Raw genomic sequence first — 57,671 nt, 5'->3', positions numbered from 1 at the left:
CAGCCGGCCGGACCGTACAGCCTGCTCGGCTGGAGCTTCGGCGGGATCGTGGCCCTGGAGACGGCGGCTCAGCTGGCCCGCGCGGGGGAGAAGATCGACAACCTGTTCGTCATCGACTCGTACTTCAACATGCGCCATGCGACGGCCGCGATCGGCCTCCCCGGGGTCGAGGACCTCCTCGATCCCATCAACTACCACTACACGCCGAGCCGCGAGGACCTGGACCGGCTGGCCGACCGGCTCGGCAGGCTGGTGATGTTCAAGGCGGAGCAGCCGAACGAGATCGTCCGTGACGACCAGCAGCGCCGGCTGTTCGAGTACTACCGCGGGACGCCGTACAACGCTCTGGACACCCTCCTGCCGGCCGAGTCGATCGAGGTCCGTCCGCTGCGCGGCGAGACCCATCACTCGTGGGTGCGCAACGAGCGCCTGGTCACCGACATGTGCGAGCGGATCTCGGCGTCGCTGCGGGACGCCTGACGAAACGGAGGATTCCATGCCCATCCCGATGCCGTCGGCGTACGTGCCGACGATCGACATCTCACCGCTCTTCGGCGGTGACGCGGACGCCAAGACGCGCGTCGCGCAGGAGGTCAACAAGGCCTGCCGGGGGTCCGGGTTCTTCTACGCCTCCCACCACGGCATCGACGTCCAGCTGCTCCAGGACGTGGTCAACGAGTTCCACCGGACCCTGACCGACGAGGAGAAGTACGACCTCGCGATCAACGCGTACAACAAGGACAACCCGCATGTGCGCAACGGCTATTACATGGCCGTCAAGGGCAGGAAGGCGGTCGAGTCCTGGTGCTATCTGAACCCGGCGTTCAGCGAGGACCACCCGATGATCAAGTCGGGGACGCCGATGCACGAGGTGAACATCTGGCCGGACGAGAAGCGGCACGAACGGTTCCGGCCGTTCTGCGAGCAGTACTACCGGGACATGTTCCGCCTCTCCAAGGTGCTGATGCGAGGCTTCGCACTCGCCCTGGGCAAGCCGGAGGACTTCTTCGAGGCCCCGCTCTCGGAGGCCGACACGCTGTCCGCCGTGTCGATGATCCGCTACCCGTACCTGGAGGAGTATCCGCCGGTCAAGACGGGTCCCGACGGCACGAAGCTGAGCTTCGAGGACCACCTGGACGTGTCGATGATCACCGTCCTCTTCCAGACCGAGGTGCAGAACCTCCAGGTCGAGACGGTGGTCGGCTGGCAGGACCTGCCGACGTCCGGGGACAACTTCCTGGTGAACTGCGGTACTTACATGGGGTACCTCACGAACGACTACTTCCCGGCGCCGAACCACCGGGTGAAGTTCATCAACGCGGAGCGCCTGTCCCTGCCGTTCTTCCTGCACGCCGGGCACACCACCGTGATGGAGCCGTTCAGTCCGGAGGACACCGGCGGAAGGGAGCTCAACCCGCCTGTCGAGTACGGCGACTACCTCCAGCAGGGGTTCCACGCCCTCATCGCCAAGAACGGCCAGACCTGAGACCGACAGGGCGTGGGCCCCAGGTCCGGCGGGTCCTGGGGCCACGCCCTGTCAGTTGCCGGACGCGGCGAGTGCCCGCCGCCGCTCCTCGAACAGCTCCCTGGCCCGCTCGTGGAAGCCGTCGGCCTCGTTGACGTGCGGGAACTCCTCGTCGGGGACCGGCACTTCGAGGAACTCGCAGAGCGGACCCCAGCCTTCGCTCACCTGGAAGACCAGCAGCCGTTCGGCCGGCACGGTGGCCTTCACCTCGGCGATGTGCCGGTTGAAGGCCGCGACGGCCTCCTCCTCGTCCATCTCGTTCAACGGCCGGTCGCCGCCCACGTCGAGCATGCGCGGACGCAGTTCCTCGGTCATGAAACGGCCGAACGCGGCGGCGTCCGGGTCGGGGTCCGTCGGCTGCTGCATGTGCCGGGAGAAGATGGTCTTCCGGGCGCTCGCGTACCAGCGGTGCGGATCCCGCACCGTGAGCACGACCTTCGCCTCGGGCCAGGCCTCCATCAGCTCGCGCCAGAAGACGCAGCCGGGGAAGTCCACCGTCGCCCGGTACCCCTCGAACACCCGCCGTACATCCACCGGGTCACTGGCGAGCGCCTCCTGCCACAGCGGCATCTGCCGGGGATTCGTTATCACTTCGGTCATGTGGTGACAGGGATCGAACCCGAGCCTCTGGAGTGCCGCCTGCATCGACAACGTACCGGTGCGGCCATATCCGGCGCCTATCACGTCCAACGGTCATCGTTCCCTTCCACGCTGGGAAAACATCCGGCAGCGGATATTCTCCAATTCCTGGTGCGTTTTCTGCCAGCCTTTTTCGAGTCTTCCTTGAATTCAACGGAGAGGGCCCCGAGAGAGCCCCAAGAGAAGGAAAAGAGTAGAGCTGGTTAGCATTGCGGAGCCGAAATGCGGCGCAAACTCATGGGAGAGCTCATTGAACGACTACTCTCGCGAGAACTTCCTGGACCTGAACGCATTCCGAGGACTGGGCGACGACCCGGTCTACCGTCCCCCGGTACTGACGGACCGGCCCCGTGACTGGCCGCTCGACCGGTGGGCCGAGGCGCCGCGCGATCTGGGCTACCCGGACTTCGCCCGCTACCAGTGGCGGGGTCTGCGCCTGCTGAAGGATCCCGAGGCCCAAGCCGCCTTCCACGACCTGCTGTGGGAGTTCCGCCCCCGCACCGTCGTCGAACTGGGCGTCTACAGCGGCGGTTCGCTGGTCTGGTTCCGCGACCTGACCCGGCTCATGGGCGTCGAGTGCCAGGTCATCGGGATCGACAAGGACCTCTCCCGCTGCCAGATTCCCCCCACCGAGATGACGGACATCGCTCTCCACGAGGCCGACTGCACCGATCTCGGAACGCTGGAGAAGCTGCTCGGCGACGTCGCCCACCCGCTGCTGTTCATCGACGACGCGCACGCCGACACGTTCAACATCATGAGGTGGGCGGTCGACCATCTCCTCCACGAGGGCGACTACTTCGTCATCGAGGACATGATCCCCTACTGGCACCGCTACAGCCCGGCCCTGCTGGAGCAGTACCTGGCGTCCTTCCGCGAGGTGCTGACCATGGACATGGTCTACGCCAACGCCAGCCCGCAGCTGGACCGGGGCGTCTTCCGCCGCACGGCCGCGAACGGCTAGCCCGCCGCCGTGTCCGCCGTATCGACCGTCCTGCACTACGCCGCACCGCTGACCCCGGACGCCCCGGACGACGACTGGTGCATCGACGCCCTGTCCCGGCCGCCCGAAGTCGTCCTCAACTTCCGTATGGTCCCGCACGAGACGACCGTCACGGACCTGCGCGACAGCACCGTACGGCCCACCCTCGACACCATGGGGTTCGAGCTGGTCACGGCTCCGACGCGGGCCGACCAGCGCGCCCTGGCGGAGAAGGCCGCGCCGGCCCTCGCACAGTACCGGCGGGAGACCGCGGAGCTGCTGACGTCCGTCACCGGGGCCGCCGTGGTGGAGTTCTTCGACGCCACCGTGCGACGCCAGGACGCCACCCCCTCCGGAGCGACGCCCCATCAGGCGCCGCACCAGCGCGTCCACGTCGACCAGAGCCCGAACAGCGCCCGGGCCCGCGCCGCCCGGCACGGCAGGGAGGGCCGCCGCTTCGGCAGGTTCCAGATCGTCAACGTCTGGCGGCCCCTGCTGGAGCCCGTCCGCAACTACCCCCTCGCCCTGTGCGACTACCGGTCACTGGACCTCTCCGCCGACCTCGTCGCGACCCGGCTTCAGTTCCCGGAGTGGCTCAAGGACCGCGAGAACTACTCCGTGCGGCACAACCCCCGCCACCGCTGGCACTACTGGCGCTCCCTCGCACCCGACGAGGCCCTCCTCTTCAAGATCTACGACAGCGCGAGCCGCAGCCTGGCGCTCGCCGCGGACGGCACCGAGCGCCCCGGTGCGGCCGACGTGGCCGGCCTGTGCCCGCACACGGCCTTCTACGACGAGAAGGGCCCTGCCATCGGACACCTACGCACGTCTCTGGAAATGCGCGCCGTACTTTTCTACGACTGATCCGGGAAGGAGCGGGCCACCATGACGGACACGGCGGTGCCCCGAGTGCCCATATTCAGCCTCACCGCGCTGAAGAAAGGCGACGACCAGGAAGAGTTCCGCAGGTGCGTCACCGAGGCGGGCGTCTTCTACCTCACCGACTGCGGAGTGCGCGAGCAGGACCACAAACTCGCCACCGACACGGCCATGGACTTCTTCGCACACGGCACGCCCGAGGAGAAGGCGGCCGTGACGACGAAGATCCCGACTCTGCGTCGCGGTTACTCCGCGCTGGAGGCCGAGAGCACGGCCCAGGTGACCCGGACGGGCACCTACACGGACTACTCGATGGTGTACTCGATGGGGATCTCCGACAACCTCTTCCCCTCGCAGCGCTTCGAGGAGATCTGGACGGACTACTTCGTCGGCCTCTACGCCGCCGCCCGGGAGACCGCCCAGGTCGTCCTGGAGGCGACCGGGACGTACGACGGCTCGGACGGCCGCGACATCGACACGCTGCTGGACTGCGATCCCGTGCTGCGGCTGCGGTACTTCCCCGAGGTCCCCGAGCACCGCGCCGCCGAGCACGAGCCACGGCGCATGGCACCGCACTACGACCTGTCCATCATCACCCTGATCCACCAGACGCCGTGCGCCAACGGGTTCGTCAGCCTCCAGGCCGAGATCGGCGGCGAGTTGGTGGACCTGCCGCACGTCCCGAACACCGTGGTCGTGCTCTGCGGCGCCATCGCGCCCCTGGTCACCCAGGGCGCCGTCCCCGCGCCCCGGCACCACGTCAGGTCCCCGGAAGCCGGCATGCGCGAAGGCAGCGGCCGCACCTCGAGCGTGTTCTTCCTGCGCCCCTCCACCGACTTCAGCTTCTCCGTCCCCAAGGCCCGTGGCTACGGCCTGGAGGTCGACACCCTCGACGGCGAGACCGCGACGTTCGGGGACTGGATCGGGACCAACTACGTCACGATGCACGCCACCCCCACGTCGTAGGAGAGAAGAAGCCATGGAGCACAGGTCCGACGCCGTCTTCAAGAAGCCCACCATCTTCCGGGACGGAATCAGGGAGTACGCGGAGCGCCTTTCCTCCCCCGTCTCTGCCGAGTTGCAGGACATCGCCGAGGAAACCGCGAAGGCCACCCCCGAGTGGGCGGACATATCGACCGCGCACATCCAGACGTCCTTCCTCCAGTTGCTGATCACCACGGGCGGCATGAACCGCGTGCTGGAGGTGGGCACCTTCACCGGCCACGGCACCGTCGCCATCGCCGCGGCCCTGCCGGACGACGGCGAGATCGTCACCATCGACAGCTACGTCGCGGACAAGCGGGCCCAGGACGTCGCCACCCGGGCGTTCGAACGCAGTCCGCACGGGCACAAGATCAAGCCCGTACTCGACGAGGCCCTCACCGTTCTGCAGAGCGTCGACGGCGACTTCGACCTCATCTTCCTCGACGCGGACAAGCCGAACTACATCTCCTACTTCGAGACCATCCTCGCCCGCGGCCTGCTGCGGCCCCGTGGTCTCCTGGTCGTCGACAACACCCTGTGGGGCGGCGAGGTCCTCAACCCGCGCTCCCTGCCGCCCGCCGACGAGGCCGTGACGGGCGAGGAGTGGGTGGAGCGCATGTTCGCCAACTGGGCGCACGACGTCGTCAAGTTCAACCAGCACGTCGTCGAGGACCCCCGGGTGCGGGCCGCCCTGCTCACCGTCCACGACGGCATGACCCTCGTCCAGCTTGCATCATGACCGGGCGGGGCGGAATCGGGCTCTCGGTGGGCATGCTGCTGCGGCGGGCGGCCACCGTGGCACCCGTCAAGGAGATCCGCGAGGTCGACCTCACCGGGCAGCCCCGCGGCACGTCCTGGGCGGCACTGCAGGAACGCGTCCGACGGCTGACCGACGCGCTGGGACGGCTCGGCGTCGGCCAGGGCTCCGCGGTGACGACCTTCGCCTGGAACAGCACACGGCACCTCGAGTGGTTCTTCGGCGTGCCGATGGCGGGCGCTGTACTGGTGCCGGTCAACGTCCGCTTCTCCGACGAGCAGATCGCATGGGTCGTGGCCCACGCGAAGTCCCGCGTGATGGTCGTCGACGCCTCGCTCACCGGGCAGTTGGCCCGGCTGCTGCCCCGGCTGCGGTCGGTGCGCGAGTTCGTCGTGATCCCCGACGGGGGCGACGTACACCCGGCGTTCGCCGACGCGCTCTCCTACGAGCGGCTGCTGGCCGAGGCCGATCCCGTCGAACCGCGCGACGTGGCCGAGAACCGTACCGCCTGCCTGTGCTACACCGGCGGCACCACGGGCCACCCCAAAGCCGTCGCCCACTCGCACCGGTCCCTCGTCCTGCACTCCCTCGCCATGTGCGCGGCCGACGCCTTCGCGGTCCGCGAACGCGACGTCGTCTTCCCGCTCACGCCGTTGTTCCACGCCACCGCCTGGGGACTGCCCTACGCGGCCGCCCTGGCCGGAGCGGGCCTGGTGTTCACCGGCCCGCACCTCGAGCCCGAGGCCATCGCGGCGACCCTGGAGCGGGAGCAGGTCACCCTGTCGGCCGGCGTGCCCACCTTCTGGCTCGCCCTGGACGAAATGGACCCGCCGAACGAGGTGTTCGCGTCCCTGGAACGCATCGTCTGCGGCGGCTCGGCGATTCCGCAGGGCCTCGTGCACCGGTACGCCGAGCGCGGCGTGACCATGCAGCAGGGCCTCGGCATGACGGAGAACATGGCGACGGTCGCCCTGACGAACATCCGCAGCGGCCTCACCTCACTGCCCCCCGAGAAGCAACTCGAACTGCACCACACGCAGGGGCTGGCCGTACCCGGCGTCGAGGTACGGCTGGTCGACGACGAGGACCGGCTGCTGCCGCACGACGGGGTCACCCAGGGAGAGCTCGAAGTCAGATCGCTGTGGGGAGCGACGAGCTACGAGAACGCCGGCGACGACGCCAACGCCGAGAAGTTCCACGACGGCTGGCTGCGCAGCGGCGACATCGCGACCATCGACCCGGACGGCTACGTCCGCATCACGGACCGCAGCAAGGACCTGATCAAGTCGGGCGGCGAGTGGATCAGTTCCATCGCCGTCGAGTCGGCGCTCATGGACCACCCCGCCGTCCTGGAGGCCGCGGTCGTCGCCGTGCCGGACACCCGGTGGCAGGAACGGCCGCTGGCCGTGCTTGTGCCACGCTCCGGCGCCACGGCGACCGCCGAGGAGCTGCGGTCCTTCCTGCGGGAGCGGCTGCCGAAGTGGTGGGTCCCGGACCGCTTCGAGTTCGTCCCCGAGATCACGAAGACGGCCACCAACAAGTTCGACAAGAAGCTGCTGCGCAGCCGTTACGCCAACCACTGACCCACGCACATCCCCAACCCTGGGCCCCGCCACGGAGGGAACGCGCATGCGGCTGAACAACACCGGAGCCTGGCAGCCCGGTGACCCCCCGGGAAACCGGCGCTTCGTCACCACCCACTCGGCCGGGAAACCGCTGGCGCTGATCTCCGGGCAGTCCCTCGGGCCGGTGACCATGGCGTACGAGGCCTGGGGGGCCCTCGACGCGGACCGCGGCAACGCGGTGCTGATCCTGCCGCCGCTGAGCATGAGCAGCCACGCGGCGGGCCCTGCCGGGCCGGGGCATCCGGCGGAGGGCTGGTGGGACTCCCTGATAGGGCCCGGCAAGGCGGTCGACACCGACCGTTTCCATGTGATCGTCGCCAACAACCTCGGCGGCTGCGACGGAAGCACGGGCCCCGCGAGCCTCGACCCGCAGGGCAGGCCCTGGGCCTCCCGATTCCCGGCGCTCGACGTGATCGACCAGGTCAACGCCGAGGCCGCACTGGCCGACGCGCTGGGCATCGAGCGCTGGCACGCCGTCATCGGCATGTCCATCGGCGGCGCGCGGGCCCTTGAATGGGCGGTCTCCCGCCCCGACCGGGTGGGCCGGCTCCTGCTCATCGCCGTGGCGGCGGCAACCCGCGTCGAACAGGCCGGCCACACGCACGTGGAACTGGAGCTGATCCGGCGGGACCCGCACTTCCACGGCGGCGAGTTCTACCACCTGCCCGAGGGCTGCGGCCCCCGTACCGGCGTCTCCCTCGCCCGCAGCTTCGCGCACATCCGCTACGGCACGGAGAGCTACTGGCAGGACCGGTTCGGCGGGCAGTCGTGGTACCACGACTCGGACGGCTGCCACGAGAAGTTCCGCGAGTACGTGCTGGCGCAGGGCGACAAGGTGTGGGAACGCTTCGACGCGAACTGCAACGTCCTCCTCTCCGAGACGGCCCTGCGCGCCACGGTCGCGCGCGGCAGGGGAAGCATCGACGACGCGCTGGCACGGATCACCGCCGACACGCACATCGTCGGCTTCTCCACCGACCGCGCGTATCCCCCCGAGACACAGCGCGAGTTGGCGGCGGGGATCCGGGGAGCCCAGGCGCACATCATGGAGACGGACCTCGGACACTACGGCTTCATGCTCGCGCCCCACCTGGTCGAGCCGCACCTGCGCCTGACCCTCGGATAGCGGGCCGACCGGTGCTCGCCGTACTGCTCGTGGGCGCCTTCATGCCCACCCTGGACTTCTTCGTCGTCAACGTCGCCGTGCCCTCCATGACCGAGGACCTGGACGCGACCAGTGGCGAGATCGAACTCGTCGTGGCCGTCTACGCGATCGTCTACGCCGGTCTGGTCGTGCTCGGCGGCAGGCTCGGCGACCACTGGGGACGCAAGAAGGCGTTCGTGGTGGGGATCGCCCTGTTCACCGCGACGTCGGCGATGTGCGGCTTCGCACCGGACGTATGGTGGCTGATCTGCGCACGGGCCCTTCAGGGCGGTGCCGCCGTCGTGCTGTTCCCGCAGGTGCTGGCGCTGATCCAGCTCCACTACCCGCCGGCCGTGCGCCCCCGGGTGATGCGCCTCTACGGCCTGGCGACGGGCAGCGCGATGGCCACGGGACAACTCGTCGGCGGCCTGCTGATCAGCCTGGACTGGCTGGGCCTGTCCTGGCGGTGGGCCTTCCTCGTCAACCTTCCGATCGGCGTGGTGACGCTGTTCCTCGCCCCGCGCCTGCTGCCGACGACCGGCGGGCAAGGCGGCCTGCGGATCGACCGCACAGGGGTCCTGCTGTTCGCCGCGGGAATGGTGCTGCTGGTGGTGCCCCTGACGGTCGGCCGCTCGGCCGGCTGGCCGGGATGGACCCTGCTCATGCTCGTGGGGGCCGCCGTACTGCTGCCGGGCTTCTGGCTCTGGGAACGCCGCACCGAGGCCCTGGGACGCGACCCGCTGCTGCCCCCCGGCCTGCTCCGCACCGGCACCCTGCGCCTCGGCCTGCTGACCGTGTGCGCCTTCTACGCCACCATGTCCTCGGCCCTGTACGTCCTGGCCCTGCTGCTCCAGCAGGGCCGTGGTCTCAGCCCCCTGGAGTCCGGACTGGTGTCCAGCCCGCTGATGGTCGGTTTCTGCGCGGCGAGCCTGGCCTCCGCCGCCCTCACGGCTCGCTGGGGCACCACCCGGTCGCTCAAGGTCGCGATGTGGATCCGGACGGCCGGTTTCGCCGCCCAGTTCCCCCTGGTGCTCGCGGCGGCCACCTCCGTGAACATCCCGGTGTTGGCCGTCCTGCTCGCCCTCAACGGTGCCTGCACCGGAGCGGTGATGGCCCCTCTCCTCACGCTCGTCCTCGACGACCTGAAGCCCGCTCAGGCAGGCGCCGCCAGCGGCCTGCTGGCCACCGCCCAGCAGGTGGCCGGCGCCGTCGGGCTCTCCGCCATCGGGATCGTGTTCCACGGCGTCACCCGCCATACGCCGCTGGACCCGGCGGGCATCGCCACCGGCTACCGGCACGGGCTCGTCTACCTCGTCCTGATGTCGGGCGCCGCGCTGGCCGGCCTGTCCCTGCTGACCCGGACACGCGACGCCCACCGGCCCGCCGACACTCCGGCCGGCAGCACCCGGCCCGTACCCTCCCAGGACTGAGCCGCCGTAGCCGCCACCCGAGCCCGAACGGACATGCTGCCCACTGCACGGCCGCTCTCCGGAACGCCCCACCCGCACAGGTGTGCGAGTCAATCACACGGCGGGATGGCCGAGTTGAACTCCACCGACCCCGGCGCGTAGAACAGCGAAGACCCCCCTTTCATCTGCGCCGGCCGCGGCAGGGTACGACTCGGCTTCCGAAAGCAGGTACAACCGCATGACCCCAGAGCAATCCGGCCCGTCCCGCCGCGCCCTCCTCACCGCGGCCGTCCTGCTGCCCCTGACGGGGTGCAGCGACACACGGGACCGCCCGGCCGCCCTGGCGTCCCGGGCACCGGCACGCCCGTCCGCCTCGCCCTCCACCTCCGCAAGGCCTCGGGACCTTCCGGCACTCCGGGCGCTCGAACGCAAGCACGACGCCCGGCTCGGCGTGTACGCCCTGCACACCGGTACCGGCACGGCGATCGCCCATCGGGCGGACGAACGCTTCGCCTTCTGCTCCACGTTCAAGACCGTCGCCGTCGCCGCCGTCCTCGACCGCAACCCGCTCCGCCACCTGGACGAGCGTGTCACCTATGCCTGGAGCGACATCAACTCCATCTCACCCGTCACCCGGAAGAACGTCGCCCAGGGCATGACGATCGGTCAGCTGTGCGACGCCGCCATCCGGCACAGCGACGGCACGGCCGCCAACCTGCTGCTGCGCGACCTCGGCGGCCCCAAGCGGCTGACTACCTACCTGCGCGACCTCGGCGACACCGTCAGCCGCCTCGACCACTACGAGCCCGAGCTCCACCGGTCCCGCCCCGGCGACCCGGACGACACGACCACGCCCCGGGCGATCGCCGCCGACTACCGCACACTCGTCCTCGGCGACGCGCTCGCCGCCGACAAGCGCGCCCTGCTCACCGACCTCCTCGAACGCAACACCACCGGCGGCAACCGCATCCGGGCCGGCCTCCCCAAGGGCTGGCGGGTCGCCGACAAAACCGGAACCGGCACCTACGGCCGGGCCAACGACATCGCCCTCGTATGGCCACCGCGCTCCGCCCCCCTCGTGATGGCCGTCATGTCCGAACGCTCCGCACGCGAGGCCCGCCCCAGCGAGGCCCTGATCGCCGAGGCCACGGAACGGATCGCCGCCGCGCTGACCTGACCCGGGGAGGCCGGTCCCGCCCGCCTCACCCGATCCGGGTCAGCTTCGCGCCGACAGAGGGTTCCCGGAGCTCCGACTGCAGCGCCAACGGCACGCGCCGCGCCGCCGCACCACTGCCCACCGTCAGCTCACCGACCACGGTCCCGGCCTTCGCCCCGCCGGCCAGGGACGCGTCCCGGTCGCGGAAGGTGAGCGTCAGCTTCTGCCCCGGCACTCCGACCACCTTCACGTCCTTCGTCGCCACCACCGGCGTACGGCCGCCGAGCCCGTCGTCGACGTGCCCGACCACCTGGCCCTTCTTCACCGCCGTCGCCGACGTGAGCGCTTCACGGACCGCCTTGATGACCTTCTCGCTGTTGTCCAGCACCAACCGGAGGCTGTTGGAGCCGTTGGGGTCCGGGCCCGTGACGTGCTGGTCCATCATCGTGCCCAGGACCAGCCGGTCCTCGCCGTCCACCGTCTTGTACGCGGCCCAGGACAGCGTTCCCCCGGCGGGGGTGTTGGAGCCGGTCTTGATGCCCCTGACGCTCAGTCCGGCCACGCCCAGCAGCGTGTTGTTGTTGTAGATGCGCGTGGCCCCGGGGATGTCGGCGTCGGGCAGGGCGACGACCGCGCGGAAGGAGTCGAACTTCATGACCGCCTCGGCCAGTTTGAGCTGGTCGAAGGCCGTGCTGACGGTTCCCTTGTCGAGACCGCTGGGGTCGGTGTACGTCGTGTTCTTCATGCCGAGCGACCTGGCCGCGTCGTTCATCTTCCGGACGAACGCGGTCTCGTCGTCGGTCTTCGTGTCCCACCGGGCCAGCAGCCGGGCCACGTTGTTGCCCGACGGGATCATCAGCATCTTCAGCATGTCCTGGAGGCTGAACGTCTGACCGGCCTTCAGCCCCGCGATCCGTGACTCGTCCTTGGCCTTGCCCTCCTTCACGGTCCGGGCGTCGACGGTGACGCGCGGGCCGGGCTCGTCCCGCTCGACGGGGTGCTCGCGGAGGACGACGTACGCGGTCATGATCTTGGCGACGCTGGCCGTCGGGACGGGCTTCTGCTCACCGAAGGTCCCGATGGTGCCCGAGCCCGCGACCATCACCGCGGCCTGCCCCTCCTCGGGCCACGGGATGGTGAACGTGCCGCCGCCGATGGTGAAGGACGCCGCCTTCGCGTCGACGGCGAGAGTCGGTTCGGGCAGCGGACGGACGAGCTGGACGACGAGCACGACCAGCGCGAGGAGCGCCACGAGAGGTGACCAGATCTTGATCCTGCGCAGGGCCGTGCGGACCGGAGTGGCCGGTGGCGGCGGGGTGTTGGTGAGCTGCGCGAGGAGATCGAGGGGGGCGGGCCGCGCGCCCTCGGCGTCCGCCGCGTCCTCAGCCTTGGCCGACGGCAGTTCGGCGACGTCGATCGCCATGGTCTTGTCGACTCCGGCCGTGTCCTCGAGGGTTCGCAGGGCGACCGTACGGGTGTTCTCGGACGCCTCGGAGGCGGCGGCCTCCTCGGGTTCGTCCTCGGAGGTCACCTGGTCCGCGTTGTCGGATGCCGTACCGTCCGCGTCTTCAGGAGTGGGGCCGGCCTTCTTGTCCGATACGGCGGCGCCTTCTTCGGGAGCCGCGTCGGCGTCCTCGTCCGGTGCGGCGCCGTCTCCTTCAGGCGTTGTGTCGGCGTCCGCGTCCACGTCCGCGTCCGATGACGTGGCGTCGTCCTCGGGTGATGCGTCGGCGAGCTCGTCCGGTGCCGTGGCTTCGTCTTCGGGTGATGCGTCGGCGTCCTCGTCGGATGACGTGGAGTCTTCTCCGGAGGTCGCCTCGTCGGCCGCGTCCGATGACGTGCCGTGGCCTTCCGGAGTCGCCTCGGCGTCCGCGTCCGTTGACGCGTCGTCGTCCTCGGCGTCCGGGTCCTCCTCGGCGAGATGCTCGGCCTCCTGAGCGGGGGCTTTGCCGTGCGCGGTGCCCGTGTCGGCCTCGTCCGCCTCGTCCGGCTCCTGTGCCGCTTCACCGGGGGCGTCCGTCGGCTCGTCCGGCTCCTGTGCCGCTTCACCGGGGGCGTCCGTCGGCTCGTCCGGCTCCTCCGCCGCTGCGTCGGCGGTGTCCTTCTGCCCGTCCGCTTCCTGTGCCGCTGAGTCGGCGGCGGCCTCGGGCTGATCCGGCTGCTGCGTCTCCTCCGGGGCCTCCCACTCGTCCGGCTCGCCGACCGATTCCGCGGAATCCGCAGACTCTGCCGCTTCCCCCGACTCCGCGGCCTCCCCCAACTCCGCCGTTTCCCCGGGCAACGTTGTTTCCCCCGCCACTGCTGTTTCCCCCGACTCCACCGTTTCCACCGTTCCCCCCGACTCAGGCGACCCCGATTCCGACACCGGCCCCCCGGCCGGCTCTCCGCCGCTCTCCTCCGCCGAGTCCGGCTCCGGATCGCTTCCTGCGCGAGAAGGCTCCGTCGGCGGGTCGTCCTGGTCGAGGACGCCGGTGTCGGGTGTTCGGTCCGCCATCGTTGTCTCCTTCGTGCGCTCGCGACACATGCGTCCTACAGGACGGGCGGACGGGCACGTCGCGTTGCCTGACGCAGGTGTTGGTGATTCGCCGGGCGATCCGCGGCGCCCCCAGGGGCCGGCCGGCGATCGCCACGCGGCGGCGCGGTCAGCGTAACCGATCACCGTTCGAGTACGGCGGCGAGCGTTACCGGCGGTGACCGGAAACCGACGTGGCCGGCACCGCTCCCGCGGCTACCGCGCCTGCGCGACCGTACGCGCGAGGGAGCCGATCGCCTCCGGCCCCACCCGGCAGCACCCCCCGATCAGCCGTGCCCCTGACTCCCGCCACCCCCGCACCTGCTCGGCGGAGAAGGTGGAACGCCCGTCCCAGGCACGGGCCTCGGCGTTCCAGGTCTCGCCACTGTTCGGGTAGACGACGACGGGCTTGCCCGTGACGCGGGCGGCGATCTCGATGGCGCCCTCGACGTCCTGCGGCGCGCAGCAGTTGACGCCGACCGCGATCACCTCGTCGGCGTCGGCGGCCAGGGCGAAGGCCTCCTCCAGCGGCTGCCCGGCGCGGGTGCGGTCACCGGCGACGGAGTACGACAGCCAGGCCGGAACCCCGAGCCCGCGCACCGCCCGCAGCAGCGCCTCGGCCTCGTCGGCGTCCGGGACGGTCTCCAGCGCCAGCACGTCGGGCCGGGCCCCGGCCAGCACCTCGAGGCGGGGCCGATGGAAGCGCTCCAGCTCCGGCACGCTCAGCCCGTACCGCCCCCGGTACTCGGAGCCGTCGGCCAGCATCGCCCCGTACGGCCCGACCGACGCGGCGACCCACAGCGGCCGCGTGACGCCCTCGGCCTGCGCCCGCCGTGCCGCCTCGCGCGCCAACTCCACACTCAGAACGAGGAGTTCGGCCGCCTGCTCATGACCGATCCCGCGCTTGGCGAAGCCCTCGAACGTGGCCTGGTAACTGGACGTGATCGCCACGTCCGCCCCCGCCTCGAAGTAGGCGAGATGCGCCTCGGTGATCGCCTCGGGCCGCTCGGCGAGCAGCCGCGCCGACCACAGTTCGTCACCCAGGTCGTGCCCGGCGGACTCGAGCTGATTGGACATACCGCCGTCGAGCACGACGGTCCCGGCGGCGAGGGCCTCGGCGAGGGTGATGGTGCTGGTCATGGTGACGACGGTAGTCCAGGCCGGGCGGGTGTTCAGTGTGGGTGACATCCGGGGGGATCTAGATTGGCGCCATGCCTGAGACCGCTCTCGTGGACGACGAGACCCGTGCGGTGCTGGGGGCCGCCCGAGCCGCCCTCGAACCCCTCACGCACAACCCGAAGAACGGCGTCACCGCCGGGGTCTGGCGCGTCCGCGCCGGTGACCGCTCGGCCGTACTGAAGGTGCTCACCCGCAACAAGGAGACCACCGGCCACTGGGCGGCCTCGGACGACCCCCGGCACTGGAACTACTGGCGGCGCGAGGCCCACGTCTACGAGTCGGGGCTCGCCCGCACCTGGCAGCCGTACGGCATCCGCGCGCCCCGGCTGCTGGCGAGCGTCGAACGGCCGGACGGCGACATCGCGCTGTGGCTGGAGGACGTACGCGGCGAACCGGGGCCCTCCTGGTCGCTCGCCCGGCACATCGAGCACGCCCGCCGCCTCGGCGCCGCCCAGGGAGCCGCCGACGCAGCAGAGGCACCGTGGCTCTCGCACCGTTTCCTGCGTGAGTACATCGGCGGCAACACGCTCGGCCAGGAACTGCTGGACGACGACGAGGCATGGCGACAGCCCCTGGTCCGGGACCACTTCCCGGCCGGGCTGCGCCGGGACATGGTCCGGCTCCACCACGACCGCGAGTGGTTCCTGCAGATCATGGAAACCCTGCCGCGCGCCCTCAGCCACCTCGACCAGTGGCCGGCCAACGTCCGCGCCCATGGCCCGGACAGCGTCCTGTTCGACTGGGCGTTCACCGGCGACGGCGCCCTCGGCGAGGACCTCGGCAACTACATCCCGGACTCCGTCTTCGACCATTTCGTCCCGGCCGCCCGGCTGCCCTCGTACGCGGCCGCCGCCTACGAGGCGTACCTGCACGGGCTGCGGGAGAGCGGATGGCGGGGCGACGAACGACTGATACGGCTCGGGGTGTGCGCCTCGGCCGTGAAGTACGACTGGCTCACCGCCCTGATGCTCGCCCGGGCGAGCGAGGAGCCGGTGGCATACGGCGGTGCGGGCACCGTTGCCGGAGAACTCCGCTACCGAGAGCGGGGGCTGACCCTCGCCTTCCTCGCCGGATGGGCGTCCGAGGCGCGCACCCTGGCCCCCTCGCTCGGATTCCCCGAGGCTCCGAGCGGACGGTAGAACCTGTCGGCCGGTCGGCCCGAGGCCGAGGCTGAAGCCCGAGCCCGAGTCCGGGGCTCGAGCCCCGCGCGGTCGTCAGCCCTGTGCCGCGTGTCGCCCTCCCCGCCGCCGTCCCCGCCCCCGACCGAGCCGCGCCGCCGGCAGTACGAGGCCGACGAGCAGGCCCGCGGCCAGGACGTACGGCCACCAGCCGAGGCCGTTGCTCGCGGCGCTCGCGGTGCGGGTGCCCGGTGAGGCGACCGGGTCGGCTGCCGTGCGGGGGCCGGCGGAGTCGGCGGAGGGGCTCGGGGTGACGGCCGTGAGGACCACGTCGTTGCCGTCGCCGCCCCGGTAGCTGATCCGGTACGTGGTGTCGTCCAGTTGCAGCTTCTCGCCCTCCTTCAGGCCGGTGAAGGCGCCGGCCGTCCGGGCTCGCCCCCGGTGGTCGAGGACGGTGATCTTCCGGGCGGGCTTCTTCACGGCCGCGGACGCGAGATCCAGGCCCCCGGCCAGGCGGACCGCGCCCGTCACCTTCAACGGACCGTCGCGCAGGACCAGTTCGCCCTTCGCCGACTGCGTGTAGTCGCCGGAGACGGTCAGCTCGCTCGCGACCACGCCGTCGTTCGTCACCGCGCCCTTTACCGTGCCTCTGCCCGTCAGCGTCTTGCCCGCGCCCACGCGCAGACCCGAAGTGCCCACGTCCAGACGGGACTTCGCCGAAGTGAGCCGGATCGCCTTGCTGCGGGCGAGCGTCGCGCCGCCGCGCAGGGCGAGGGTGCCCTTCTTGACCGTCGTCGGGCCGGTGTACGTCACAGCGGTCCCCGTCAGTGTCGCCGTCGCCGGCCCCGCCTGGGTCAGCGACCCGCTGCCGCTGATCCGGGACAGGGACAGGGGCTTGCGCGTGTTGTTCAGCACCAGCGAACCGTTGTTGACCACCTTGTACAGGCCGCCCCGTGTGTAGAGCCCGCCGTCGCCGCCCGGCCTGCCGCTGCCCAGCCGCAGTACGGCGCCCTTCTCGACCGTCGTCGAGCCGTCGTAGTACTGGACGGCGGCGAAGGTGACGTCGTTGCCCTTCGTGCCCTTGACGACGACGTCCCCGGCGCCGGGCGCGGCCAGCGTGTCGTGGAACCTGCCGCCGCCGATGGGGGCACCCAGCGTCACCGGGCCGTTGTAGGCGAAGGTGAGGAGCGAACGGGAGCGTGCCGCCAGCAGGTTGATGTAGACGGTCTCGGCGGTCCCGGGCATGAAGATCTTGTTCGTGGTGCCGTCGCCCCACTGGACGTCGGCGCCCTTGATGTTGGTGCCGCGCTTGTTGACGTTCTTGCGCGCCGGGGTCCAGTTGAGGGCCGGGTCGCTGAGCGAGGGATTCGTGTCGCCGCCCTGGTCCGACCAGCTGTACTGGCCGGTGAGGACGACCTTGCTGCCCGGCCGGGACTGGACGTTGATGTCACTGCCGTACTCGCGCTGGTAGAAGTCCATGTCCATGGTGACGGTCCGACCGAGCGGCGTGTCCACGGTGAAGGTGCCCTGGTTGAGGATCTTCCGCACGTTCGGCAGCGACGTGGCGAACTCCGGCCGTCCAGCGTTGACCTGCGTGCCGTTGTCGATCACCCCGGAGAAGGAGTGGGTGCCCGACAGGTCCCAGGTGCCCCACAGGAAGCGCGGCTGGGTGATGAGCCCGGAGCCGCTGATCGTGCCCAGGTTGTAGGCGCTCTTCAACGACAACCGCAGGGTGCCGTCGACCCGGATGTTGTCCTGGTTCAGCCGGAACGCCGGGGTGTTGTACGGGAAGTGTCCGATCAGACCGGTCGTGCCCCCGTTGCCGTACTGCAGGGTCGCCCCGCGCTCGACCGTGATCGCGGGCGGGTCCGGCTCGGTCGTGGTGACGTACGGGTGGTTGCCGCCGAGGACGCTCACCTTCTGCCGCTGCCGGGACTTCGGCAGCGTGAAGTCACTGTCCTTGGTCAGGATCAGCGTGCCGGTGCCCCGCACGGTGAGCGTGCCCTCGCCGTGGAAGACGCCGTCGTACGTCGTCGTACCCGAAGGCACGTCGATGACCGTGTCGCCGGTCAGCGTCACGTCCCGGTCCGCAAGCACGTCGGCGGTGACGTCTCGCGGGCCGGCGGCCACCGCGGGGGGAGCGGCGACGGTCAGGGCGGCTACCGCCGCGAGGGCGCCGGCGGCCGCTGCTGTCTTGTGGGTAAGGCTGCGCACGTCATCGGAGACGGGTGAGGAGCGCGCCGATAACAGAAAATGGCGGCCCTTTGGAAAGCGCTCTCTCCGTCACGTCGAACCCGTTGACCTCCTGGTTCCACACCCTTACCTTTTCGGCGTTCGGAATGGCAGATCATGTCCGTAATTTCGAACACCTCCCCCCTCTGTGAACCCGAGAGGCAGTCCGTATGAGCCGCGAAGACGACCTGCCCGAACTCCCCAGCCGCAGGCTGCTGCTGAAGGGCGCCGCAGCCGCCGGCGCCCTGGCCGCCGTCCCCGCTCTCCCCGGCGTCGCCCACGCCGCCCCGCCGAAGGCAGCCCCGTACGTGAACCCCCTCGTCCAGCAGCGCGCCGACCCGCACATCCACCGTCACACCGACGGCTTCTACTACTTCACGGCGACCGCCCCCGAGTACGACCGCATCATCCTGCGCCGCTCCCGCACCCTGGGCGGCCTGTCCACGGCAACCGAGTCGGTCATCTGGCGAGCCCACCCGACCGGAGACATGGGCGCGCACATCTGGGCGCCCGAGCTCCATCGCATCGGCGGCAAGTGGTACGTCTACTTCGCCGCCGCACCCGCCGAGGACGTGTGGAAGATCCGCATCTGGGTCCTGGAGAACTCCCACCCCAACCCCTTCAAGGGCACCTGGGTGGAGAAGGGCCAGATCAAGACGGCCTGGGAGACCTTCTCCCTCGACGCCACCACCTTCACCCACCGCGGCACCCGCTATCTGTGCTGGGCACAGCACGAACCCGGGATGGACAACAACACCGGGCTGTTCCTGTCCGAGATGGAGAACCCGTGGACCCTGACGGGCCCGCAGGTGCGGCTGTCCACCCCCGAGTACGACTGGGAGTGCATCGGCTACAAGGTCAACGAGGGCCCGTACGCCCTCAAGCGCAACGGCCGGGTCTTCCTCACCTACTCGGCCTCCGCCACCGACCACCACTACTGCGTGGGCATGCTGACCGTCGACGCGGACGCCAACCTCATGGAGCCGGCCAACTGGTCCAAGTCCCCGACCCCGGTCTTCACCAGCAACGACACCACCAAGCAGTACGGCCCGGGCCACAACTGCTTCACCGTCGCCGAGGACGGCCGCAGCGACGTCCTCGTCTACCACGCCCGCCAGTACAAGGAGATCGTCGGCGATCCGCTGAACGACCCCAACCGGCACACCCGCATCCAGCGGCTCGGCTGGAAGCCCGACGGCACCCCGGACTTCGGCATACCCGTGGCCGACACGGCGGCTGCCACGACCGCCGCGACCGTGAAGGAGAGTGTCTGAGATGAGACGTGCGTACGCGGTTCTGTTCGCCCTCTGTCTGGCGCTCGCCGGCGCCCTGGTCACCGCAGGCCCCGCCACGGCCGCACCCCAGACCCTCACCAACGGCACCCAGTTCACCGACACCTCGGGCAACCCCGTACACGCCCACGGCGGCGGTGTCATCAAGGTCGGCTCCTACTACTACTGGTTCGGCGAGCACCGCAACGCCGACAACACCTTCCGCTATGTCGACGCCTACCGCTCCACCGACCTGAAGAACTGGGAGTTCAGGAACCACGTCCTGACCCAGTCGTCCGCCTCCGAGCTGGCCACCGCCAACATCGAGCGCCCGAAGGTCATGTACAACGCCTCCACCGGCAAGTTCGTCATGTGGATGCACAAGGAGAACGGCACCGACTACAGCGAGGCCCGCGCCGCCGTCGCCGTCTCCGACACCGTGGACGGCAACTACACCTGGCAGGGCAGCTTCCGCCCGCTCGGCCAGCACATGTCCCGCGACATCACGGTCTTCGTCGACAGCGACGGCACCGGTTACATGGCCTCCGCCGCCCGCGAGAACTACGACCTGCAGATCTACCGCCTGACCAGCGACTACACGGGCATCGCCGCCCTGGTAGCGGACCCCTGGCACGGCGGCCACCGGGAAGCGCCCGCACTGTTCAAGCGGGGCGGCGTCTACTTCATGCTGACGTCCGGCGCGACCGGCTGGAACCCCAACCAGCAGCAGTACGCCACGGCCACCGACATCGCAGGCCCCTGGACCGCCATGACGAACATCGGCGACTCCACGGCCTACGGCTCGCAGACCGCGTACGTCCTCCCGGTGCAGGGCACGTCGACCACCTCGTACCTCTACCTGGGCGACCGCTGGGGCAACTCCTTCGGCGGCACCGTCAACGACTCCCGCTATGTGTGGCTGCCGCTGACCTTCCCGTCCTCGACCTCGATGTCCATGTCCTGGTCGCCCGAGGTCACCGTCGACACGGCCACCGGATCGATCAGCGGCACGAGCGCCACGTACAACACCCTGATCGCCCGGCACAGCGGCAGGTGCGCCGACGTCACCAGCCAGTCGCAGTGGCCCGGCGCCCAGATCAAGCAGTACGACTGCAACGGCGGCACCAACCAGAAGTACTGGTTCAAGTCCGTCGGCAGCGGCTACTACCAGCTGGTCACCCGGCACAGCTCCCTGTGCGTCCAGGAGAACGCGACCACGGTCACCCAGGAGAACTGCAACGCCTCTGCGGCCGGCCAGCAGTGGTCGCTCACCACCACCGGCTCCTACGTGAACATCAAGTCCCGCGCCACCGGCGAGTGCCTGGACGTGAACAGCGCGTCCACCGCCAACTCCGCCGCGATCATCACCTACACCTGCAACGGAGGAACCAACCAGCAGTGGACGCGCGGAACCTGACGTGAGATCAGGCGAGCAGGTCGATCGCGTCGATCGCCGTGCCCGCGCTGAGATAGCCCGTCGTCCCCGAACCGCTCACCACGTCGATCCTCAGCACGTTGTACTGGCTGGTGTCCGTCTGCCAGGCGGACGCCGGCACGCTGTACGTGAACGTGTGGTTGTTGCCCCGGTAGGAACCGTTGGTCAGCGACCGGGTGTTCGGCTGGGTGGGCGGGGAGGGGATGGCCGACGTCCAGGCGCCGTTGACCGAGACCTGAGGACGGCCGTTGGCGTACGCCGTCGTCACCCCGATCCGCAGCGTGTGCGCGGCCGCCGCCTGGGCCGCCGTCAGCCTGAAGTACACGAGGATGCCGCTGTTGACGTCCTTCCAGAGGTAGCAGGGGAAGGACGCCGTCTCGTTGTTGCCGATGACGACGTTGCCGGTCCAGGCGGCGGCCCGGACGTCGGACGGGTGCGCGTACGTCATCAGGTCGGCGTTCTTGAAGCCGCTCGGGGTGCCGTTCCAGTCGCCGATCCGCCAGATGGCGGTGGCGTTGCTCGGGTCGTTGGAGGACGGGACGGCGATGGTGTTGAGGGTGGTCGTGCCCCCGGCCGTGACCGTCACCGAGCTGGTGTACACGGCGAGTTCACCCTTGTACACGGTGAGCGTGTACGTCCCCGGCAGCACACCCCCGATCGAGAAGTAGCCGTCCGACGACCGCGCCGAACCCCAGTACTGAGCCGCCGAGTTGGCGAGCCCGACCGTGTACGGGTACGCCGTGTTCCGCCCGGAGATCCCGACCCCGGCCACCCGCCCGCGCCCGCTCGCGCCGACGTAACCGGAGATGCCGAGCGAGTCCGCCCACGAGGTGGTCAGCGTGCCCGGGAACAGCGACGAGGAGGGCGCTCCGCCGTCGGTGAGGGCGATGACGTACGGGCCCTGGAGGCCGAAGCGCTGGGCCTCGGTCTGGTTCTGGCCGTAGTACAGGATCTCGTACAGGCCGCCGCCGTCCGCGCTCTGGTGGCGCAGGAGGGAGCGGTAGAAGGGGCCGCCGGACGCCTTCTCGTGGTTGCTGCGCACGATCCACAGGCCGACGCCGCCCGATGTCCAGCCGACGTAGTTGTAGTCCATCACCCGGAGCTTGGAGTAGTGCTTCGAGCGGGTCTGGCCGTCGGACTTCGCGAAGACGTCCGAGGCCTCGATGGTGCTGTTCGTGTACGTGTAGGAGTCGGGCTCGTCGTTGAGGAACAGGCCCTTCTTCACGCGCAGGATGTAGCGGGTCGCCGAGACCGAGTCGTCGGCCTTGTTGGTCCACAGGTAGATGTTGTTCTCGCCGCTGCGGGCCGCGTAGTAGTGCCGCAGTGTGCCGTACGCGACCGAGATCAGGATCGTCGACCCCGACTGCCTGATGGACACGGTGGAGGTGCCGAGGCCGGACTCGATGTGCGAGTTCATGCCGCCGTAGCCCTGGTACTCCGTGCCGCGGTAGACCAGCGAGGTCAGGTCGCCGTTGGTCTTGCTGACCTTGAAGACGAGGCTGGCGCCGGTGTCGACGACGTAGTTCGACCCGTCGTCGCTCCAGCCGAAGGCCGCGGCGGAGGCGGTGCCGCTCAGCGCGGCTGTGCCTGCGGCGACCGTGGTGCCGAGCACGAAGGTGCGGCGTCGGACCGGTCTGTTCGCGGATCCGGACATGGGGGGCCTCCTTCGAGACATGTGGGGGGTGCGGGTGGGAGTGAGAGTGACAGTTGAATCCATTTCGCGAAAGGGCTTTCACGGCGACGGAGTTGGCAATCTTGTGAAATCGGCGCGGAGACTAGAAAGCGCTTGCCCGGCACGGTACGGTCCAGCGCCAGGCATTGTCGTCCTGTGGAGGAGCCGACGCATGAGACGTTTCGACCTCGCCGTCCTGGCGGCGGTGACGCTGAGCACCGGCCTGGCGGCCGCACCGGCCCACGCGTACGGGTCGTACGGCGGTCAGCGGCCCCTCGGTATCGAGAACTGCACCGCCACCGCCTGCCACTTCGACGTCCCGTCCGGCACGTACGACGTGAAGGTCCTCCTCGGCGGCGAGACCGCGTCCAGCACGAGCGTCAGCGGTGAGACGCGGCGCTCCCTGCTCCCAGAGACGGCCGCCCCGGCGGGTGAGCGCGTCGCTCGCAGCTTCACGGTCAACGTCCGCACCCCCGAGGGCGAACCCACCGGCCCCGAAGGAACCCCCGGCCTGGACCTGCGGCTCGGCGGCTCGGCCCCCGCCCTCGCCGGCATCAAGGTCACCCCGGCCCGGCACGCCCGCCAGCTCTTCCTCGTCGGCGACTCGACCGTCTGCGACCAGCCCGGCGACCCGTACTCCGGCTGGGGCCAGCAGCTCCCGCAGTACCTCCGCAAGGGCCTGTCCGTCGCCAACTACGCGGACTCCGGCGAGAGCACGGTCACCTATCTCGCCGACTCCCGCCTGTGGGCCACCGTCCAGCCGCAGATCCGCCCCGGCGACCTGGTCCTGATCCAGCTCGCCCACAACGACAAGACGACCGACGAGGCGACGTACCGGGCGAATCTGGAGGCACTGGTCGCGGGCGTGCGGGAGAAGGGCGGGAAGCCCGTTCTCGTGACGCCCATCGTGCGCCGCTGGTTCAACTCCGACGGTACGCTCGACAACAACACGGCCCTGCTCGTGAACGGACTCGGCGTGGACCACCCGGCGGTGATCCGCTCGGTCGCTGCGGACCGGGGCGTCCCCCTGATCGACCTGACGGCGAAGACCAAGGCACTGGTGGAGTCCCTGGGCGTCGAGGCCTCCAAGGCGCTGTACCTCTACAACGAGAAGCGGGACAACACCCACACCTCGGTGCACGGCGCGACGGTGTACGCGGGACTGGTCCGCGACGAACTCGTCGCCCGGCATCTGGTGCCGGAGGGCCTGGTTCGGGTGGGATGAGTTCCGGATGAGCCCCTGGGGCGTCCCGACCGGAACCGGGGCGCCCCAGGCCTGACCTGCCGAGCAGGCGGGCCCGACCTTTGCCCAGCAGGAAAGAGAACCATGCACCTCCCTCCCGACGACCGCACCCTCAGCCCGCACACCGGCTACACCCGCGCCCACTGGGAGGCTGCCGCCGACGCCCTGCTCGCGGCGGTCGAGCCGTGCGCCACCGAGGACCGCGCCCTCTACCACCTCCCCGGCGACCACGAGAGCTGGTCGGGCCGCCTCTCCGACGGCCTGGAGGGCTACGCCCGTACGCTGCTCCTGGCCGCCTTCCGCCGCGACGCGACCGCACTGGAGCGGTACGCCGACGGACTCGCGGCCGGTGTCGCGGGCGTCTGGCCCCGCATCGAGGACCGCAGCCAGCCCCTGGTCGAGGCGGCGTCGATCGCGCTCGCGCTGCGGCTGACGCGGCCGCTGCTGTGGGACCGGCTGGACGACCCGGTGCGGCAGCGGGCGGCGGCCTGGCTCGCGGACGCCCTGACCGCCGAAGCCTGGCCCTGCAACTGGGAGTTGTTCCCGGTGACGGTGGGCGGCTTCCTCCAGGAGATCGGGTACGAGACCGAGGCGTCCCGCAAGGCGATCGACCGAGGGCTGGCGCGGATCGAGGACTGGTACGTCGGCGGCGGCTGGTACACGGACGGCGACGGCCGGAAGTTCGACTACTACAACGGCTGGGCCATGCACCTGTATCCGGTGCTGCACGCCTGGCTGGCCCAGGACGAGAGGCTGCTGGAGCTGTACGGGGGTCGGCTCCAGCGGCATCTCGAGGACTACGCGCGCCTGTTCGGCGGGGACGGCGCCCCGATGCACCAGGGCCGCTCCCTGACCTATCGGTTCGCGACGACGGCTCCGCTGTGGCTCGGCGCGCTGACGGGCCGCACCCCGCTCGCGCCGGGGGAGACGAGGCGGCTGGCGTCCGGTGCGCTCAAGTACTTCCTCGAGCGGGGTGCGGTGGACGCGAACGGCCTGCTCACCCTCGGCTGGCACGGCCCCGACGAGGCGGTCCTGCAGGGCTATTCGGGCCCGGCCTCCCCGTACTGGGCGAGCAAGGGCTTCCTCGGTCTCCTCCTGCCGGCGGAGCACGAGGTGTGGACGGCCGCCGAGGAGCCCGCCCCGGCCGAGCGCGCGGATGCCGTGACCGCGATCGCCGCGCCCAACTGGCTTCTGCAGTCCACGACTTCGGACGGCCTGGTCCGCCTCCACAACCACGGCAGCGAGGACGTCCGCTACGACCCGTACTACACGCGCCTCGCGTACTCGACGGCGACGGCGCCCTCACCGTCGTACGACAACAGCGTGATCGTCGGAGACGATCCGGGCCGCACCGACATCGAGCCGCTCGGCGTCGGCGACGGCTGGGTGGCCTCGCGGCACTCCGTCGGTGACGGAACCCGGGTCACCAGTCTGGTGCTGACCCGGGGTGCGGTGGAGGTGCGGGCCCATTTGGTCGCCGGGGCGGCCGCCGGGACGCCGGTACGGGTGACGGGGTGGGCGGCAGGGGAGGGCGTACGTGCCGAGCTGCTGCCTGTGCACGGCGGGGTGACGGGTGACGGGCCCACGCTGTTCGTCGCCCTCGCCCGGCTCACCGCCGAGCCGGACCCCGTGCCGCTGGACAAGCTGGTGACCGTGCGCGTGGACGGCGAGGACGGGCTGCAGGTCCACTGGGGCGACGGGCGTGCGGTCGAGGCCCGGTTCGTCGATGCCGGAGTGGAGATCGTCACGCCGGTCTGAGCGGTCTCGGGCGGTGTCTCGGGCAGTATGGGGATCATGGGGATCATGGGGAGAGACGAGCTGGTCGAACTGCTGGGGCGTGCCGGGCTCGAGGTCGTGGGGGACTGGCGGGTCGAGGAGGTGCTGCGCGCTCCGGCCGCCTGGCGGTGGGTTGCCGCCCGGAAGGCCGAACCGGCCGTGAAGGTCCGCTCGGACCGGCCCGACCTGGTGGCCGAACTCAATGCGCAGTGGCACCGGTTGGCGTCCGAGGCGGGGATCCTCGGCGCGGACGGGGTGTTCCTCATCGACCTGCCCGTCAGCCAGAGCTGGGTCCGGGTCCGGCTCACCGACGGCTGGGATCTCGCCGGGGTGCTGGGCGAGCGGCCCGGGCGGCCGGAGTTCGTCACGCTGTCGCTGGACGGGGAGAACCTGCTGGGCGTCACCAGCGAGGAGTACGACGTCCGGCTCGTCGCCGTCGACCGGATCGGGGAGCGGCAGGAGGAGGCCGCGCGGGCGGCGGCCGACGAGACGCCGCAGGAGCCGGCGGCGGCCTGGGCGGCGCTGTTCGAGGGGCTGAAGCCCACGGAGGAGCTGCTCGACGCGTGGGCCGGCGGACTCGCGCGCAGTCCGGCCGTACCGGTGGAGTTGCGTGGCCCCGCCCTGTTCAGGTCCCGTTGGGGGTTCTACGTCCACCTGCCGGCGGAGATCGTGGAGGCGGCCGTGTCGCACCCGGAGTGGAAGACGAGGGCGCTGGTGGCCGACACCTCGCCGGATCTCACGCCGGAGCAGTGGGAGCGTCTCGTCCTCGGCGAGCAGGACGAGCGTGACCGGTGGCGGATGACCATGATCGCCGCCGATCGCCGGGCCGAGCTCTCCGAGGCCGCCTGCCGCGAGCTCGCCGCCGATCCGTCCGCGCGTGTGCGCTCCGAGGCCGCCCTGCTGAAGGGCCTGCCCGCCGCTGTGGCGGTCGCGCTGGCCGCCGATCCCGACGACGGTGTGCGGGCCGTGGCCTGCAGGCCGGCCTGGCCCCATCTCGACGCCGAGGGCCGGGAGGCGCTCCTGGCCGACCCGCACGGCATCGTGCGGGCGAGGGTCCGGCCGCTTTACCACCGGGAGCACCCGATGCCGCGGTCGGTGTACGAAGCCGGGGACATCGAGAGCAGCGCGCTGGAGACCTGTCTCCTGGAGCGCGATCTCGCCGAGCACGTGGCCAGGCACGGTGAGCGGTCCGAGCGTTACGCACTCGCCGGCAACCCGCGTCTGGACCCGGACCTGGTCGCGCTGCTCGGCGAGGACCCCGACGACCATGTCCGCTTCGTGGTGTCCACCCGGCCCGACCTCACCGAGGAGCAGCGTGCCGGTATCCCCGTCGACATGGATCCGGTCACCCGTTACCGGGAACTGGACTGGGTCAAGGCCCTGCACGAGGACGAGGACGCCATGCGCCGCCTGGCCGCCTCCTCCCATTTCCTCGTGCGCCGGAGCGTGGCCAGGGCCCGGCATCTGCCGCCGGACGTCGTCGAGCGTCTCGCTCACGACGAGGACCGTGTCGTCCAGCTCTTCCTCGCCGAATCGTGCGACGACGCGCCCGCGGACATGCTGCTGCGGGTGTGGCGGTGGTGGACCGGCAGCCTCACCGTCCCCGACCGCCCGCGGGGGCACCCGAACTTCCCCCGCCACGGCCTCCTGCGGTACGCCGACGATCCGAGCCCGCGTATGCGCGTGCTGGCCCTGGACGATCCTGCGTCGACGCCCGAACTGGTCGAGAGGCTCAGCCGGGACAGCAGTGCTGAGGTGCGGTACCGGGCCGCGACCGACCCCCGGCTGTCGGCCGTCGCCGCGGCGAGGCTGCTCGAAGACCCGCACGACTCCGTGCGGTACGCCGCCGCGGTCCACCCCCACCTGCCGGCCCGGCTCCTGACGGGGCTGCTACGGGGCCACGGCACCGCGGAGTCGGCCGTCCGGAACCCGGCGGTGCCGGTCGAGGTCATGCGGCGTATGGCCGAGTGGATCAGTGACTCCGCCCCCGCGGCAGACGGCTGATCGCGACGAACGTCGCCGGGGCGGCGAGGTCCACGCGGCGTGGACGGCGTACTCGTTCCACAGCCCGTCCGGGCATCGCACGTATGAGACGCAACGGACGGGGGCGGTCGTTGTACGCCGGACGGCCTCAAGGCTTCAGGCGGGCGATCTTCAGGGTCTTCGTGGTGGGGGACGCGCCGGTGAGGGCGGTCGCGTACGAAGGGGTGACGGGGACGGACGCCCAGGTCAGCGTGCCGTCCTTCTGGACCGCGAGGTCACCGGTGATCCGGGTGCTGACGACCTTCGTGGCGCTCTGGAACCTGCCGTTCCAGTCGATGAGCCGGAAGCTCGTGCCCGCGAAGGTACCGGTGCAGGTGCCGTCCTTGCACTTGGCGTTCTTCAGTGACTCCCATGAGAGGAGCAGCCGGTCCTTGCCGTACGGGGCGAGGCGGACGTTGACGTGTTCGGTGCCCTTGGTGTTGGACAGGCGGATCGCCTTGCCGGCCGCCGGGGTGTTGCGGTTCTTGAGGAAGGCGACGGCGACCTGGTGGGTGCTCGTCCGTGGCGTGACCGTCCAGCCGCGGCCGCTGGAGTCCGCGGGGTTCTTCTTCGCCGACGCGGCACCGCGGGAGGCGAAAGCGGTGGCGTAGCGGCCGGTGGAGGACTTCACGAGGTCGCCGGTGCGGCTCGGGTACGTACCGCCGCAGTAGCCCGCCCAGCACTGCTCGCGCTGGACGACGGGGGCGTTGTCGGGCGCGCCGATCCCCGTCGACACGAACAGCCCCGAACGCCAGTCGTCGAAGCAGAGGGAGGTGAAGGCGCCGGTCTTCTCGGCGTGCAGCGCGATGCCCTCGTTGTGGCTGCACCCCCAGCTCCAACCGCCGCTGAGCTTGGTGCCCTTGGCGCTGACGTACGACAGCTTGTCGCCGAAGTGCCCGTCGGCGAAGCCGCCCGCGCCGTGCACGACGAAGTACGCCCCGTACTTGCTGCCGTTCCAGGTGAGCTGTCCGTCCAGGGTCGGGGAGGTGTCGTTCGTGGAGGTGCCGGTGAGCTTGGTGCGGAAGGTCTGCTTGCCGCCCGTGTAGCGGACGATCGCGGCAGCCGTCTCCTTCCACTTGTTGGTGTCGGCGACCCGGGTCAGCAGCGCGAAGCCGTCGTTGTGGGCGACGAGTCCGCCCACCTCCTTGGCACCCTTGACGACCGTGTCCGCGCCCGAGCGCTTGCCGACGGCGGTCAGCGGGGTGACGTGGACGCCGTCCGCCGCGGGCCAGGCCACGCGCAGGGTGCCGTTCGGGGCCACCGCGGTCGCCGTGCGCGTCCACTCGCGGGCGTTGTTGTAACCCGCCGACAGGTAGGGGAACTTCGCCGACAGGCTCACCGTGGTGGTCGTGGGCGTGAGGTTCGGCCCCGTGGTCGTGGCCGCACCGGCGGTGGCGTACCAGGCCCCGACGAGGGCGGCGGTGGCGGCAACGCCCGCGACGAGGGGCTTGCGGGCCACGCGGACCCGACGGTGACTGCTGGGGGTGGTGCGTCTTGCGGATGTCATGCCTCCTCGTCGCCGCAGGTGGCGCGGAGGTTGCCCGGTCCCAGAGACCGTGACCGGCATCACATGCGGGGACTCTTTCGCCCCTGCCGCCCCTCCGTCACCGACCTTTCCTAAAAGGCTTGTTGGCCCAATATCAAGGGAGCACACTGCTGCCCATCGAATTCCGGGCAGCGGTCGGCCGACGCGCCGACGGCTGTTCCAGTAGACGGGGGAACACGGGATGCCGGTAAATCCCTGCAGATCGCCGTCCGCAGTCACGCGCATGGGAAAGTGAGTGCGATATGGCGAAAGAGCGGGTCGGCCACATCGTCATCAGCAAGAGGGTCGTCCAGATCGGACACGAGGTCTATCCACTGGCCAATATTTCCCGGGTGCAGACGCTGCGGGTGCATTGGGGCGGCAAGTACGCGACGCTCTATCCGCTGCGGCAGATCACCGCCATCGTCATCGTCGTCGGGGTGATCGTCGCTGCGGCCGTGCTGGTTCCGCCCGAGCTCCCGCCGAGCGCCGATTCCGATATCGAACAAACGGCGCGCCAGTTCGCCGCTGTTCTTTCCGCGGTGGCGGGAGTGCTGGTGGCCTACTGGCTCGTCATCCTCCTCTACCGCCTCTTCATCAGGCGACGCCACTACGCCCTCGTCATCGAGACGGCGGGCACGCAATACACCGCCCTGTCCGGCACGGATTACGCCGAGATCCACCGCATCAGAAACGTCATCGTAGGAGCCATCGAGAACCCGCCCGCGCAGGCGACATCCGTACAAGTGCACGGGGATGTCGTGATGGGCGATCAGCGCAAGCAGGTCGGAAGCGGAAATCGCATGTACACCTGAGCACGTCGAGAGGATGCTGCAATGTCGGACATCGTGTACGGGAACCAGAACAAGCAGGTCGGCGACCACAACGAGATGACGGTGACGCAATCGGGGGGACTGTCCCGAGCCGAACTGGACGCCGCCGTCGCCGAACTGCGGGCCTTCGTGGCCGAGTTGGTGCGCGACGGCCTCGTCGCCCCGGACGGCAGCGTGACGGATCCGGGAGCGGTCGTGGACGCCGTCAACTCCCGGCCTGGCCGGTTCCGGGCCCTCACCAGGGCTCTCGCCGGTGGCGCCAGGGACGCCGTGCTCTCCGCGGTGCAGGGCGGGGTCGCCGCCCTGGTCACGGGGCTGGTCCGGCCGATGTGACCGATCCGCACACGGCCCGTCCGCACACTTCGGCAGGCACCGAAGCGATCCGGCCTTAGCGTGCCGGTGTGACCGAGAGCCCCTTCACCGACCTGCACCACACGGACCGGCCCCTCCTCCTCCCCAACGCCTGGGACCACGCCTCCGCGACCGCCTTCGCGGCCCAGGGCTTTCGTGCGATCGGCACGACGAGCCTCGGTGTCGCCGCGGCCGCCGGTCTGCCCGACGGGACGGCGGCCACCCGCGACGAGACGCTACGACTCGCCCTCACCCTCGGCTCGGAGCCTTACCTGCTCTCCGTCGACGCGGAGGACGGCTACAGCGAGGACCCGGACGAAGTCGGGGAGTTCGCCCGGGAGCTCGCGGCGGTCGGAGCCGTCGGCATCAATCTCGAGGACCGTCTGGGCGCCGCCGACCTGCACGCCGCGAAGATCGCAGCCGTCAAGGCGGCGGCCCCGGACCTCTTCGTCAACGCCCGGACGGACACCTACTGGCTGGGCGACGGCGACCGCGAGGAGACCCTGGCCCGGCTCGGCGCCTACCGACAGGCGGGCGCCGACGGTGTGTTCGTCCCCGGACTCACCGACGCCGGCGACATCGCCGCGCTGGTCCAGCGCCTCGACGTGCCGCTCAACGTCCTCTACTCGCCGTCCGGTCCAGGCTTCCCCCGCCTCGCCGACCTCGGCGTGCGCCGCGTGAGCCTCGGTTCACTGCCGTACCGGCGGGCGCTCGGCGCGGCCATGGAGGCGGTCGAGGAGATCAGGTCGGGCCGGGCCCCGACCGGTCCCACACCGTCGTACGACGAAGTGGGCGCGCTCAGCCGCCGATGACGGCCGCGGCGCGACGTGACTCACAGCGACGGGCCGCGGGTTCCTGTTACCGTTGACTCTTTCGCGGGTATCAGACCCTTTGGACTCATCACCGGCGAGGGACCGAGGAACCATGACCATGGACATCCCCGGCGACAGGCGACTGGCGGCCGCCGTCGTGATGGACGACCAGGAGCGCGTGCTGCTGGTGCGGCGCAGCGAGAAGGAGCGGTTCCTGCCCCGGGTCTGGGGTGTTCCCTGCGGGAAGCTGGAGCCGGGTGAGAGTCCTGAGGACGGGGCCCTGCGCGAGCTGAAGGAAGAGACCGGGTTGCTCGGCAAGGTCGTCCGCAAGGTCGGCGAGTCGTCCTTCGTCAGTGTCTACCGGGGGCACGAGGTCAAGAACTGGCAGGAGAACTTCCTCGTCAGGCCGTTGTCCGAGAGCGTCACCCTGCCCGAGCCGGATCAGGACGCGCGGTGGCTCGGCCGGTCCGAGCTGACCAGTGTGGAGATCGACGCGTACAACCTCGACATCGTGCGCCAGGCCCTCACCGGGTCCTGAGCCCGCACAGACCGATCGCACCTGACGCATAGGGAAAACCCTGCAGCAGTGGGCACGCTCTTGTCGCAGCCGCCACCAGGCGTTTCACTTGGCGCACCCCCCCCACAGGAGAACACCCGGGCTCATCTGCAGAAGGGTCAGTTCTTTTGTCAGCGATACGCGCCACCGCCGTCACCGCGGCGGCCTGTGCGGCCGTGCTCGCCACGGCGCTGCCGTCCTCGGCCATCAACTCGTACAACGCGACGCCCGCCCCCGAACGCACCGAGGTCGGCGCGCTCGTGGCCACCTGGGACAACGACGGCGATCCCGCGACCCCGGACCGGGTCGACTGGGTCTGCTCCGGCACCATGGTCGACGCGGACACCTTCCTGACCGCCGCGCACTGCACCACCGACTGGCCCGACAACGTGAAGTTCTACGTGTCGCTGGACCAGGACGTGCAGGCCGGCCTCGACGCCGCCGCCAAGAAGTACCCCGGCGACCCGGCCGCCCAGGCGAGGGCCGTCGCCGTCCAGGGCACCGCCCACAGCCACCCCGACTACCCGGGGCCCGCGTCCGACACCCATGACATCTCGGTGATCGAACTGCCCGCCGCGCAGGTCAAGGCCCGCTGGACCTTCACCCCGGCCACCCTGCCCACCGCGAACCAGCTCGGCGCGCTCGGGCCGCGGGGCCTGAACGCCACCGACTGGTTCGTCGCCGGATACGGCACCCAGGAGGCCGTCAACGGCCCCGGCGGGCAGACCCACCCCGGCGGCGGGGTCCGGATGAAGGCGCCGGTCACCTTCGACGCCCTCAACGACTCCTGGGTACGCCTGGCGATGACCGCCCCGCAGGGCAACGGCGGTGCCTGCTACGGCGACTCGGGCGGCCCCAACTTCGCCGTGATCGGCGGCAAGAACGTCCTGGCCGCCACCACGATCACCGGCGACACCCCGTGCTACGCGACGAACGTGACGTACCGCCTGGACACACCGGGCGCTCGCGCCTTCCTGTCGCCGTTCGTGAAACTCCCGTAACCCCTTCCGATCCCGCTGCCGGCGCACAGAGCCGCCGGGCAGCGGGATCGGCAAGTCGTCACAAGGCCCCGAGCCGTTCCGCCAGATCGCTCAACGCCCCCAGATAGTCCCGCACCTCCAGCGGCACCTTCGCCACAGCGCCGGGATGCGGGCCCGCCGCCGTGAACACATCGGTGTGCCGCCGCCGTCCGGCGCCCGTCTCCAGGAACAGCGTCACCGTGGGCGCGTCCGTGTCGCACCAGGCCCGGTGCAGGGTGTGCGCGGGCAGGGCGTACGAGCTGCCCGCCGCGTACTGCCCCACATGCGTCAGCCGCAGCCGCGCCGGACCGGCCGGCTTCAGTACCCAGTCCGCCGACCGCTCGGCCAGCGACTCCTCGTAACGGTCGGCCGCCATACCTGCGTCGCTGTCGACGACCTCGTACAACTCCGTGGCCAACCGGCCCTGGACCACGTAAGAGGCCAGCGCCGAACGGTGGTTGTGGATGTCCTCCTCGCCGATCGCGCCCGCCCCCGGATGCCACACGTGCGCGCGCAGCATGTGCCACGGGCCGCCGTCGATCAGCAGCAGCTTGTCGAAGCCGAGGACATGACGGTACGACAGCCGGGCGCAGCCCTGCGGGTCTCCCGCGCCGGAGGCGAGATCGGCGATCAGCGCGGACAGCCGGTCGGGGGACCCGAGTTCGGTGACCACCGAGCGGGCGGCGGCCGCCAGCTCGTGCTCGGGCAGGTCACCGTCCAGCGCCCCGGCCAGCAGCCGCCGCGCCGCCAGGATCTGCCGACCGCCCATGCACTCGCCCTCCGACAAACGCTCGCCACCATCGAGTTCAGCCACCCGGCTGGTACATCCATACGGCATGCGCGCGCAGCGCCGACAGACCCTGATAGGTCATCCACATCGGGCGGCGCTGCTCGGCGCTGCCGCCCAGCCGCCAGAACCAGATGCCGTCCGTCTGCCCCGCCCACACCGCGGCGACGGCCCCGTCCAGCCGCACCCGCCACTCGTCCTCCAGCCCGTCGGCGCGGGCGAGCTCCAGCGCGCCCGGCGTGAGCAGGGCACGGACCAGCCAGGATGCGGTGAAGTGCCGTACGTTCAGCACCTCGTGGTGGGAGGGGTCGTCCGTGCGCGGCCGGCGCACCTCCTCGTGGAGGTTCTCCAGGTCCGGGCAGGTGTCGTGCGGTGCGTCGGGACAGGCGAGCAGCCAGCGGATGCCGTCCTCGCGGGCGGTCCGGGCCCGGGCGGCGCGCGCGTCGCCGTCCTCGCCCAGGACCCGGGCGGCCCGGTCCAGGGCGACGACGGCCTGCGCGGTGTGCAGCGGGGACGGTCTGCCGTACGGCGGTTGCAGGCGGTAGCCCCAGCAGCGCAGATGGTCGCGGCGCGGGTCGCTGATCGCGCCGTCCGCGAGGGCCTCGCGCAGCAGGGGCAGGACGTCGGAGCGGGGCGCGGCCCGCAGCAGCCCGCGCAGCACGGTCGTCACCACATGGGTCGACTCCCGTCCGGCACGGTCGAGTTGGCGTGTGAAGCCGCTCGCGCACCGGTCCACCTCGGCGGCCAGCCGCTCGCCGGAGGCGCCCGCCCGGGCCAGCGCGCCCAGCACCAGCGCGGTGACCTCCGGACGGGCCTCGGACCCCTGTGACCGTGCCGACCAGCCGCCGTCCGGCAGCCGCAGCCGCCACAGCGTGTCCACCAGGTCTCCGGTGCTCAGCCGTCCGTCGGGCATGCCGAGGTCGAGCATGATGTGCAGGCCGTACGCGGTGCCGACGGGGGTGGGCCGGGACGGCGAGTCCTCGCCGAGGGCGTGCGGCCAGCCGGTGAGCCGCCCGCGCTGCGGGTCGTCCACGACGGACACCTGGTCGACGAGGGTGCCGTAGGCGGAGGCGAAGACCTGGGGGAGCGGGCCGTGCGCGCCCGGTGCCATGGCGGCGGTTCCCACGGCGGTGAGCCGGGCGGGATCGGCGGTCGCGGCTGCCGTCCGGGCCCGCAGCAGTGCCGCCGCCAGCCAGGCCGCGACGAAGGTGCCGAGTCCGCTGACCCCCGAGATCAGATACCGGGCGGCCGAACCGTCCAGCGAGTCGGGCAGCACACTGAACAGGAACTGGAACACGCCGTATCCGGCGGCCGCGCACCCGAGGCCGCCGAGCCAGCCGACGAAGCGCGCCGGGGGCGAGTTGTCCGTGGGTTCCTCATCGGGAGCGGGCGGTGTGGGGCCTGGCTGACGGAACCTCAAGGGGCCGCGTCCGAGCTGCTGTTGGGACAAGACACGCTCCCTCCCCCGTGGTGGCGGCGTGTGACCTCCGCGAAGCTTCCAGTCTAAGTGGTCAGGGTGACAACTGGGGCGGCCGCCGGTCCTGCTCCTTCCGCGGCCAGTTCACGAGCGCCACGTGCAGGGCGTCGACGGCGCGCTCCCAGGACTCCTGTACCGCCCGGGGTGCGCCGAACGCGCCGGTGGACTCCAGGGCGCAGTAGCCGTGGAAGGTGCTGCGCAGCAGGCGGACGGCGTCGGTGAGGTCCGGCTCCTCGAGGCCGTAGGCGCGGAGCATGCCGTAGGTGATCTCGGCGGTGCGGCGCATCGCGGGGGAGTCGGCGACCAGGGCCTGGTCGACCCGGATCTGGGTCGCCGCGTACCGGCCGGGGTGCTGACGGGCGTACTCCCGGTAGGCGGCCGCGAAGGCGACCAGCGCGTCCTTGCCGGCCCGTCCCGCCACGGCGGCGGCGATCCGGTCGATCATCTCGCCACCGGCCAGCAGCGCGACCCGCGTCCGCAGCTCCTGCAGATTCCTCACGTGCGAGTACAGGCTCGCGTCCTTCACCCCGAAGCGCCGGGCCAGCGCGGACAGACTGACGTTCTCGAACCCCACCTCGTCGGCGAGCTCGGCGGCGGCCGCGGCGAGACGGTCGGCGGTCAGTCCTGCGCGGGCCATGGGGGTGTCCTCCCACTACGGAAAGCTAGGGTGTCTGGGCCGGATGCTAACGCCAGTCCCTGGTCCGTCCGCGGTCTCGCCGGCAGAGCCCCCTGGCGGGGCCGGAGGTCACGCGCATCCCCTTCGCAGGCTGGTGCTGCGTGAGGGCGCCGAGCGTTGCCGCTGCTGGTCGTGGTCCTCGCCGAGAGGTGGGGCTCGGCTTCGCGTGACCCCGCTCCCGTGAGCTCGCTGTCATGACCGGCCGAGGTTGCGTTCGATGGCGCCCCGGGCCAGCTCCAGGACGGCGTTCCGGCCGGACACCGGCGTGGCGGCGGGCGGGGGGTGCTCGGCGCCGGGTACGGCGGGGGCGTCGGGTGCGTGGTCGGCCGCGGCCTCGATCCGGGCAGCCGCGTCCTCGTCACCCAGCCGCCGCAGCAGGTCGGCCAGATTGCGCAGGGTGGTCCACAGGTGGGTCCAGTTGCCACTGCGGGCGAAGTAGTCGATGACCTCGCGGTAGCCGATCAGTGCCTCGTGGACCCGGCCCGCCGAGGCACGTACCGACAGCAGGCCCACCGTCGCGACACCGACGAGGAAGGTCGCGCCGGAGCCGCGGGCCAGGTCGACGGCACGGATGTAGTTCTCCTCGGCCTGCCCGGTGTTGCCCGCCAGGCTCTCGATCTCTCCGGTGACATAGGCGCCCCAGGACACCATCGAGGGCGACACGGCGGCGGCTGCGCCCCGGTCGTTCAGTCGTCGTGCCTCGTCCAGATCGCCCGCGTAGGCCTTCGCCAGGGCGGCGACGCCCAGGCACTCCCGCTGAGCACCGATCAAGTCGGCGGCGGACAAGGCGTGTTGCACCACGTCGTCATGGGCGCCGCGGGCCAGGTCGGCGACCGAGAGAGGCATCAGGCAGAGCCAGGCGTCGGGGCTGCCGGTGCTCTGCGCCAGTCCGGCGCGGGCGAGTCGGTCGGCCCGGCGGTAGTCGCCGTTGTGGTAGGTGGCTTCCGCGGCGATGCCCAGTACGGCCGTGGCGCGCGGATGGCCGGCCAGCGCCGGATCGTCGCCCAACTCCCGGGCCCAGTCACGCAGTTCGAGGAGATCGCGGTAGGCGATCGCGTCGAACAGGGCGATGACCATGGCGGTCGCGTCGTCCAGGGCGCCCCGGTCGCGGGCCAGCCGCCACGCGGCCCGCAGGTTGGGCAGCTCACGGCGCAGGACGGCGTCGGCCTCGGGTTCCCGCTCGCTGCCCATGGTCGCGCCGATCCACGAGGCCAGCTCCACGGCCCAGCGCACCAGACACTCGGCCGCGGCCTTGTCCTCGCCGGCCGCGGTGAGCCGGTCCAGGCCGAACGCCCGCAGCGTTTCCAGCATGCGGTAGCGGGTGGTGCCCTCGAACGTGGCATCGATCATGGAGGCGTCGACGAGGCGCGCGAGGGCGCTGCCGGGATCGCTCTCCAGGCCCAGACCGGCGGCGAGTCGCTCCGCGGTGGCGAGATCGACGCCGTCGGGGAAGACCGCCAGATGCCGGAACAGCCGTCGCTCGTCCTGGGTGAGGAGGCGGTACGACCACTCGACGGTGGCCCGCAGCGTGCGGTGCCGGGAGTCGCCGCTGGTGCTGCCCCCACCGAGCAGGTCCAGCGAGCGGTCGAGGCGGTCGTACAGGTCACTGAGGGAGAACGTGGACAGTCGGCCGGCCGCGAGTTCGATCGCCAGGGGCATGCCGTCGAGCCGGTGTACGACGTCGGAGACCGTCCGCAGCTCCGCCCCCGTCGGCGCGCGCCCCGGCCGGACCCGCCGGGCCCGGTCCAGGAACAGCGCCACGGACGGCACCCGCAGGGGGTCCTGCGAGGGGCGGGGCAGCGGGAGGGGCGCCAGCCGCCAGACGTGCTCGGCCGGCATGCCGAGGGCCTCACGGCTCGTGGCCAGCAGGCGGATGCCCGGGCACGCGGAGAGGATCACGTCCACCGTGTCCCGTACGCCGTCGAGCAGGTGCTCACAGTTGTCGATCACCAGCAGGCCGTGGTGGTCGGCCAGCACGGCGACGCAGGCGGAGAGAACGTCCCCCTGCTCGACGCGCAGGTTCAGGACCGCCGCGAGGGCGTGCGGGATGGCGGCGGAGTCGGTCACCGGAGCGAGCGGCAACACCGTCGCCGGACCGCTCCGCCGCGCGACCTCCAGAGCGACGCGGGTCTTGCCGACACCGCCGGGGCCGACGACCGTGACCAGTCGCTCCTCCGCCAACAGGCGGTGAAGGGCGGCGACTTGGGGCTCGCGGCCGATGAGGGGCGTGGCCGGGGCGGCCGGTGTGCGGGGCGGGGCGGGGACGCCGGGCCGGCGCGGTGGGCTGGTGGTGCTGTCGGGGGTGGGGCTGCGCTGCGAGGTGGCGGTGCTGTGGGGGATGGTCGTGCGGTCTGGGGAGGTGGTGCGGTCGGGGGAGGTGGTGCGGTCTGGGGAGGTGGTGCGGTCGGGGGTGGCGATGTCCTGCTCAAGCGCATCCAGCGCGGGCGACGGGTCCAGCCCTGTCTCGTCGGCCAGCCGCCGCCGGTACTCCCGGCCGATGCGCAACGCCTCCGGTGCCTGGCCGGTCGCCGCCAGCGCACGCATGTGCAGCAGCACCCCGGGCTCCCGGAGCGGATCGCCGGCCGACGACGTCGCCGCGAGGCCCACGACCTGCTCGGCCTGCCCTGCGGCCACCGCGGCGGCGATCAGCGCGTCGGTCACCTCGACGTGCAGCCGCTCGCAGTCCTCGACCGCGGCGGCAACGGGCCCGACGTCGGTGAGGTCGGCGAGCGCCGGCCCCCGCCACAGCCCGTACGCCTCCCGCAACAGGGCGTACGAACCGGCCGGGTCCCGCTCCGCGGCCGAACGTGCCGCCGCGAGCAACGCCCGCGCCTGGGCGGCGTCCAGTCCCCCGGAGTCGAGTGCGAGCCGGTAACCGTCCTGCCACGTCTCCAGCAGAGCCGCTCCCGCACCGAGGTGGCCGCGCAGCCGGGAGACGTGGTTGTGCAGGGCCTGACGCCCGGACGCGGGGACTTCCGACGGCCACAGCGCGTCCACGAGGCGGTCGACCGTCACGGTCCGGCCCTCCGCCAGCGCCAGCAGCGCGAGCACCGCGCGCCGCTTCGGACCCGGTACGTCCACGAGGGCGCCGTCGACGAGAAGCCGCAGCGGCCCCAGCACCTCCACCCGAACCGACGACGGCGACGGCCCGACCGCCATGGCACCTCCGGTGTCCAGGGCCCGCGCGACGAGGACGGGCGCAGGCGGACTCTCGCCCTGTCAGCACGACGATAGCCCGTGCGAGCGCCATGACAGCCCGTGCGAGCGCCGTGACAGGCCCGGCGTCGAACCTTTGTGTCGTGGCCGGCACGAGCCGGTCCCACCGGACCCAGGGGCAGATCCCGCCGGACAGACCCCACCGGACAGGAAGGGAATCCAGCCGTGGACCACGAGAAAGTGAACGAGTTCCTGGGCCGGTTCGTGACCGACCTGGGCGCCACCGAAGCCGCCGGCTCCATCGCCGTCGGCCACCGGCTCGGCCTCTACCAGGCGCTCGCGGAGGGCCCCGCGACGCCGGAGGAGTTCGCCGAGCGCACCGGCTGCCATCCGCGCTACCTCACCGAGTGGCTGCGCGGACAGGCCGCCGGTGGATATGCCGCGTACGAGCCCACGAGCGGACGGTTCTCGCTGACCGAGGAGCAGGCGTTCTGCCTGGCCGACCCCGAGGGCCCCAACGTGGCGGCGGCGTTCCGCTTCGCGCTCGCCATGCTGCGCGCCGAACCCCACATCGCCGAGGCCTTTCGCAGCGGCGAGGGATTCGGCTGGCACGAGCACGACGAGGACGTCTTCGTCGGGGTCGACGTGTTCTACCGGCCCGGTTACGTGGCCGAGCTGGTCCCGAACTGGATCCCCGCGCTGGACGACGTCGACGCCAAGCTCACCGCGGGCGCTCGGGTCGCGGACGTCGGCTGCGGCCTGGGCTCCTCATCGGTGCTGATGGCCGAGGCCTACCCGCGCACCAGGGTCGTCGGCTCGGACTACCACGCCAGGTCGATCGAGCTGGCGCGCAAGAAGGCCGCCGACGCCGGGCTCGCCGACCGGCTCACCTTCGAGATCGGCACCGCGCAGACCTTCAGCGGTACGGACTACGACCTGGTGACCATGTTCGACTGCCTGCACGACATGGGCGACCCGGTCGGGGCCGCCCGGCGTGTGCGCGAGGCGCTGGCCGAGGACGGCACCTGGCTGCTGGTGGAGCCGAACGCCTCCGACCGGGTCGAGGAGAACTTCAACCCGGTCGGTCGCCTCTACTACAGCGGCTCCACCTTCCTCTGCGTGCCCAACAGCCTCTCCCAGCCAGGTGGCCACTCACTCGGTGCGCAGGCCGGGGAGGCGGCGATCCGAGCGGTGGTCACGGAGGCGGGCTTCTCCCGGTTCCGCCGGGTCGCGGAGACGGCGTTCAATGTGGTCTACGAGATCAGGCCGTAGGCGCGTACAGCACGCCCAGCTTGTCGATCTCGTCGCCCGACCGGCCCGTGAAGCCGACGATCTGCCGGCCGGACGGGGCCGTGAAGGTCCTGGCGTCGGACGTGGCCGTACCCGAGGACAGGGTGCGGCCGCGGTCCGTCGTGAAGGCGGCGGAGAAGATCCGCGTACGGCCGTCCTTCTGGCCCTGCGTCAGCTTTACGGCGGTGATGTGCTCGCCCGCGGCCAGGGTCAGGGAGGTCGCCGTGCCGCCCGTACCGCCGTGGGTGAGGGCCGTGCCGCCATCGTGGGTCAGGGAGACCGCGTCCAGGCGGGAGCCGCCGCGCAGGGTGAGGGTGCGGGGGGACGGTGCCGCCGGGAGGTCGTCGGCGTCGTTGAAGGCGGTGCCGTGCGGGCCGCCGAAGAAGTCGCTTGCCCGCAGGGAGGGGTTGAGGGTGTAGGAGAAGCCGACCGTGTGCGGGAAGTGGTCGGAGAGGTGCTTGCCGTCGTCGCGGAGGAACTTCGCCCAGTCGTTGTTGTAGCGGGTGGCGTTCAGGGTGAGCAGCTTGCTGCCGCGGTAGAGGACCTTGTCGACGACCTCGCAGTCGTTGGTCGGGGCGGTCGCGTCGCAGAGCAGCGCGTCGCTGCCGGCCGCCGGCGGTGTGCCGCCCTTGACCAGCTGCACCCAGGCGTCGGTCAGGCCGTTCTCGCCGACCAGCGTGCGGATGTTGTCGCCGGTGCGCGTGTAGCGGGTGTTGGTGTCGCCCATGACGATCACCGCGTTGCCGGAGGAGTTGGCCTGGATGAAGTCCGACAACTGCTCGATGTTGGCCCGGCGGGCAGCAAGCGCGGCGTCGTCGGAGTCGGCGTTGGTGTGGACGTTGTAGAGGTCCACGAACACGCCCTCGGCGAGGCGCACGCGGGCGAGGGAGAAGCCCTTGGGTGTCAGGCAGTTCGTGCCCGTGCAGTCGTTCCACTTCACCCGCTGGAAGTCCTCGAAGGCGAAGTCGGACAGGGTGTTCATGCCGTCGCCGAAGCCCGCTCCACCGCTGGTGGCCGTGCGGTACGGGTGGGTGTCGTTGGCGTACAGCGACGCGTGGTAGTTGAAGTCCTCCTGGACGTTGACGATGTCGTACGGGGCGAGGCGCTGCCCGATGAGCGGCGTGTTCGTCTCGGGGTCGCTGTCGCCGAGGCCCAGGGGGAGCCCGGCGATGTTGTACGTGAGGACGTCGAAGGTGCCGGAGGTGGCGGCCGTCGCGGGCGTGGCCGCGGTGGTGGTGAGGCCGGTGAGGGCCAGCGCGGCCGCCGCGAGCGTGCCGATCAGTCTTCTCATGGTGGGGGTCGTCTCCGGGGGTGACAGAGGGGCAAGAAGGTGGGCACTGAAGGTGAGCGCTGTTCAGGTTCCGCGTCAACCAGGGTGACGCACAAGGGCCGTTGGGGAAACAGTGAGAGGCGTGACGTTCCGCCGTGTCCGGGGAACCCGGCGGCCACCCGCTGCTCTCCTCGTCGGCGCACTGGCGGCGCCCTGGCTGTCCCGGCGGATCGGCGTGGGACGCAGCATCGCCGTCGGCTCCGTCCTGTTCCCGGCGCCCATCGCCCTCGCCACCGGTGCGGACGGGCCCGCGTGGGCCCGGGCCGGGATCCTCGGCGCGACCTACTTCGCAGCCGCGTGACCGGTGCCTACAGCACCGTCAACTACGGCGTGCGCCCCCTGGGCGCGGGGCGCCGGCCAGCACGATCGGCCTGCGGACGACCCTCGTCACGGCCCCGATCGGCGCGGCCGTCCTCACCTGGGCCGCGGAACGCCACGGCACCGCCCCGGTGGGCCTGCTCGCGGGCGGATGCTGCGTCCTGATCGCGGCCGCCGCCCTCTTCACCCCGATACGGCGGTCAGGCCACCGCCCCTGACCGGCTCACCCCCGCCCGCGCCCGCACGCCGTACGCAGCGCGTCCAGCGCGGCCCACGCGGCCCCGTCGTCCTCCCGGTCGAAGACCAGCGGCGCGAAGGCACGGTCCCGGGCGAACACCACGTACGACTCCGCGAGGTACGACAGGCCGCCCCACTCCTCGCGCCGGTGCACCCGGGCCAGCACCCGGCCGCAGGGCGGGCACACGATCCACGGCACGACCTCCGACTGCGGGGACGCACCCTCCGGCAACACCGCACGCAGCGGGAGCGTCTCCTCGGCCCCGTCCTCCAACACCCGCCATCGCGCGGGCTGTCGGGCATCCGGCGAGCACCCCGCGATCGACGCCCCGAGCCGGTCCCACACGCCCCACTGCTCGGCCATCACCGCGAGTTCGGCCCGCGCCGACTCGCCCACCGGCAGGCCCTGCTCGGTCAGTCTGCCCACCAGCACCTCGAGCCCCGCCTCCTGCTCCCCGATGTCCCAGCAGGACTGGACCTCGTCGACCTGCTCCTGGTCCGGCAGCAGGGCGGCGAGGCGGGACCACACGGCGGCTTCGGCGGCGTAGGCCCTCACGCGGGTGTCCCGTTCGTGATCGTCGTTCATCGGGCGAGGTCAGCGGGGCTTTCATATCGTCGGAGCGGTCACCCCGCAGGGTGGAGCTCTGCGGCCCAGTGAGCCGATCCGCTGGCCCGGCGTCCCCAAGTGCCGCGGGATGAACCGGACTCTGGCGGCATGTCCATCATTGCTTCCCTACGGGGATCCCTACGTGCCGCGACCGCCCTGGCCGCGGCACTGGCGTTCGTCGTCGCCGTACCGCACGGCGCGTTCGCCGCACCCGGTGACCTGGACACCACGTTCGGCACCGGCGGACGGGTCACCATCGCGACCTCCAGCTACGCCGAGGGCGATGACGTGGCGATCCAGCCCGACGGCAAGATCGTCACGGTCGGCTGGGAACAGGCCACGGGCGCCGATTTCGCTCTGACGCGGCACAATCCGGACGGCAGCGTCGACACCTCCTTCGGCGGTGGCGACGGCGAGGTGCTGACCGACTTCGAGGGCGGCGACGACGTGGCCCAGGGGGTGGCGCTCCAGAGCGACGGGAAGATCGTCGTCGTGGGCCGCCACCAGGAGACCGACGACGAGTTCGCGGGCTGCTGCTGGTTCACGGTGGCCCGCTACAACGCGGACGGCAGCGTCGACACCTCCTTCGGGGGCGGCGACGGCTGGGTCAGCCCCGGTCTGGCGGGCGGGGCCGAGGACGCGGCCGGAGTCGCGGTGCAGCCCGACGGGAAGATCGTCGCGGCAGCCTTCGCCGGCGGCTGGTTCGCGGTCGTCCGGTACCTGCCCGACGGGAGCCAGGACGGCGCCTTCGGCGGGGGTGACGGCGTGGTCACGACCTCGTTCTCCGAAACGGGCGGTGCGGTCGCCCGGGACATGGCCCTCCAGCCCGACGGGAAGATCGTCGTGGTCGGCTACGCGGGCGAGACCTCCTTCGACTTCGCCCTGGCCCGCTACAACGCCGACGGCAGCCTCGACACCACCTTCGGCGGCGACGGCAAGGTGACCACGGACCTGGGCGGCTACAACTGGGGCGAGACCGTCGTGGTGCAGTCCACCGGCAAGATCGTCATGTCCGGTCCGAGCGGCGACGACTTCACACTGGTCCGCTACAACATCGACGGCAGCCGCGACGCAACGTTCGGCAGCAACGGTGTGGTGACCACCGACTTCGGCACCAGCTCCGCCGTGCACGACCTGACGCTCCAGCCCGACGACGGGATCGTCGCGGGCGGCACCGCGGGCGGCGACTACGCGCTCGCCCGCTACCACGCCGACGGCACCCTCGACACCGGTTTCGGCACCAACGGCCGCACCACCACCGACTTCGGCACCGGCGACCGGGTGAGAAGCCTCGCCCTCCAGTCCGACGGCAAGATCGTCGCCTTCGGCTTCAACAGCAGCGGCCTGCGCGCCCTGGCCCGCTACCTCGGCGGCGAGGGCACCCCACCGCCTCCGCCGCCGCCCGCCGGCGTCGACCTGTCCGTCAGCAAGACCGGCACGGGCACGGTCAGCATCGGCGACCGCGCCACGTACACCGTGACCGTCACCAACAACAGCACCACGACCTCGGCCACCGGCATCAGCCTCACCGACACGGTCACCGGCCCCGCCGCCACGGTCATCTCGGCCACCCCGGCCCAGGGCAGCTGCACCACCTCCGCCACCGGCGCGACCTGCGCCCTCGGCACGCTCGCCGCCGGCGCCCGCACCACCTTGACGGTCGTCGTCGAACCCAGGGCCACGGGAACCCTCACCGACCGGGCCACCGTGAGCGCCGACCAGACCGACCCGGACACCGCCAACAACACCACGACGTCCCCCACCACGGTCAACAACTCCCGCGGCTGCACCCGCATCGGCACCAGCGGCAACGACACCCTGACCGGCACCAGCGGCACCGACGTCATCTGCGGCCTCGGCGGCGACGACTCGATCAACGCCGGTTCCGGGACCGACACGGCATACGGCAACTTCGGCAACGACCGCCTCGACGGAGGCCTCAACAACGACACCCTCAACGGAGGACCCGGCAACGACAACGTGATCGGCAACTACGGCAACGACGTCCTCAACACCGTCGACAACGTCTCCGGCAACGACACCGCCAACGGCGGTCCCGGCACGGACACCTGCACGACGGACGCCGGGGACACGCGGATCAGCTGTCCGTAGGCACCACCGACCATCCGCGGTAACACCCCTTCTCCGGCCGGCATCCAGGGCTGCCGGCCGGAGAAGCGGCCTCAAGGACGTACCGTCTGCGTCATCCGTTGACGCCCGTGTAGTGCCGCAGGCTCCACCGCCACAGCAGTCGCGCCGCCAGATACGCCAGTACGCCCAGCAGCGGCGAGGCCGCCGCCAGCCAGTACGGGACGATGGTGTCGTGGCCGTGACCGGTCAGCACCGCCGCCGGGAAGTAGGCGACGAACGCGAGCGGCAGGCCGTATGTGAGGAAGCCGCCCACCGCCTTGGGCAGCACGTTCAGCGGGTAGCTGCCGAAGGTGCCGAGGAGTTCCTCCAGCCAGCGGCCCCAGTAGTCGGCGGCCGGGAAGCGCAGCGCCGCGGAGGCCACGACCGTGAACAGGGCCGCCTCCAGGAGCATGCCGCCGAGCACCGCCGCGACCAGGTACGTGATCCGGCCCGACGTCCAGTCGAGATGACTGCGCGACAGCGCGCCCACCATCAGGCCGACCGCGACCGTCAGATCACCGATGGCGTTGGTGGGGAAGTAGTCCAGCTGGACCTGGCGGTGGACCGGCATGGGGCGCAGCAGGTAGGTGTCGATCCTGCCTTCCTGGATCTGCCGGCCCGCCCAGTGCATGCGCCCCAGGAACAGCACGAACAGCCCGTGGGCCAGCATCCGCGTGGCCGGGATGAGCAGCACGTCCGAGCTGTCCCAGCCGCCCATCCCGGTGAACCGGGTCAGCAGCACCGTCGCGAACACGATCACCGACACCTGCCAGACCGCGCCGATCGCGACCATCATCAGGAACTCGGTGCGGTACTCCAGCTGGGCACGGAAGTTGAGAGCGGTGATGCGCCACACGATGCGCAGAGCCTTCAGCGACATCTCAGCCTCCCTGCGAGATCACGCGCCGCGCGGCCTGCCGCCACACCCACCGGGTGAACAGCGCCAGCACCACCACCCAGCCGGCCTGCACGGCCAGCTGGAACGCCGCGTCCGACAAGGGAATCCGGCCCACGTACAGCGACAGCGGCACGCTCAGCGTCGCCTGGAAGGGCAGGAAGGCGCTCAGCGTGACGAACCAGTCCGGGAAGAACCACAGCGGGGCGTACACGCCCGCGAGCAGGTTCTGCGCGAAGAGGAGGATCAGCATCGCGGCGTTGTTGCGGAGCGTGAAGAAGCACAGCTGGTCCAGGACGAGCATGACGTAGTACAGGACCCACTGGCCGAGCAGCATGCTCAGCACGAACACCCCGGCCACGGCGGCGGACCCGGGGGGTTCCACGAGTCCCACGGCCAGACAGACCGCGTAGCCGCCCAGCGCCCACGCCAGCCCGTAGAGCTGTTCGCCGAGGGCACGCAGGGCGTAGTAGCGCTGCGGCGGCAGGGGGCGCAGGTACCAGTAGACGATGGTGCCGAGCTGCATGTGCTGCAGCACCATGTCCCGGCCCGTGTGCTGGTCCAACTCCCTGAGGCGGGAGGCCAGTACGGCGAGCACGGCGTACGTCACCGCCTGGTCCCGGTCGAGTCCGGCGGTGGTGCCGCTCTGCGCGTACAGGCCGCGCCACAAGGACCACACCAGCACCACCTGCACGGTCAGCCGGAGCAGGACGGCGGCCATGCGGGGCGGGGCGTGGAGCTCACCGAGCGGGGTGACGCGGGCCGTGCGCCAGGCGTGCAGGACCGCCATGTCAGGCCCCTTCCGAGGCGGTGCCCGCCTGGGCGTACGCGGCCCTCATCACGTCTTCCAGGTCCGCCTCGTCGATGCCGATGTCCGTCACCTCGAACCGCTCGATGACCGCCTTCAGCGCCTGGTGGACGGTCGGGGCATCGGGCCCGTCGGGGCCGAACACGACCAGCGGGCCGTCCTGCCGCAGCAGCGCGGTGCCCGACGGCGGTACTACGTCGGCGTGCGGGTCGGCGAGCGTCGCCCGCACCTGCCAGGTCGAGCCGAACTTGCGGCGGATCTCGTCCAGGGTGCCGTCGAGCATCAGCCGCCCGTGGTTGACCAGTACGACACGTTCGGCGAGCCGCTCCACCTCGGTCATGTCGTGGGTGGTCAGCAGGACCGTACGGCCGCGCTGCTCCACCTGGTTGCGGAGGAACTCCCGCACCTGTTCCTTGACCACCACGTCCATGCCGATGGTCGGCTCGTCGAGGAAGACGACCGGCGGGTCGTGCAGCAGGGCGGCGGCCAGATCGGAGCGGACGCGCTGGCCGAGGGAGAGATGGCGGACCCGGGTGTCCCAGAAGGAGGAGAGGTCGAGGAGGTCGTCGAACTCCTTGAGCCGGGCCGCGTGGTCGGCCTTCGGCACCTCGTAGATGTCCCGCAGGATCGCGAACGACTCGCGCACCGGCAGGTCCCACCACAGCTGGGTGCGCTGCCCGAACACCGCGCCGATGTTACGGGCGTTGCGCTCGCGCTCCTCGTACGGCACCACGCCCGCGACCCGGGCCTCGCCGGAGGTGGGCGTGAGGATGCCGGTGAGCATCTTGATGGTGGTGGACTTGCCGGCGCCGTTCGGGCCGAGCAGGGCGAGGAGTTCGCCGGGGGCGACGGAGAAGGTCACGTCGGAGACGGCGTGTTTGGCGACCCGTTCCGGATTGACCAGGGAGCGCAGCGCGCCGGCGAGGCCGGGCCTGCGGACGGTGGTGTGGAAGGTTCGGGACAGGCCGCGAACCTCGATGCTGCCATCCAAGGGGCATCAACTCCTTTGCCTGATCAGACAAGTCGCGGCCGGTCGGCGGGGGTGCCGACCGGCCGCAGGCGACTTTCCGACCCTGTCGGAAAGTCGATCAATCGGTCAATCGATTAATGGTCTTCTTACCTGGCGGTCGAGAACACGAACGAGAACTCGGTCGGTTCGGCCTTCAGGTAGTACTGCGGCAGCGGGCCCGGGCCGCAGGACTGCGAGCCGATGCCGTGCTGGCCGTGGTCGAGGTTGACCCAGACCGTGTCGCCCGGCGTGAGATCGGTGAGGTGTCGCGCGGCGTCCAGCTGCTCGTTCGTCCAGCGTCGCGCGCTGAACCAGAACTCCGGATCGCCCTCGATCCGCAGCCCGCCGAGCTCCACCCAGCGGACGTCGGCACGGGCGCCGTTCTCCTGCGGGCGGACGTACGGCGTCTGCAGCTCGTCCACGGTCGACTGCCAGCGGCCGACCATCGAGGCCAGCCGGGTGTCCGGGTACGCCTCACCGGGACCGCCGCCGAACCACTGCACCTGGTCCGCCTGCGCAAGCCCGAACCGGATGCCGAGCCGGGGCAGCGGCACCGGCCAGTCGCCGTCCGGCGTCACGGACACGGTCAGCTTCAGCCGCTCGCCGTCGGAGGTCCAGCGGTAGACCGTCGCGAGACCGAACTCCCAGGCGGCGGGCGCCACCCGGGTTCGCACCGTCAGCGCGTCGTCGCTCACCTCGACGGCGTCGAGGCGGTGGCGCATGCGGTGCAGGCCGTACTTGCGCCAGAGCATCCCGTAGCGGGTGTCCGTCTGCCACTCCGCACCGTCGTCGTTGTCCGTCGGCGCCCGCCACACGTCCAGACGCGGAGCCGTCACGTCGACACCGCCGATGGTCTTCAGCGCGCCGGTGCGGCCGTCGAAGGAGGCCGGGCCGAGGGTGATCAGGCGATCGCTCGTCGTCGGACGGTCGGTTGCGGTGACAGCGGGCGCCTGACGTGCGTGCACCGGGACCTGGCCCCAGGCGACGACGTGACCCTTCGGCGCCCACGCCGTGTCGGCCGCGAGCAGCGCCCGCACCGTCCACTGCGTCTCGCCGCTCGGCTCGTGCGCGGGCGGCTCCGGCAGCTTGACGTCCGCAGACTCGCCGGGCGCGAGGTCCGGCACCGACAGGGCGCCCGCCTCGACCGTCTCGCCGTCCACCTGGTACGCCCACTCGAAGGCGAGGCCCGACAGGTCGGCGAAGTCGTACTTGTTGGTGACGCGTACGGTGCCGTCGGCGCCGTCGCCCTCGATGCGGACCGGCTCGATGACCTTCTTGAACTCGACGAGCCCGGGGGAGGGCCGCCGGTCCGGGAAGATCAGGCCGTCGCAGACGAAGTTGCCGTCGTGCAGCTCCTCGCCGAAGTCGCCGCCGTAGGCGTAGCCCAGCTCGGGGTGCTTGATGCCGTGGTCGATCCACTCCCAGATGAAGCCGCCCTGGAGCCGGTCGTACTTCTCGAACAGCTCCTGGTAGTCGGCGAGGCCGCCGGGGCCGTTGCCCATGGCGTGCCCGTACTCGCACTGGATGAAGGGCAGTTCGCGGCGCTTGTGGGTGCCGCCGTCGAGCTGCTGCCCGATCTTCTCGACCTCGTCGTGGAAGGCGTACATCCGCGAGTACACGTCCGTGTCCCGGCAGTTGATGTCGCCCTCGTAGTGCACGAGCCGTTCCGGGTCCCGGTCGTGGATCCATTCGGCCATCGCGGTCAGCCCGCGCCCGGTGCCGGCCTCGTTGCCGAGGGACCAGAAGACGATCGACGGGTGGTTCTTGTCGCGCTCGACCATGCGGGCCGCGCGGTCCAGCAGGGCCGGGGTCCAGCGGTCGTCGTCGACGGGGTTGTCGCGCCAGGCCTGCTCGGTGAAGCCGTGCGTCTCCAGGTCGCACTCGTCGATGACCCACAGGCCCAGCTCGTCGCACAGGTCGAGGAAGGCCGGGTGCGGCGGGTAGTGCGAGGTGCGCACGGCGTTGAGATTGTGCCGCTTCATCAGCAGCACGTCCTCGCGCATGGTCGCAAGGTCCAGGGCGCGGCCCTTCTCGGGGTGCCACTCGTGGCGGTTGACGCCCTTGAAGAGGATCGCCGTGCCGTTGACCTTGACCAGGCCGTCCTCGAGGACGACCGTACGGAAGCCGATGCGCAGTGGCACGCGCTCACCCGCGGTGATCAGCTCGCCGTCGTACAGCTTCGGTGTCTCCGCCGACCACGGCTCGACCGGGACGGTCACCGGCTCGCCGGTCGCGACATCGATGTCCAGGGCGGGCACGGACACCCGCCCGTCGACGTCGGAGTCGACGCGCAGGGTGCCCTCGCCCGTGGTGTGGTCGTAGGAGGCGTGCACGAAGAAGTCGCCCACGCTGCCCGCCGGGCGGTGCAGCAGGGTGACGTCACGGAAGATGCCGGGCAGCCACCACTGGTCCTGGTCCTCCAGGTAGGAGCCCGCCGACCACTGGTGCACCCGGACGGCGAGCACGTTGCCGGCCGGCTTCAGCAGGTCCCCGACGGCGAACTCGTGCGGCAGCCGGGAGCCCTTGAACTCGCCGAGCTCCGAGCCGTTCAGCCAGACGCGGGCACAGGACTCCACGCCGTCGAAGCGCAGGACGGCGCCGCCCTCTTCCAGGGCGGGCCAGTCCTCGGGCAGGTCGAAGACCCGCAGGTGGTCGCCGGTCGGGTTCTCGGTCGGGACGTGCGGCGGGTCGACCGGGAAGGGGTAGAGGTGGTTGGTGTAGACGGGCGAGCCGAACGCGCCGTCGCCCTGCAGGACCCAGTGGCCGGGGACCGTGACCTCGGCCCAGTCCCCGGCGTCGTACCCCTCGGCGGCGAACGAGTCGTCCTCGGCGTCGGCGGTCGCCGACACACGGAAGCGCCAGCTGCCGTTCAGGAGCAGGGACTTGGCGTCCGAGGACGCGTACCAGGCGCGGGGCGGGAGGGTCCCGCGGCCCGGTGAGACGTCCTCGACGTAGTCGACGGGTGGGGTGGTGCGGAAAGACATCGGTCTCCAGGTCTTGAGAAGAAGGCGTCAGCCCTTGATGCCGGTCTGTGCGATGCCCTGGACCAGCCAGCGCTGAAGGAACAGGAACACGAGCAACAGGGGCAGGATGGAGATGGCCGTGGCCATGAAGATCAGGTGGTAGTTGACGGTCTGGTTGGTCGCGTACGACGAGAGGGCGACCTGCACCGTCCACGCGCTGGGGTCCTGGCCGATGACCAGGGGCCACAGGAAGGCGTTCCAGCCCGCGATGAAGGTGATCGTGGCGATCGCCGCGAAGAAGTTCAGCGAGTTGGGCACGACGACACGCCAGTACGCGCCCCAGTAGCTGAGACCGTCCACGCGTGCCGCCTCCTCCAGCTCCTTGGGAAACCCCAAGAAGTACTGCCGGAACAGGAAGCAGGTGAAACCACTGAACAGGCCCGGAATGATGAGACCGCGGTAGGTGTCGACCCAGCCGAGCGACGAGACGAGCACGAAGCTCGGGACGAAGGTCACGGCCGTGGGCACCATCAGGGTGGCCAGTACGGCGTAGAAGATCTTGTTGGCGTGCCGGTACGGGATGCGGGCCAGGCCGTATCCGGCCAGCGAGCAGATCAGGAGGATGCCCGTGGTGTGCAGGATGGCCACCACCAGGGAGTTCCACAACGACCGGGCGAAGTCGACGGTGACGTCGTCGAACGGCTCGGCGATGTTGCCCCACTGGATGTCGGTGGGGAACCACTTCCACTCCTCGCCCGTGATCTCCGGGTCCGTCATGAAGGCGTTGCGGACGATCAGATAGAACGGGATGAGGAAGAGTACGGCGGCCACGCCGGTCGCGATGTACAGACCGGTGCTGCTCATGACGCCACCGCGGCGCCGGGCCTTGGCCGGCTTGCTGACGTCGGGTGCTGTGGTGGTCACTGGGACTCGTCACCCCTTCCGAAGCCCATGATCTTGCCCTGGAACAGGGTCACGAGGCAGATGAGCGCCGTCAGGACCAGCGCACCCGCGCTGCCCGCGCCGTAGTTCTGGTTCTCGCCCAGCGCCATCTTGTACAGCTCGACCAGCGGCGGCATGCCCCAGGTGGCCTTTCCGAGCAGGATGAAGAACTCGTCGAAGGCCTGGTAGGCGGCGATGAGCAACAGCAGGATCACCGCGGTCGACGTCGCGCGCAGCTGCGGCAGCGTGATGTGGCGGAAGGTCTGCCAGCCCGGCTTGGCGCCGTCGATGGAGGCGGCCTCGTACAGCTCCTTCGGGATGTTCTGCAGCGCCGCCAGGAAGAGGATCATGTAGAAGCCGGACTGCAGCCACAGCCGGACGGTCACGATGACCAGCCAGTACCAGGGCGGATCGGGATTGCCCAGCCAGGCGATGTTCTCGACCCCGAACCAGCCGAGGAACGTGTTGGCCATGCCGAAGCGGACGCCGTTGAAGATGGACATCTTCCAGATCAGCGCGGCGGCCGCGTAGCTGACCGCGGTCGGCAGGAAGAACACCGACCGGAAGAACGCCCGCATGAACCGCAGCCGGTTCACCAGGAGTGCGAGTCCCAGCGACATCGCCCAGGTGGTCGGCACGATGAACGCGGCGAAGACGGTGAACGTGACCAGGGAGTTCCTGAAGTCCGTGTCCGTCAGGATCTGCTTGTAGTTGTCGAAGCCGACGAACTCGCTCGGTGTGACGGTGAAGCGTGCCTCGAAGAAGCTGAGATACAGGCTCCAGCCGATCGGCACGAAGACGAAGATCACCAGGCCGATCAGGAACGGCCCGGTGAAGAGCCAGAAGTTGAAGGTGCTGTTCGCCTTGAGGCCCCGCCGCGGCCGGTCCTTGGAGACCTCGGCCGGGGCGGGGTTCTTGGCGACCCCGGGTGTGGTGGTGGTCGACATGTCGAGATCCGTCCGGCGGCCTATCCGAAGAGCTTCTTGAGCTCGGCGTCGACCTTCTTCTCGGCGGCGGCGAGCTGGGCCTTGGGGTCACCGTCCTTGCGGACGGAGTTCGCCATCACGTCGTTGATCGCGGCGATCATGGCCTGGGTCCAGCCGATGTTGTCGAAGTGGCCGAACTCGTTGAAGAGCTTCACACCCTCGGCCGGAAGGCCGGACTTCAGCTTCGTCGCGGACTCGGCGAGCGAGGTGCGCGGCGGGATGTGGAAGCCGTAGGAGGTGGCGAAGTCCTCCTGGTACTGCTTCTGGTCGATCCACAGCCACTTCACGTACTCCTTGGCCGCCTCGACGTTCTTGCCCTTGGCGTTGACGAACATCGACCAGCCGCCGTTGTAGACCGACTCCTTGCCGCTGGAGCCGACCTTCGGGAAGGGGAAGACGCCGATGTCGTCGCCGAGCGCCTGCTGCATGGCCGGCATGGCCCACATGCCGCACCACTGGATCGCCGTCAGGCCCTGGGTGAAGGCCGACGGATCCCACCAGTCGGCGGGCGCGTCGAGCAGCAGGTCGCCGCTGGTGAACAGGCCGCGCAGCTGCTTGAGTCCCTCGGCCACGGCGTCGGTGTTGAAGGCGGGCTTGTTGTCCGCGGTGAGCGTGTCGGCGCCGGCCGACCAGATCAGGTTGTGCTGGACCGGGGTGAGGTCGTTGCCCAGGTAGGCGCCCTTGACCTTGCTGGTCTTGAGCTTGGCGGCGGCCTCGATCAGCTCCTCCAGCGTGGTCGGCACCTCGACCTTCGCCTTCTCGAAGAGCGAGGGCCGGTAGAAGAAGAACTGCGGATCGTCGATCATCCGGACGCCGTATATCTTCCCGTCGACCGTGTGCGACTTGATGTCGGCCTGGTTGAAGTCGTCCTTGACCGGCTCGATGATGTCGGTCAGGTCGGCCACCTGACCGCTCTTGACGAGCTGGATCTGCGGGTGGAACTCGAACACGTCCGGCGCGTTCTTGGTGAGCAGCGCGGCGAACAGCTTCTGCTCGAAGTTGTTGCCGGTGATCCACTGGGTGGTGACGTCGGCGTCCTTGTAGGCCTTCGCGTACTTCTTGACGGCCTGCTCGACGCCGGCCTCGCCGTACGCGTGGAAGTACTGGACGAGACCGTCGCCCGAACCTCCGCTGCCCCGCCCGGTGTTGCTGCCGCACGCGGCAAGCCCGCCCGCGGCGGCCAGACCCATCGCGGCCCGCAGTACGTTCCGGCGGTCCCAGTTGGTGTTGCTCATTGCCGACATGCTGACGTCCTTGTCTCGAGTACGGCTGCGGCCCTGTGCCTGTGGCTGATGCGGCTCAGCGCCAGTTGGCTCAAATGGGGTGCGGTGCGGGACGTTAACCTTCGGCTAAGGCTTCGGCAAGGGGTTGGACGAAGTCTGCACGAAGCGTTGTGCAACGTTCGGAATACCGGACGTGACGGGCTCGCGGACCGCCGCACCAGCGGCCCGCGAACCCGCTTCAGACCAGGGAAATCACGTCCGGCTGCGCGCCGGTCCGGCCCGCTTCGTCCCGGCCCGCTGCCCCACGGACTGCAGCGCCCCTTCGAGCGCGAACGTCGCCGCGCCCAGGCACACCGGGTCGGTGGGGATGGGGGAGAGAACGATCCGGGTGGCGGCCAGCGGACGCCTCAGTGCGTGCCGGGCCACGGCCTCGCGCACCTCCTGCAGCAGCGGTTCGCCGAGGGTGGCGGCGACCCAGCTGCTGAGCACGACGACTTCGGGGTTGAACAGGTTCACCAGGTCGGCGATGCCCGCGCCCAGATAGCGGGCGGTGTCCCGGACCACCTTGACCGCCACCGGATCGTGCGCGGCCACACCGCGGGCCAGCGCGTCGATCGTGGCCGTCTGGTCCTCCGGGTGCAGCAGGGTGCTGTCGGCGGCCAACTCCCGCAGGTTCACCATGATTCCGGGCGCGCCGACATACGTCTCCACGCAGCCGTGGTTGCCGCAGTGGCACAGCCGCCCGTCCAGCACGAGCGTCGTATGGCCCCACTCGCCGGCGCTGTTGCTCACGCCCCGGTGCAGCCCGCCGCCCAGGACGAGCCCGGCGCCCACGCCGGTCCCGAGGTTGACGACGACGGCGTCCCCGCTGCCGCGCGCGGCACCGAACCACAGCTCGGCCACCGCGCACGCGCGCAACGGGTTGTCCATGTACAGCGGGTACGCGATGTGCTCGGAGAGCAGGTCGAGCAGCGGCACGTCGTGCCAGTCCCAGTTGGGCGCGTACTCCGAGACGCCGGTGTCCCGGTCCACCTGCCCCGGCACGCTCACCCCGACGCCGAGCACCCGCGCGCCCTCCACCCCGGCCTGCGCCACCACCGAGCCGACGGCCGCGGCGACATGGCCGACGACCTGCTCGGGGCGGGACTCGCCGGGGCGCATGTCCTCGTCGGCGCGGGCCAGGACGTTCAGCCCGAGATCGAACAGCTCGACCCGGACGTACGTCTCCGCGATGTCGACGCCGATCAGCGCGCCCCCGGAGGCGTTGACGGCCACGAGCCCCCTGGGGCGGCCGCCCGCCGAGTCCTCGAACCCGACCTCCGTGATCATCCGCAGGTCGAGCAGCTCGCCCACGAGGGTGGCGACCGTGGCGAGACTGAGGCCGGTGGCGGCCGCCAGCTCCTGCCTGGAGGTGGGCGACGTGGCGATGATCTGGCGCAGCACCTCGTAGCGGTTCGCGGTGCGGATGTCGCGTGATGTGCGCTTCACCGGTGAGTGCCCCCGTCCCTTCGCTCGTGCCGGGTCGTCGTCGGCACCGGCGCGGCGCAAGGCTATGGCGTGCGGGGACTTTCGACAAGGGGTTAGGAAAGGGGGTTTACAAAGTCCCCCCGTGCTCAGTCACCCAGTATCTCCTGCACGAAGGCGTTGGCGAATTTCCGACCCGGGTCCAGCTCCCGCGCCAACGCCCGGAAGTCGGCCAGCCGCGGGTACCGCCCGCGCAGCACCCGCGCCTGCATCGTGAACACCTTCCCCCAGTGCGGCCGCGCCTCGAAGGCGTCCAGCGCCCCCTCCAGCCGCCGCACCACCGGCAGGACGGTGGCCGTGTCCTCGATCCAGGTGAAGTGCAGTGCGACCGTGTCCCTTCCGTACGAAGGGCTCAGCCACTGTCCGTCGGCGGCGACGGTCCGCACCTCGCAGGTCTGCAGGACCGGGGCGACCGTCTCCCGGATCCCGTCGAGAGCATGCAGCGCTTCGACGGCGTACCGGCGCGGCAGCAGATACTCCGACTGCAGCTCCGCCCCGCTGCTCGGCGTGAACTCCGCCCGGAAGTGCGGCAGCCGCTCGTGCCACGGCCCCGGCGCCCCGAACTGCTCCGTGCAGTTGACCGCGGGCATCCCCGGCACCGGGTGCAGCTTCTCGGTCGCGGGCGCCGCCCACGCGACGTCGGGCAGCGGCTGGTCGGTGCGCCGCTTGAGCCACACCTGCCGGAATCCCGGCGCACGCCAGTCGGTGAACAGGCTCACGCTGTACGCCGACGACATCACGGCCTCGAACGCCGCCAGGTCCAGCCCCGCCAGCGGGAGTTCGGTGAAGACATGCTGCTCGACCTCGAAGGACGGCTCCAGATCGAGGGTCAGGGAGGTGACGACACCGAGGGCGCCCAGCGAGGTGACCGCACCGCCGAACCGCGGATCGCCCCGCCCGACGGTCACCACCGAACCGTCCGCCGTGACCAGCTCCACCTCCCGCACGGACGTGGCCAGCGAGCCGTTGCCGACCCCCGACCCGTGCGTGCCGGTGGCGACCGAACCGGCCACCGAGATGTGCGGCAGGGACGCCATGTTGGGCAGCGCGAACCCGTGCGCGTGCACCGTGCGCGCGAGCTCGGCGTACCGCACGCCGCCCGAGACCCGCACCGTACGGGCCGTACCGTCCACGTCGATCACCGGCGGCAGACCGGCGATCGACAGCAGGACGCCCTCGGGGCCCGGCTCTGCGATCTCGTTGAAGGAGTGCCCACTGCCCAGCACCCGCACCCGCTCGCTCCCGGCCACCAGGGCGCTGACCGCCTCGAGCGAGTACGGACGGTGCAACTCCTTGGCGGAGTAGGTGATGTTGCCCGCCCAGTTCGTGATCGTCTCGGTCATCCTGCCGTCCTTCAGGTGAGTGCCGTGCCGTCCTGCCGGGTGAGTGCCGCGCCCTCCTGTGGGGAGTGCCGGTGCGTTGACCCTCTCATCCGCGCCTGCCTACCGTAGAGACCGCTTTCTCACCCCCTCTCGTCCCCCTCGCCGAGCCGGAGGCCACGTCCTTGCCCCACCTGCCGCAGGCCCTCTTCGCCATGACCGCCGAGTACGTGCCGCAGGTCTTCCCGCCGGAGGTGCTGGAGCGGCTGCGGGAGTCGGCGGACATCGACCCCGCCCTGGTGGCCGAGGACTTCACGGACCCGCGCCTGAAGGACGTACTCGCCCGCACCGAGATCCTCGTCACCGGCTGGGGCTGCCCCCGCCTCGACGCGGCCCTCCTCGACGCCGCCCCGGAACTGCGCGCGGTGCTGCACTCCGCCGGCTCGGTCAAGAGCATCGCCGCGCACGAGCTGTGGCGCAGAGGCATCGCGGTGAGCTCGGCGGCCGTCGCCAACGCCGTGCCCGTCGCCGAGTACACCCTCGCCATGATCCTGCTCGCCGGGAAGGATCTCCTAGCCGCCCGCGACCGCCTGCGCACCGAGCGCGCCTTCCCCGGCTGGGGGCTCGTCCCCGGCATCGGCAATCACGGCCGCCGGGTCGGCGTGATCGGGGCCTCGCGCATCGGCCGCCGCGTCATCGAACTCCTCCGCCCCTTCGACCTGCGCGTCAGCCTCACCGACCCGTACGTCGACGAGGCGGGCGCCGCCGCGCTCGGCGTACCGCTGCTGCCGCTGGACGACCTCCTGCACACCTCGGACACCGTGACGATCCACGCCCCCGAGACCCCGGAGACCCGTCACCTCATCGGTCCCCGCGAGCTGGCCCTCATGCCCGACGGAGCGGTCCTGATCAACACCGCACGCGGCGGCCTGCTCGACCACGACGCCCTCACCGCCGAACTCCGCACCGGCCGCCTCTCCGCGATCCTCGACGTCACCGACCCCGAGCCCCTGCCCACCGACTCACCCCTGTACGACCTGCCGAACGCCTTCGTCACCCCGCACCTAGCGGGCTCCCAGGGCAACGAGGCGGCCCGCCTGGGCCTCGCGGTCGTGGAGGAGGCGGAACGGCTCGGCGCAGGGCAGCCGTTGGCCCACGGGATCGCCCAGTCCGAACTGGAACGCATGGCGTGACGGCCGGGTTGTTTTTCGCCCCCGCCGCCCCTACCCGTCCCATCCTTGAAGGGGCTCCGCCCCCTGGACCCCCGCTCCTCAAACGCCGGAGGGGCTGACTTACCAGCCCGTCCGGCGTTTGAGGACGAGGCCCCTTCAGGGCCGA

Annotated in this window: 46 protein-coding genes and 1 pseudogene (1 of these 47 running past the window's edge); 26 read left to right on the top strand and 21 right to left on the bottom strand. The window is 70.8% G+C overall.

Annotation, left to right across the window (positions count from 1 at the left end; all coding sequences use genetic code 11):
* A protein-coding gene (locus tag ACZ7L6_RS41570) for an amino acid adenylation domain-containing protein (RefSeq protein WP_471933411.1) crosses the window boundary here: on the top strand, positions 1-480 show its 3' portion. It extends 10,836 nt beyond the left edge of the window; 480 of the gene's 11,316 nt are visible here — the last part of the coding sequence; the start codon falls outside the window, past its left edge; its stop codon occupies positions 478-480.
* A 16-nt stretch (positions 481-496) separates the two neighbouring features.
* Complete coding sequence (locus tag ACZ7L6_RS41565) at positions 497-1,486, top strand: 2OG-Fe(II) oxygenase family protein (protein ID WP_471933409.1); 990 nt, start codon at positions 497-499, stop codon at positions 1,484-1,486.
* Between the two features lie 51 nt (positions 1,487-1,537).
* On the opposite strand, the gene ACZ7L6_RS41560 is transcribed toward ACZ7L6_RS41565, so the two are convergent.
* Positions 1,538-2,209: a sulfotransferase family protein gene (locus ACZ7L6_RS41560; RefSeq protein ID WP_471933429.1), complete on the bottom strand. Its 672-nt coding sequence runs from the start codon at positions 2,207-2,209 to the stop codon at positions 1,538-1,540.
* Between the two features lie 205 nt (positions 2,210-2,414).
* On the opposite strand from ACZ7L6_RS41560, the gene ACZ7L6_RS41555 reads away from it, so the two are divergent.
* From ACZ7L6_RS41555 to bla, 8 genes are all read left to right on the top strand, one after another.
* Positions 2,415-3,128: a CmcI family methyltransferase gene (locus tag ACZ7L6_RS41555; protein WP_471933407.1), complete on the top strand. Its 714-nt coding sequence runs from the start codon at positions 2,415-2,417 to the stop codon at positions 3,126-3,128.
* Between the two features lie 9 nt (positions 3,129-3,137).
* Complete coding sequence (locus ACZ7L6_RS41550) at positions 3,138-4,010, top strand: CmcJ/NvfI family oxidoreductase (RefSeq protein WP_471933405.1); 873 nt, start codon at positions 3,138-3,140, stop codon at positions 4,008-4,010.
* A 21-nt stretch (positions 4,011-4,031) separates the two neighbouring features.
* Positions 4,032-4,991, top strand: a complete 960-nt coding sequence (locus ACZ7L6_RS41545) for a 2OG-Fe(II) oxygenase family protein (RefSeq protein WP_471933403.1) — start codon at positions 4,032-4,034, stop codon at positions 4,989-4,991.
* A 13-nt stretch (positions 4,992-5,004) separates the two neighbouring features.
* A complete protein-coding gene (locus ACZ7L6_RS41540) occupies positions 5,005-5,748 on the top strand; it encodes an O-methyltransferase (RefSeq protein WP_471933401.1) in 744 nt (247 codons plus the stop codon).
* A complete protein-coding gene (locus tag ACZ7L6_RS41535) occupies positions 5,745-7,349 on the top strand; it encodes a long-chain-fatty-acid--CoA ligase (RefSeq protein WP_471933399.1) in 1,605 nt (534 codons plus the stop codon). Before ACZ7L6_RS41540 ends, ACZ7L6_RS41535 begins: the two co-directional genes overlap by 4 nt.
* Before the next feature lie 46 nt (positions 7,350-7,395).
* Positions 7,396-8,517, top strand: coding sequence for a homoserine O-acetyltransferase MetX (metX, locus tag ACZ7L6_RS41530; RefSeq protein WP_471933397.1), 1,122 nt, complete (start codon positions 7,396-7,398; stop codon positions 8,515-8,517).
* 11 nt (positions 8,518-8,528) lie between these two features.
* Complete coding sequence (locus tag ACZ7L6_RS41525; protein ID WP_471933395.1) at positions 8,529-9,965, top strand: MFS transporter; 1,437 nt, start codon at positions 8,529-8,531, stop codon at positions 9,963-9,965.
* A gap of 217 nt (positions 9,966-10,182) precedes the next feature.
* The gene (gene bla, locus ACZ7L6_RS41520) at positions 10,183-11,121 is read left to right on the top strand and encodes a class A beta-lactamase (RefSeq protein ID WP_471933393.1); all 939 of its coding nucleotides are present in this window, start codon (positions 10,183-10,185) and stop codon (positions 11,119-11,121) included.
* A gap of 25 nt (positions 11,122-11,146) precedes the next feature.
* On the opposite strand, the gene ACZ7L6_RS41515 is transcribed toward bla, so the two are convergent.
* Positions 11,147-13,381 (bottom strand): D-alanyl-D-alanine carboxypeptidase, encoded by a 2,235-nt coding sequence (locus tag ACZ7L6_RS41515; RefSeq protein ID WP_471933391.1) that lies wholly within the window; start codon positions 13,379-13,381, stop codon positions 11,147-11,149.
* Between the two features lie 447 nt (positions 13,382-13,828).
* On the bottom strand, positions 13,829-14,752 hold the full coding sequence (gene mmuM / locus ACZ7L6_RS41510; RefSeq protein WP_471933389.1) for a homocysteine S-methyltransferase: 924 nt from the start codon (positions 14,750-14,752) through the stop codon (positions 13,829-13,831).
* Positions 14,753-14,823: 71 nt separating this feature from the next.
* Here mmuM and ACZ7L6_RS41505 point away from each other — a divergent pair, with 71 nt between their 5' ends.
* A complete protein-coding gene (locus ACZ7L6_RS41505) occupies positions 14,824-15,930 on the top strand; it encodes an aminoglycoside phosphotransferase (RefSeq protein WP_471933387.1) in 1,107 nt (368 codons plus the stop codon).
* A 75-nt stretch (positions 15,931-16,005) separates the two neighbouring features.
* On the opposite strand, the gene ACZ7L6_RS41500 is transcribed toward ACZ7L6_RS41505, so the two are convergent.
* Positions 16,006-18,123 (bottom strand): autotransporter, encoded by a 2,118-nt coding sequence (locus ACZ7L6_RS41500; protein WP_471933385.1) that lies wholly within the window; start codon positions 18,121-18,123, stop codon positions 16,006-16,008.
* A gap of 188 nt (positions 18,124-18,311) precedes the next feature.
* Between ACZ7L6_RS41500 and ACZ7L6_RS41495 the strand changes: the two genes are divergently transcribed.
* Complete coding sequence (locus tag ACZ7L6_RS41495; RefSeq protein WP_471933383.1) at positions 18,312-19,415, top strand: glycoside hydrolase family 43 protein; 1,104 nt, start codon at positions 18,312-18,314, stop codon at positions 19,413-19,415.
* A gap of 1 nt (position 19,416) precedes the next feature.
* Positions 19,417-20,829 carry an RICIN domain-containing protein gene (locus ACZ7L6_RS41490; protein WP_471933381.1) on the top strand — a complete coding sequence of 471 codons (1,413 nt, stop codon included), beginning with the start codon at positions 19,417-19,419 and terminating at the stop codon, positions 20,827-20,829.
* 7 nt (positions 20,830-20,836) lie between these two features.
* Here ACZ7L6_RS41490 and ACZ7L6_RS41485 read toward each other — a convergent pair whose 3' ends face one another.
* Entirely contained in the window at positions 20,837-22,501 is a 1,665-nt protein-coding gene (locus ACZ7L6_RS41485; protein ID WP_471933379.1) for a rhamnogalacturonan lyase B N-terminal domain-containing protein, read from the bottom strand.
* A gap of 190 nt (positions 22,502-22,691) precedes the next feature.
* Here ACZ7L6_RS41485 and ACZ7L6_RS41480 point away from each other — a divergent pair, with 190 nt between their 5' ends.
* The 3 genes from ACZ7L6_RS41480 (at position 22,692) to ACZ7L6_RS41470 (ending at position 27,542) form a co-directional block, all read left to right on the top strand.
* Positions 22,692-23,744: a rhamnogalacturonan acetylesterase gene (locus ACZ7L6_RS41480; protein WP_471933377.1), complete on the top strand. Its 1,053-nt coding sequence runs from the start codon at positions 22,692-22,694 to the stop codon at positions 23,742-23,744.
* A gap of 102 nt (positions 23,745-23,846) precedes the next feature.
* Positions 23,847-25,520 (top strand): DUF2264 domain-containing protein, encoded by a 1,674-nt coding sequence (locus tag ACZ7L6_RS41475; RefSeq protein WP_471933375.1) that lies wholly within the window; start codon positions 23,847-23,849, stop codon positions 25,518-25,520.
* A 45-nt stretch (positions 25,521-25,565) separates the two neighbouring features.
* Positions 25,566-27,542 (top strand): PE-PGRS family protein, encoded by a 1,977-nt coding sequence (locus ACZ7L6_RS41470; RefSeq protein WP_471933373.1) that lies wholly within the window; start codon positions 25,566-25,568, stop codon positions 27,540-27,542.
* 127 nt (positions 27,543-27,669) lie between these two features.
* On the opposite strand, the gene ACZ7L6_RS41465 is transcribed toward ACZ7L6_RS41470, so the two are convergent.
* Positions 27,670-29,067, bottom strand: coding sequence for a hypothetical protein (locus tag ACZ7L6_RS41465; RefSeq protein ID WP_471933371.1), 1,398 nt, complete (start codon positions 29,065-29,067; stop codon positions 27,670-27,672).
* 281 nt (positions 29,068-29,348) lie between these two features.
* Between ACZ7L6_RS41465 and ACZ7L6_RS41460 the strand changes: the two genes are divergently transcribed.
* The 5 genes from ACZ7L6_RS41460 (at position 29,349) to ACZ7L6_RS41440 (ending at position 32,638) form a co-directional block, all read left to right on the top strand.
* Positions 29,349-29,900, top strand: coding sequence for a DUF6232 family protein (locus tag ACZ7L6_RS41460; protein WP_471933369.1), 552 nt, complete (start codon positions 29,349-29,351; stop codon positions 29,898-29,900).
* Between the two features lie 21 nt (positions 29,901-29,921).
* A complete protein-coding gene (locus ACZ7L6_RS41455) occupies positions 29,922-30,251 on the top strand; it encodes a hypothetical protein (RefSeq protein WP_471933367.1) in 330 nt (109 codons plus the stop codon).
* A 68-nt stretch (positions 30,252-30,319) separates the two neighbouring features.
* Positions 30,320-31,081: an isocitrate lyase/PEP mutase family protein gene (locus ACZ7L6_RS41450; protein ID WP_471933365.1), complete on the top strand. Its 762-nt coding sequence runs from the start codon at positions 30,320-30,322 to the stop codon at positions 31,079-31,081.
* A gap of 112 nt (positions 31,082-31,193) precedes the next feature.
* The gene (locus ACZ7L6_RS41445; RefSeq protein WP_471933363.1) at positions 31,194-31,619 is read left to right on the top strand and encodes an NUDIX hydrolase; all 426 of its coding nucleotides are present in this window, start codon (positions 31,194-31,196) and stop codon (positions 31,617-31,619) included.
* Between the two features lie 146 nt (positions 31,620-31,765).
* Complete coding sequence (locus tag ACZ7L6_RS41440; RefSeq protein WP_471933361.1) at positions 31,766-32,638, top strand: trypsin-like serine protease; 873 nt, start codon at positions 31,766-31,768, stop codon at positions 32,636-32,638.
* Positions 32,639-32,696: 58 nt separating this feature from the next.
* Here the strand turns inward: ACZ7L6_RS41440 and ACZ7L6_RS41435 are convergent, their stop codons facing one another.
* From ACZ7L6_RS41435 to ACZ7L6_RS41420, 4 genes are all read right to left on the bottom strand, one after another.
* A complete protein-coding gene (locus ACZ7L6_RS41435) occupies positions 32,697-33,425 on the bottom strand; it encodes a hypothetical protein (RefSeq protein ID WP_471933427.1) in 729 nt (242 codons plus the stop codon).
* A 37-nt stretch (positions 33,426-33,462) separates the two neighbouring features.
* A complete protein-coding gene (locus ACZ7L6_RS41430) occupies positions 33,463-34,893 on the bottom strand; it encodes a prenyltransferase/squalene oxidase repeat-containing protein (RefSeq protein WP_471933359.1) in 1,431 nt (476 codons plus the stop codon).
* 61 nt (positions 34,894-34,954) lie between these two features.
* A complete protein-coding gene (locus ACZ7L6_RS41425) occupies positions 34,955-35,557 on the bottom strand; it encodes a TetR-like C-terminal domain-containing protein (RefSeq protein WP_471933357.1) in 603 nt (200 codons plus the stop codon).
* 231 nt (positions 35,558-35,788) lie between these two features.
* Positions 35,789-38,755 carry an AfsR/SARP family transcriptional regulator gene (locus tag ACZ7L6_RS41420; protein ID WP_471933355.1) on the bottom strand — a complete coding sequence of 989 codons (2,967 nt, stop codon included), beginning with the start codon at positions 38,753-38,755 and terminating at the stop codon, positions 35,789-35,791.
* A gap of 222 nt (positions 38,756-38,977) precedes the next feature.
* Between ACZ7L6_RS41420 and ACZ7L6_RS41415 the strand changes: the two genes are divergently transcribed.
* Entirely contained in the window at positions 38,978-40,024 is a 1,047-nt protein-coding gene (locus tag ACZ7L6_RS41415; RefSeq protein WP_471933353.1) for a class I SAM-dependent methyltransferase, read from the top strand.
* Here the strand turns inward: ACZ7L6_RS41415 and ACZ7L6_RS41410 are convergent.
* Positions 40,014-41,333, bottom strand: coding sequence for a jacalin-like lectin (locus tag ACZ7L6_RS41410; RefSeq protein ID WP_471933351.1), 1,320 nt, complete (start codon positions 41,331-41,333; stop codon positions 40,014-40,016). The genes ACZ7L6_RS41415 and ACZ7L6_RS41410 overlap by 11 nt on opposite strands.
* Positions 41,334-41,454: 121 nt before the next feature.
* Between ACZ7L6_RS41410 and ACZ7L6_RS41405 the strand changes: the two genes are divergently transcribed.
* Positions 41,455-41,673 (top strand): hypothetical protein, encoded by a 219-nt coding sequence (locus ACZ7L6_RS41405; RefSeq protein ID WP_471933349.1) that lies wholly within the window; start codon positions 41,455-41,457, stop codon positions 41,671-41,673.
* Positions 41,674-41,764: 91 nt separating this feature from the next.
* Positions 41,765-41,908, top strand: a pseudogene (locus ACZ7L6_RS41400) (MFS transporter); the annotation flags it as partial.
* 5 nt (positions 41,909-41,913) lie between these two features.
* Here ACZ7L6_RS41400 and ACZ7L6_RS41395 read toward each other — a convergent pair.
* Positions 41,914-42,513 (bottom strand): hypothetical protein, encoded by a 600-nt coding sequence (locus ACZ7L6_RS41395; RefSeq protein WP_471933347.1) that lies wholly within the window; start codon positions 42,511-42,513, stop codon positions 41,914-41,916.
* 129 nt (positions 42,514-42,642) lie between these two features.
* Here ACZ7L6_RS41395 and ACZ7L6_RS41390 point away from each other — a divergent pair, with 129 nt between their 5' ends.
* Positions 42,643-44,646, top strand: coding sequence for a calcium-binding protein (locus ACZ7L6_RS41390; protein ID WP_471933345.1), 2,004 nt, complete (start codon positions 42,643-42,645; stop codon positions 44,644-44,646).
* Positions 44,647-44,737: 91 nt separating this feature from the next.
* Here ACZ7L6_RS41390 and ACZ7L6_RS41385 read toward each other — a convergent pair whose 3' ends face one another.
* From ACZ7L6_RS41385 to ACZ7L6_RS41345, 9 genes are all read right to left on the bottom strand, one after another.
* Complete coding sequence (locus ACZ7L6_RS41385) at positions 44,738-45,544, bottom strand: ABC transporter permease (protein ID WP_471933343.1); 807 nt, start codon at positions 45,542-45,544, stop codon at positions 44,738-44,740.
* Between the two features lies 1 nt (position 45,545).
* Positions 45,546-46,349 carry an ABC transporter permease gene (locus tag ACZ7L6_RS41380; protein ID WP_471933341.1) on the bottom strand — a complete coding sequence of 268 codons (804 nt, stop codon included), beginning with the start codon at positions 46,347-46,349 and terminating at the stop codon, positions 45,546-45,548.
* Position 46,350: 1 nt separating this feature from the next.
* Positions 46,351-47,358, bottom strand: a complete 1,008-nt coding sequence (locus ACZ7L6_RS41375; protein ID WP_471933339.1) for an ABC transporter ATP-binding protein — start codon at positions 47,356-47,358, stop codon at positions 46,351-46,353.
* A 125-nt stretch (positions 47,359-47,483) separates the two neighbouring features.
* Positions 47,484-50,360 carry a glycoside hydrolase family 2 TIM barrel-domain containing protein gene (locus ACZ7L6_RS41370; RefSeq protein WP_471933337.1) on the bottom strand — a complete coding sequence of 959 codons (2,877 nt, stop codon included), beginning with the start codon at positions 50,358-50,360 and terminating at the stop codon, positions 47,484-47,486.
* Positions 50,361-50,387: 27 nt separating this feature from the next.
* Positions 50,388-51,263 (bottom strand): carbohydrate ABC transporter permease, encoded by an 876-nt coding sequence (locus ACZ7L6_RS41365; protein WP_471933335.1) that lies wholly within the window; start codon positions 51,261-51,263, stop codon positions 50,388-50,390.
* Positions 51,260-52,228: a carbohydrate ABC transporter permease gene (locus ACZ7L6_RS41360; protein WP_471933333.1), complete on the bottom strand. Its 969-nt coding sequence runs from the start codon at positions 52,226-52,228 to the stop codon at positions 51,260-51,262. Before ACZ7L6_RS41360 ends, ACZ7L6_RS41365 begins: the two co-directional genes overlap by 4 nt.
* A gap of 20 nt (positions 52,229-52,248) precedes the next feature.
* Complete coding sequence (locus ACZ7L6_RS41355; RefSeq protein ID WP_471933331.1) at positions 52,249-53,511, bottom strand: ABC transporter substrate-binding protein; 1,263 nt, start codon at positions 53,509-53,511, stop codon at positions 52,249-52,251.
* A gap of 231 nt (positions 53,512-53,742) precedes the next feature.
* On the bottom strand, positions 53,743-54,978 hold the full coding sequence (locus tag ACZ7L6_RS41350) for an ROK family transcriptional regulator (RefSeq protein ID WP_471933329.1): 1,236 nt from the start codon (positions 54,976-54,978) through the stop codon (positions 53,743-53,745).
* Between the two features lie 125 nt (positions 54,979-55,103).
* On the bottom strand, positions 55,104-56,357 hold the full coding sequence (locus tag ACZ7L6_RS41345) for an FAD-binding protein (RefSeq protein WP_471933327.1): 1,254 nt from the start codon (positions 56,355-56,357) through the stop codon (positions 55,104-55,106).
* Positions 56,358-56,518: 161 nt separating this feature from the next.
* Between ACZ7L6_RS41345 and ACZ7L6_RS41340 the strand changes: the two genes are divergently transcribed.
* Entirely contained in the window at positions 56,519-57,526 is a 1,008-nt protein-coding gene (locus ACZ7L6_RS41340) for a hydroxyacid dehydrogenase (protein WP_471933325.1), read from the top strand.
* Positions 57,527-57,671 lie beyond the last annotated feature (145 nt).

The organism is Streptomyces sp. NPDC107522 (assembly GCF_055657525.1).
The sequence above is the reverse complement of the archived record's forward strand: the minus strand, read 5'-3'. Positions and strand labels throughout refer to the sequence as shown.

Bases quoted from the DNA above. Each gene is read 5' to 3' on its own strand.
- ACZ7L6_RS41565 (WP_471933409.1), top strand. From the start codon at position 497: ATGCCCATCCCGATGCCGTCGGCGTACGTGCCGACGATCGACATCTCA.
- ACZ7L6_RS41545 (WP_471933403.1), top strand. From the start codon at position 4,032: ATGACGGACACGGCGGTGCCCCGAGTGCCCATATTCAGCCTCACCGCG.
- ACZ7L6_RS41540 (WP_471933401.1), top strand. From the start codon at position 5,005: ATGGAGCACAGGTCCGACGCCGTCTTCAAGAAGCCCACCATCTTCCGG.
- ACZ7L6_RS41535 (WP_471933399.1), top strand. From the start codon at position 5,745: ATGACCGGGCGGGGCGGAATCGGGCTCTCGGTGGGCATGCTGCTGCGG.
- metX (WP_471933397.1), top strand. From the start codon at position 7,396: ATGCGGCTGAACAACACCGGAGCCTGGCAGCCCGGTGACCCCCCGGGA.
- bla (WP_471933393.1), top strand. From the start codon at position 10,183: ATGACCCCAGAGCAATCCGGCCCGTCCCGCCGCGCCCTCCTCACCGCG.
- mmuM (WP_471933389.1), bottom strand. From the start codon at position 14,752: ATGACCAGCACCATCACCCTCGCCGAGGCCCTCGCCGCCGGGACCGTC.
- ACZ7L6_RS41505 (WP_471933387.1), top strand. From the start codon at position 14,824: ATGCCTGAGACCGCTCTCGTGGACGACGAGACCCGTGCGGTGCTGGGG.
- ACZ7L6_RS41495 (WP_471933383.1), top strand. From the start codon at position 18,312: ATGAGCCGCGAAGACGACCTGCCCGAACTCCCCAGCCGCAGGCTGCTG.
- ACZ7L6_RS41490 (WP_471933381.1), top strand. From the start codon at position 19,417: ATGAGACGTGCGTACGCGGTTCTGTTCGCCCTCTGTCTGGCGCTCGCC.
- ACZ7L6_RS41485 (WP_471933379.1), bottom strand. From the start codon at position 22,501: ATGTCCGGATCCGCGAACAGACCGGTCCGACGCCGCACCTTCGTGCTC.
- ACZ7L6_RS41480 (WP_471933377.1), top strand. From the start codon at position 22,692: ATGAGACGTTTCGACCTCGCCGTCCTGGCGGCGGTGACGCTGAGCACC.
- ACZ7L6_RS41475 (WP_471933375.1), top strand. From the start codon at position 23,847: ATGCACCTCCCTCCCGACGACCGCACCCTCAGCCCGCACACCGGCTAC.
- ACZ7L6_RS41470 (WP_471933373.1), top strand. From the start codon at position 25,566: ATGGGGAGAGACGAGCTGGTCGAACTGCTGGGGCGTGCCGGGCTCGAG.
- ACZ7L6_RS41465 (WP_471933371.1), bottom strand. From the start codon at position 29,067: ATGACATCCGCAAGACGCACCACCCCCAGCAGTCACCGTCGGGTCCGC.
- ACZ7L6_RS41460 (WP_471933369.1), top strand. From the start codon at position 29,349: ATGGCGAAAGAGCGGGTCGGCCACATCGTCATCAGCAAGAGGGTCGTC.
- ACZ7L6_RS41455 (WP_471933367.1), top strand. From the start codon at position 29,922: ATGTCGGACATCGTGTACGGGAACCAGAACAAGCAGGTCGGCGACCAC.
- ACZ7L6_RS41445 (WP_471933363.1), top strand. From the start codon at position 31,194: ATGACCATGGACATCCCCGGCGACAGGCGACTGGCGGCCGCCGTCGTG.
- ACZ7L6_RS41435 (WP_471933427.1), bottom strand. From the start codon at position 33,425: ATGGGCGGTCGGCAGATCCTGGCGGCGCGGCGGCTGCTGGCCGGGGCG.
- ACZ7L6_RS41425 (WP_471933357.1), bottom strand. From the start codon at position 35,557: ATGGCCCGCGCAGGACTGACCGCCGACCGTCTCGCCGCGGCCGCCGCC.
- ACZ7L6_RS41420 (WP_471933355.1), bottom strand. From the start codon at position 38,755: ATGGCGGTCGGGCCGTCGCCGTCGTCGGTTCGGGTGGAGGTGCTGGGG.
- ACZ7L6_RS41410 (WP_471933351.1), bottom strand. From the start codon at position 41,333: ATGAGAAGACTGATCGGCACGCTCGCGGCGGCCGCGCTGGCCCTCACC.
- ACZ7L6_RS41395 (WP_471933347.1), bottom strand. From the start codon at position 42,513: ATGAACGACGATCACGAACGGGACACCCGCGTGAGGGCCTACGCCGCC.
- ACZ7L6_RS41390 (WP_471933345.1), top strand. From the start codon at position 42,643: ATGTCCATCATTGCTTCCCTACGGGGATCCCTACGTGCCGCGACCGCC.
- ACZ7L6_RS41385 (WP_471933343.1), bottom strand. From the start codon at position 45,544: ATGTCGCTGAAGGCTCTGCGCATCGTGTGGCGCATCACCGCTCTCAAC.
- ACZ7L6_RS41380 (WP_471933341.1), bottom strand. From the start codon at position 46,349: ATGGCGGTCCTGCACGCCTGGCGCACGGCCCGCGTCACCCCGCTCGGT.
- ACZ7L6_RS41370 (WP_471933337.1), bottom strand. From the start codon at position 50,360: ATGTCTTTCCGCACCACCCCACCCGTCGACTACGTCGAGGACGTCTCA.
- ACZ7L6_RS41360 (WP_471933333.1), bottom strand. From the start codon at position 52,228: ATGTCGACCACCACCACACCCGGGGTCGCCAAGAACCCCGCCCCGGCC.
- ACZ7L6_RS41355 (WP_471933331.1), bottom strand. From the start codon at position 53,511: ATGTCGGCAATGAGCAACACCAACTGGGACCGCCGGAACGTACTGCGG.
- ACZ7L6_RS41345 (WP_471933327.1), bottom strand. From the start codon at position 56,357: ATGACCGAGACGATCACGAACTGGGCGGGCAACATCACCTACTCCGCC.